Source organism: Bordetella bronchiseptica, from assembly GCF_900636925.1.
Taxonomy (GTDB): Bacteria; Pseudomonadota; Gammaproteobacteria; order Burkholderiales; family Burkholderiaceae_B; genus Bordetella; species Bordetella pertussis.
The window spans coordinates 1591164-1648834 of record NZ_LR134326.1 but is presented as its reverse complement, the minus strand read 5'-3'; the positions used below and the strand labels follow the sequence as shown (position 1 = coordinate 1648834).

Here is a 57671-nt window from a genome sequence, read left to right as displayed (position 1 = left end):
GTTCGGCCTGGACAAGCCCGTGCTGACGCAGCTGGGCATCTACCTGAAAGGCGTGCTGCAGTTCGACCTGGGGTTTTCCTACCGCAATCACGTGCCGGTGCTGGACCTGATCGTCGAGCGCCTGCCCGCCACCTTCCTGCTGATGTCCGCGGCGTTCCTGTTCTCGGTCATCCTGGGCGTGCTGCTGGGCGTGGTCGCCGCGCGCGCGCGCTACGCCAACAAGCGCCGCTGGATCGACAGCAGCGTCATGACCGGCGCGCTGCTGCTGTACGCCACGCCGCTGTTCTGGCTGTCGCTGATGGGCATCCTGCTGTTTTCCGTGATGCTGGGCTGGCTGCCGGCCTTCGGCATGGAGACCGTGGGCAGCAACCTGACCGGCTGGGCCCGCGTGCAGGACATCGCCTTGCACCTGATCCTGCCCACCGTGACGCTGGGCTGCTTCTTCATGGCGGTCTACGTGCGCCTGACGCGCGCCTCGATGCTGGAAGTGATCGGCATGGACTTCGTCAAGACCGCGCGCGCCAAGGGCGTCAGCGCCAACCGCGTCATCCGCGCCCACGTGCTGCGCAACGCCCTGCTGCCGGTCATCACCTTCGCCGGCATCCAGCTCGGCCAGATGGCCGGCGGCGCGGTCCTGACCGAGACCGTGTTCGCCTGGCCCGGAATCGGCCGGCTCATGTTCGACGCGCTCCTGCAGCGCGACTACCAGCTGCTGCTGGGCATCTTCCTGGTGACCTCCATCATGGTCGTGGTTTTCAACCTGATCACCGACGTGATCTACCGCCTGATCGATCCGCGCATCGCCGCCGGCGGCACGCAAGGAGCCGCCGCATGAATGGATTCATGAAACGCTATATGCGCAACTACGGCGCGGTCGCCGGGCTGGTGATCGTGGCGCTGGTGGTGCTGGTGGCCCTGTGCGCACCCCTGCTGTATGAAGAGTCGCCGTGGATGATGGTGGCCAGCCCGCTGATCCCGCCCTTCACCGACTCGGCCTACCCGTTCGGCACCGACATGCTCGGCCGCGACATCACCGCGGGCCTGGTATGGGGCGCGCGCGTCTCGCTCATGGTGGGGCTGCTGTCTGCGGGCGTGGCGCTGCTGTTCGGCATCGCCATCGGCGCCATCGCCGGCTATTGCGGCGGGCGCATCGACGATGCCCTGATGCGCTTTACCGAGTTCTTCCAGACCATTCCGCAACTGGCCATGGCGGTCGTGCTGGTGGCCGTGGTGGGCCCGTCGGTGTATTCGATCATGGGCGCCATCGCCCTGGTGTCGTGGCCGCCGGCCGCGCGCCTGGTCCGCTCCGAGTTCATGACGCTCAAGCAGCGCGAGTTCGTGCAGGCCGCCATCGTGATCGGGCAGACGCCCGGGCGCATCGTCTGCACCCAGATCCTGCCCAACGCCATGTCGCCCATCATCGTGTCGGCCTCGTTCATGGTTGCCACCGCGATCCTGACCGAATCGTCGCTGTCGTTCCTGGGCCTGGGCGACCGCAACCTGATGAGCTGGGGCTTCATGATCGGCGCGGCGCGCACCATGATCCGCGAGGCCTGGTGGATGAGCGTGTGGCCCGGTGTGGCCATCCTGCTGACCGTGCTGGCCATCAACCTGATCGGCGAAGGCCTGAACGACGCCCTCAATCCTCAACTGCGCAAGCGCGGCGAATAGGGGAATGACCATGAACGACCATGAAACCCTGCTTTCGGTACGCGACCTGACCATTGCGCTGCCGCGCGGCGGCGACCGCGAATACGCCGTGCGCGATGTGTCCTACGACATCCGCGCCGGGGAGATCCTGTGCATCGTCGGCGAGTCCGGCTCGGGCAAGTCGATGAGCGCCAACGCCATCATGGGCCTGCTGCCCGACTACCTCCAGCCGCAGGGCGGCCAGATCCTGTTCCGCGGCAAGGACCTGCTGCGGCAGGACGAGGCCACCCTGCTGTCGATGCGCGGCAAGGACATGGCCATGATCTTCCAGGAGCCGCTGTCGGCCCTCAATCCGCTGATGACCGTGGGCGAGCAGATCGGCGAAGTCATGCGCGTGCACGACGCCTACCCCGGTCCGCAACGCCAGCGCCGCGTGCTCGAGCTGCTGGCGTTCGTCGGCCTGCCCGACCCGGCCGTCCTGTGCGACGTGTACCCATTCCGCCTGTCCGGCGGCCAGCGCCAGCGCGTGATGATCGCCATGGCCCTGGCGCTCGAGCCGGCCCTGCTCATCGCCGATGAGCCCACCACCGCCCTGGATGTCACCACCCAGGCGCAGATCCTCGCCCTGATCGCCCGGATCCAGAAGGAAAAGGGCATGGGCGTGATGTTCGTCACGCATGACTTCGGCGTGGTGGCCGAGATCGCCCATCGGGTAGCGGTGATGGAACAAGGCATCCTGGTCGAGCAAGGTCCGGCCGAGGAAGTCCTCAACCGCCCGCAACACCCGTATACGCGCCGCCTGATCGCCGCCGTCCCGCACCGGCGCGCCGACGCTCGCCCCCCGGTGGCGCAGGACGCGCCGGTGCTGGCGGTCGACAAGCTGTGCAAGACCTATGTCACCGGCCATGGCTGGTTCGGCAAGAAGCGGGTGGTGCGCGCGGTCGACGAGGTCAGCTTCGAGGTGCGCCGCGGCGAAACGCTGGGCATCGTCGGCGAATCCGGTTCGGGCAAGTCCACCATCGGCAAATGCCTGCTCAAGCTGATCGGCATCGACGGCGGCAAGCTGGTGTTCAACGGGCGCGATATCGCCGGATTGTCCGAAAGCCAGTTCCGGCCGTTGCGCAAGGACATCCAGATGATTTTCCAGGATCCGTTCGCCTCGCTCAACCCGCGCCAGACCGTGGGCCGCATCATCAGCGACGGCCCGGTCGCCAACGGCAAGACGCGCGCCCAGGCCGAAGCCCGCGCGCGCGAACTGCTGACCCTGGTGGGACTCGACCCCTCGGCCTTCGACCGCTATCCCAACCAGTTCTCCGGCGGCCAGCGCCAGCGCATCGGCATCGCGCGCGCCCTGGCGCTGGAGCCGCAGGTGCTGGTGGCCGACGAGTCGGTTTCGGCGCTGGACGTGTCGGTGCAGGCGCAGGTGCTTCAGCTGCTGCACGAATTGCAGCAGCGCCTGCGCATCGCGCTGATCTTCATCACCCACGATCTGCGCGTGGCGGCGCAGATCTGCAATGCCGTGCTGGTCATGCACCGCGGCAAGGTGGTGGAGTACGGCACCCCCGCGCAGATTTTCGACCAGCCGCAGAACCCTTATACGCAGCAGTTGATCGCCGCCGTTCCCGGCCAGCACTGGGACCCGACCAAGGCGCAGACCGCCTAGGGCCGCAACGCCCTCGATCGCGCCGCACAGGAGAGCCGACATGGACAACGCAGAACTGACCCGCCGCAAGGAGGCCGCCACGCCGCGCGGCGTGGGCGTGATGTGCAACTTCTACGCGGACCGCGCCGAGAACGCCGAACTGTGGGATACCGAAGGCCGCCGCTACATCGACTTCGCCGGCGGCATCGCCGTGCTCAACACCGGCCATCGCCATCCGCAGCTGATGCAGGCGCTGCAGGCGCAGATGAGCCGCTTCACCCACACGGCCTACCAGATCGTCCCGTACGCCAGCTATATCCAGCTGGCCGAACGGATCAACCAGCTGGCGCCGGGCGATTTCGCCAAGAAGACCGCCCTCTTCACCACGGGAGCCGAGGCGGTCGAGAACGCCGTCAAGATCGCTCGCGCGGCCACCGGCCGGCCCGCCGTCGTCGCCTTCGGCGCGGCGTTCCACGGCCGCACGCTGCTGGGCATGGCCCTGACCGGCAAGGTCGTGCCGTACAAAGTGGGCTTCGGTCCGTTTCCGGCCGACATCTACCATGTGCCGTATCCGAACGCGCTGCACGGGGTATCCACCGATGACGCGCTGGCGGCCCTGGGGACCCTGTTCAAGACCGACGTGGACCCGCGCCGCGTGGCGGCCATCATCATCGAACCGGTACAGGGCGAGGGCGGTTTCAATATCTGCCCGCCGGCCTTCATGCAGGCGCTGCGCGCCCTGTGCGACGACCACGGCATCCTGCTGATCGCCGACGAAGTCCAGACCGGCTTCGGCCGCACCGGCAAGCTGTTCGCGATGGAACACTACGGCGTGGCGGCCGACCTGACCGCCATGGCCAAGAGCCTGGCCGGCGGCATGCCGCTGTCGGCGGTGTGCGGCCGCGCCGAGGTCATGGACGCGCCGCCGCCGGGCGGCCTGGGCGGCACCTATGCCGGCAATCCGCTGGCGGTGGCCGCCGCGCTGGAGGTGATCCGCATCATCGAGGCCGAGGACCTGCTGGCGCGCGGCACGCGCCTGGGCCACCAGTTGCGCGACCACCTGGAAGCGCAGCGCCACGACGTCCCCGAGATCGCCGAGGTGCGGGCGCTGGGCGCCATGGTGGCGGTGGAATTCCGCCAGCCCGGCAGCGATGCGCCCAGCCCCGAATTCGCGCGCCAGGTCCAGGCCCGCGCGCTCGAACAGGGGTTGCTGCTCCTGACCTGCGGCAGCGACGGCAACGTCATCCGCTTTCTTTTCCCGCTGACGATCCCGGAGGCGGTCATGCGCGAAGCGCTGGACATCCTGGCCCGGACGTTGCGCGGCCAGAACGCTTGAATGCCCACACACGACCAAGGAGATTGACCATGAAACGCCCAGGCGCCATCCCCACGGTGCAGATCGACAACGAGCGGGTCAAGGTGACCGAGTGGCGCTTTCCGCCCGGCGGCGAAACCGGCTGGCATCGCCATGGCATGGACTATGTCGTCGTGCCCATGACCACCGGCCCGCTGCTGCTGGAAACCCCCGAAGGGTCGGTCACCAGCCAGCTCACCCGCGGCGTTTCCTATACCCGCCCGGAGGGCGTGGAGCACAACGTGATCAACCCCAGCGACACGGAATTCGTCTTCGTGGAAATCGAGATCAAAGCAGCGTAGCCCCCAATCAGCGAGGACAGCCATGAAGGCGTTTTTTTCCGAAGAACAGCTGTTGCATGTGCCCGAGCAATTCATGCGGCTGGGCCGCATCAGCGCGCCCACCGACGTGCCGGCCCGCGCCGAGACGCTGCGCGCCATGCTGGCCTCGCGCGGCGTGACGGTGGACAGCCCGCCCGACTACGGCCGCGAGCCGCTCGAGGGCATACACAGCCACGAGTACCTCGACTATCTCGAACACGCGTACACCCGCTGGCAGGCGATGCGCGCCAACGGCGCCGACCCGGGCCCCGAAGTGCTGCCCAACCTGTCGCCCTACTACAACGGCCGGGTCGAGCATGCCGCCCGCGGCCCGTGCCCCTCCACTTCCATCGTGGCCGAAACCGGCTACTACCTGAGCGACCTGTCGTGCCCGGTCGGGCCGCACACCTGGCGCTCGGCCCTGCGCTCGACCCATTGCGCCGTGGCCGCCGCCGACTGGGCGCTGCAGAACCAGGCCCTCGCCTACGCGCTGTGCCGGCCTTCCGGACACCATGCGCACCGCGACCGCGCCGGCGGCTTCTGCTACCTCAACAGCAGCGCGGCGGCCGCGCAGCGCCTGGCGCAACGCTGCGAGCGCGTCGTGGTGCTGGACGTCGACGCGCATCATGGCGATGGCACGCAGAACATCTTCTACCAGCGTTCGGACGTGATGACTATCTCGCTGCACGCCGACCCGTCCGGGTACTACCCGTTCTACACTGGCTATGCACACGAGCGCGGCTACGGCAGCGGCCACGGCTACAACCTGAACTTCCCCCTGCCGCACGGCGCGCGCAACGCCATTTTCCTGGAAACCCTGGACAGCGCCCTGACCGCGCTGCGCGACTACCGGCCGCGCGCGCTGGTGCTGGCGCTGGGCTTCGACACCTACAAGGACGACCCCATCAGCGTACTCAAGCTGGACATGGACGCCTACCGCCAGATCGGCGAACGCATCAACGGCCTGGGCCTGCCCACCGTGGTCGTCCAGGAAGGCGGCTATATGGTCCCGGCCATCGGCCCGGCGCTGGAAGCCTTCCTGCAGGGCATGGCGCCCGCCACAGTCTGACCCGCAACGGAGCCTCATCATGACTACTGCCACCGCACTTTCGATCAACGGCCAACGCCTGTGGGACTCGCTCATGGAGCTGGCGAAAATCGGCGCCACGCCCAAGGGCGGCAATTGCCGCCTGGCGCTGACCGAACTGGACGGCCAGGGCCGCGACCTGCTGGTGCGCTGGATGCGCGAAGCGGGCCTGGAAATCACCGTCGACCAGGTCGGCAACATCTTCGGCCGCCGGCCCGGCGCGCGCCCGGAACTGCCCAGCGTGGCCACCGGCAGCCACATCGACACCCAGCCCACCGGCGGCAAGTTCGACGGATGCTTCGGCGTCCTGGCCGGACTGGAGGTCATGCGCACGCTGCAGGACCACGACGTGCGCACCGAGGCACCGCTGGAACTGGCGATCTGGACCAACGAGGAAGGCACGCGCTTCGTGCCCGTCATGATGGGCTCCGGCGTCTTCTGCAACATCTTTCCGCTCGAGACGGCCCTGTCGGCCACCGACGTGGACGGCAAATCGGTGCGCGACGAGCTGGCGCGCATCGGCTACGCCGGCGACGCGCCGGTAGGCCAGCGCAAGCTGGGCAAGTACTTCGAGGCGCATATCGAGCAAGGCCCCATCCTGGAAGCCGAGGACAAGGTCATCGGCGTGGTCACCGGCTCGCTCGGCCTGCGCTGGTACGACGTCACCGTGACCGGCATGGAGGCGCACGCCGGCCCCACGCCCATGCCCATGCGCCGCGACGCCCTGTACGCCGCCACGCACCTGATGCAGGAAGTCGTGCGCATCGCGCTGGACTACGCCCCCCAGGGCCGCGGCACCGTGGGCGTAGCCAACGTCTATCCATCCTCGCGCAACGTCATCCCCGGCAAGGTGTCCTTCACGGTCGACCTGCGCCACCCGGACGCCGCGCGCCTGGCCGAGATGGACGCCCGCCTGCGCCAGGCCTGCCAGGCGCTGGGCGCGGGCGACACCACCGGCTATCCGGTCGACGTCGATCTGCGCGACGTCCAGCACTTTCCCCCCACGCCCTTCGAGCCCGCCCTGATCGGCGCGGTGCGCCAGCAGGCCGAGGCGCGTGGCTACAGCCACATGGACATCGTCACCGGCGCCGGCCACGACGCCGTCTACGTGGCTACCGTCAGCCCGACGGCGATGATCTTCGTGCCCTGCAAGGACGGCATCAGCCACAACGAAGTGGAAGACGCCGACCCGGCCCACCTGGAGGCCGGCGCCAACGTCCTGCTGGGCGCCATGCTGCAGCACGCGGGCATGGTGGAGCGCTGAACATGGCCCCCGCCCCGGCGCCGGCCGCCGCCCGCCAGCGGCGCCTCGGCATCGCGCTGTTCTTCGGCGCGCTGGTGGCCTTTGCCACCTTCGACGCGGCCTGCAAGTACATGCTGCAGTTCTATCCGGCGCCGTTCCTGAATGTGATGCGCTACACGGCGGTGGCCACCATCGCCGCGTTCATGCTGCTGCGCCACGGCCTGCCGCGCCTGTCGGCCACGCCGCGCCGCGGCCTGCTGGTGGTGCGCGGCCTGATGCTGGGCACGGTGGGCACCTGCTTCATGACGGCGCTGATCTGGATGCCGCTGTCCGAGGCCACCGCCATCTACTTCACCTCGCCGATGATCATGGTGGCGCTGTCGCCCTGGCTGCTGGGCGAATCGGTCGGACGCGCCCAGTGGCTGGCGGTGGCGGTCGGGTTCGGCGGCATGCTGCTGATCGTGCGGCCGGGCGCCGACCTGCCCGCGCTGGGCACCGTGCTGATGGCGGTGGCCGCCGTGAGCTACGCCATTTTCCAGCTGCTCACGCGCAAGCTGGCCGGCCAGGTGCCGGGCCACGTGCAGTACGCCTACACCGCCTTCATCTGCCTGCTGATGACGGCGCTGCCGGCGCCGTTTTTCCTGCCGCAGCCCTGGCCGGGCCTGGCCGACAGCCTGGTGATCATCGCCCTGGGCCTGTGCAACGGCCTGGCGCAGATCCTGTTGATCGGCGCCTTCCAGCGCGTCGAAGCCTCGACGCTGGCGCCGCTGAACTACTGCCATCTGCTGATGGCCGTCGCCTTCAGCACCTTCTGGTTCGGCATGCCACCCGACGCGCCGGCCACAGCCGGCATGGCGCTGATCGTGGCCGCCGGCATTTTCCTCGTCACGCGGCGCGCCCCCGGCACGCCGCGCCTGCCCGTTCGCGACAAGGAGTCCGCCGCATGAGCACCCTGCCCCCGCTGTCCCATTGGGAATCCCTCGCTGCCGGCCTGACGCTGCGCAACCAGGCCTTCATCGACGGCCGCTGGCACGATGGCCGGGCCGGACCGCTGGCCGCCATCAACCCGGCCACCGGCCAGTTGCTCGCCGAAGTGACGGCCTGCTCGCAAGCCGATATCGACCAGGCCGTCGCGGCTGCGCGGCGCGCCTTCGAGTCCGGCGTGTGGTCGCGCATGCCGCGCCGCGAGCGCAAGCAGTGCATGCTGCGCCTGGCCGCGCTGATCCGCGAGCACGCCGAAGAACTGGCCCTGATCGAAACGCTGGACATGGGCAAGCCGATCGGCGACACCATGGCCTTCGACATCCCGGAAACCGCGCATACCTACGCGTGGTATGCCGAGACCATCGACAAGCGGTACGACGAAATCGCCCCCACCGACGCCGACGCGCTGGCCACCATCACGCGCGAACCGCTGGGCGTGGTGGCCGCCGTGGTGCCATGGAACTACCCGCTGCTGATGGCCTCGTGGAAGGTGGCGCCGGCGCTGGCCGCCGGCAACAGCGTGATCCTCAAGCCGGCCGAGCAGTCCTCGCTGTCGGCCCTGCGGCTGGCCGAACTGGCGCTCCAGGCCGGCATCCCCGCCGGCGTGCTCAACGTGGTGCCGGGCGCCGGCCCGGTGGCCGGGCGCGCGCTGGGACTGCACATGGACGTGGATTGCCTGGCGTTCACCGGCTCGACCGCCACCGGCAAGCGCTTCATGGAGTATTCCGGGCAATCCAACCTCAAGCAGATCTGGCTGGAATGCGGCGGCAAGTCGCCGCACATCATTTTCGACGACTGCCCCGACCTGGACCGCGCCGCCCTGGCGGCGGCCATCGGCATCTTCAACAACCAGGGCGAGGTCTGCATCGCCGGCTCGCGCCTGTACGTGCAAGCCGGCATCTACGACACCTTCGTCAGCAAGGTGGAGGCGTGCGCGCGCGCGATGCAGCCGGGCAATCCGCTCGACCCGGCCTCGCCGATGGGCGCCATGGTCGATGAAAGGCAGATGGCGCGCGTGCTGGAATATGTCGAAAGCGGCCGGCGCGAAGGCGCGCGGCTGCGCATGGGCGGCGAGCGCGTGCGCGCCGACAGCGGCGGCTACTACATAGAACCCACCATCTTCGAATGCGCGCGGCCCGACCTGACCATCGTGCGCGAGGAGATCTTCGGCCCCGTGCTGGCGGTCACCCGGTTCGACGGCGAAGACGAGGTGGTGGCGCAGGCCAATGCCTCCGCCTATGGCCTGGGGTCGGGCCTGTGGACGGCCGACCTGTCGCGCGCCCACCGCGTCTCGCGCAGGCTGCGCGCCGGCCTGGTATGGGTGAACTGCTACTTCGACGGCGACGTGACGGTGCCGTTCGGCGGCGTCAAGCAATCCGGCTTCGGGCGCGACAAGTCGCTGCACGCGCTGGACAAGTACACCTCGCTGAAGACGACCTGGATCCGCCTGTAGCCGGGGCCGCTCAGTAGCCGCGGCGGCGCGTGACCATGCCGGTGACCGGCTCGCCGCGCAGGAAGGCGCGGATCTTGGCCGCCAGCTGCGCCACCGTTTCGCGGCGCAGGCTGATGGCCGCGATGTGCGGGGTGATCGCCACGCGCGGATGCGACCAGAACGGGTGGCCGGCCGGCAGGGGCTCTTCGCGAAACACGTCGAGCGCCGCGCCTGCCATATGCCCGCTGTCGAGCAGCGCCAGCAGGTCCTCTTCCACCAGGTGCTCGCCGCGCCCCATGTTGATCAGGTGGGCGCCCGGCAGCAATTGCGACAGGGTATCGCGGCGCAACAGGTCGCGCGTCTCGTCGGTCAGCGGCAGCGTGTTGACCAGCACCCGGGTGCGCGCCAGGAAGGCCGGCAGCGCATCGGCGCCGCCAAAGGCCTGCACGCCCTGCGGCGCATTGCCGCTGCGCGACCAGCCCGCCACCGGATAATCCATGCCGGCCAGGGTCTGCGCCACGCGCGTACCCATCACGCCCATGCCCAGCACGCCCACCGGCCATTGCGTGCGATCGAGCTCGGGCAGCGGATGCCATTGCCCGGCGCGCTGCTGCGCGTCATACGCGTCGAACTGGCGGCTGGCGCGCACCAGCGCATGCGCCGCGTACTCGGCCATCTGCACCGCCATGCCCGCGTCCTCCAGTCGCACCACGGGAAAATCCGGCGGCAGCGTCTCCAGCCTGAACAGCGCGTCCACGCCGGCGCCCAGGTTGAACGCCGCGCGCAGGCCGAGCTCGCGCTCGAACAATTCGGCCGGCGGGTTCCAGACCACCGCCAGTTCGGCATGCTGGACCGGCTGGCCCGCCTGCCATGCGACCACCTCGGCCTCGGGCAAGGCCGCCTGCAAGGGCTCCGTCCATTCGCGCGGATCGATGGCATTGCAGGAGGCGTAGATGATTTTCACGGCGGTTCCATGGCGGCAGGCAGGCGGTAGGGACCATAGCCGGCGCCACGCCTGCGCGGCGCCGTCTTGGCGGATAATGGCGATGATATAACAGCCTCGTCCAGGAATCCGGCATCACCGCAACGGAAACGCAACCATGACCACTCTCAGCTCCGCCCAGCAGCAGGACATCCAGTACCAGCTGCACTCCTACACCAACGCGGTCAAGCACCGCGACGTGGGCCCGCGCATCATCACCCACGGTGAAGGCGTATACGTGTTCGACGACCAGGGCAACCGCTACCTCGAAGGAATGGCCGGCCTGTGGAGCGTCGCGGTGGGTTTCGGCGAGCAGCGCCTGGTCGAGGCCGCGGCGCGCCAGTTCCAGGAACTGCCCTACTACCATACGTTCACGCACAAGTCGCACCCCAGCGTCATCGCGCTGGCCGAGCGCCTGATCGGCTACACCGACGGGCGCATGGCCCAGGCGTTCTTCACCAACTCCGGCTCCGAGGCCAACGACACGGTCGTCAAGCTGGTGTGGTACTACAACAATGCGCTGGGCCGCCGCGACAAGAAGAAGATCATCGCGCGCCAGCGCGGCTACCACGGCGTCACGGTCGCCTCGGCCAGCCTCACCGGCCTGCCCGGCAACCACAAGGACTTCGACCTGCCGCTGCCGCAGATCCGCCACACCGCCTGCCCGCACTACTACCGCTACGGCCTGCCGGGCGAAACCGAGGAAGATTTCGCCACCCGCATGGCCGGCGAACTCGAGGCCATGATCCTGCGAGAAGGCCCGGACACGGTGGCCGCCTTTATCGGCGAACCTGTCATGGGCGCCGGCGGCGTCATCGTGCCCCCGCGCACCTACTGGCAGAAAATCCAGGCGGTGTGCCGCAAGTACGACATCCTGGTCATCGCCGACGAAGTCATCACCGGCTTCGGGCGCCTGGGCCAGCGCTTCGGCTCGCAGGTCTTCGACATCGAGCCGGACATCATGGTGCTGTCCAAGCAGATCACCTCCTCGTACCAGCCGCTGGGCGCGGTGCTGCTCAATGCCCGCGTGGCCGACGTGGTGGCCGAACACAGCGGCCGCCTGGGCACTTTCGGGCATGGCTATACGGCCAGCGGCCACCCGGTCGCCACCGCGGTGGCGCTGGAGAACCTGCGCCTGATCGACGAACGCGGCCTGATCGAGCACGCCGCCGAAATGGGCGCGCTGCTGCACCAGGAGCTGCAGGCCCTGTCCAGCCATCCGCTGGTGGGCGAGGTGCGCGGCGTCGGCCTGATCGCCGGCGTGGAACTGGTGGCCGACAAGGCCACGCGCCAGCCCTTCGACCCGCTCGGCAAGGCCGGCGGCTACGCCTACGAGCGCGCGCACGACCATGGCCTGATCGTGCGCGGCATCCAGGACACCGTGGCCTTCTGCCCGCCCCTGATCATCACCGCCGAACAGGTGCGCGACATGGTCGCGCGCTTTGCCCGCACCCTGGACGACGTCGCCGCCCACGTCGCGCAGGGCTGATCGTCGGGCGCGCATGCCGGCGCCGCGGCCTCGGCCGCGGCAACAGCGCGCGCGCCAGCTGACCCTCAGCGCCGCCGCGATCCCAGCAGGGATCCCAGCACGCCCCGCACCAGTTCGCGCGCCATCTGGCGCGCCGTGCTCTTGGCCACGCTCTGGACCACGCCGTCGCGCTTGCCGCCGCGCGGGCCGGTCGAACCGAACAGCACCTCGTTGATGCCTTGCATCAGCCCGCCCTCCTCGGCGGGCGCGGCCGGCGCGCCATTCTTGCCCGCGGGCGCGCGGGCGCCGTCCGTGGCCGGCGCATCGGCCGCGGCGCGCGCGGTCAGCACCTCGTAGGCCGACTCGCGGTCGACGGTCTGCTCGTACTTGGGCGCCAGCGGCATGGCCTGCCTCAAGGCCTGGCGCTCGGCATCGGTGGCCGGGCCGATGCGGCTACCCGGCGGCAGGATCCAGGCGCGTTCGGTCGGGGTCGGCCGTCCCTTGGCATCCAGCAGCGAGACCAGGGCCTCGCCCACGCCGAGCTCCGTGATGGCGGCCTCGATATCCAGCCCCGGATTCGGGCGCATCGTCTGCGCCGCCGTCTTGACCGCCTTCTGGTCGCGCGGCGTGAAGGCGCGCAAGGCGTGCTGGATGCGGTTGCCCAGCTGGCCCAGCACGGTGTCCGGGATGTCCAGCGGATTCTGCGTCACGAAATACACCCCCACGCCCTTGGAGCGCACCAGCCGCACCACCTGCTCGATCTTGTCCAGCAGCGCCGATGGCGCATCATTGAACAGCAGGTGCGCCTCGTCGAAGAAGAACACCAGCCCGGGTTGCTCTGGGTCGCCGATCTCGGGCAGCTTCTCGTACAGGTCGGCCAGCAGCCAGAGCAGGAACACCCCGTACAGGCGCGGCGCCTGCATCAGCTTGTCGGCCGCCAGGATATTGACCATGCCGCGCCCCTGCGCATCGGTGCGCAGCAGATCGTGCACATCCAGCATGGGCTCGCCGAAGAATTGCTCGGCGCCCTGCGACTCCAGCCGCAGCAGGCCGCGCTGGATGGCGCCCACCGTGGCGGCCGACACATTGCCATAGCGCGTCTTCAGCTCGGCCGAGCGGTCCGCCACGTTCTGCAGCATGGCGCGCAAGTCCTTCAGGTCCAGCAGCAACTGCCCCTCGTCGTCGGCCACGCGGAACACCAGCGTCAGCACCCCTTCCTGGGTATCGTTGAGCTCCAGCATGCGCGACAGCAACAAGGGCCCCATGTCCGACACCGTGGCGCGGATCGGCACGCCCTGTTCGCCGAACACATCCCACAGCGATACCGGGCTGGCGCCCCAGGCTGGCTCGGGCAGGCCCAGGTTCTTCAGACGCTCCTGCAACTTCGGCGATGGCGTACCCGCCTGCGATACCCCGGTCAGATCCCCCTTTACATCAGCCATGAAAACCGGCGTGCCAATACGGGAAAACGCCTCGGCGAGCACCTGAAGCGTCACCGTTTTGCCCGTGCCGGTGGCGCCGGTAATGCAGCCGTGCCGATTGGCCAGCGCGGGCAGCAGCGCCAGCTCGGTCTGGGCATTCTTGGCGATAACAATGGGATCAGGCATAACCGCTCTCCGGAAGGGGGCAAAATCGGACGCCCAAGTGTAGAGCCTGGGCCGCCGCTTGTGGGCCGTGGCATGCACGACACACGCCTGCGGGGCGGCAGGGCCCCAGGCAGGCTAAAATAGGCATCTTTGCCGACAAATTCTTCGAGAAGCCATGGCCGGACACAGTAAATGGGCCAACATCCAGCACCGCAAGGGCCGCCAGGACGCCAAGCGGGGCAAGCTCTGGACCAAGATCATTCGTGAAATCACCGTCGCCGCGCGTGCCGGCGGCGCCGACCCGGACAGCAACCCGCGCCTGCGCATGGCCTGGGACAAGGCGACCGACGCCAACATGCCCAAGGACAACATCCAGCGGGCCATCCAGCGCGGCGCCGGCGGCGCCGACGGCGAAAGCTACGAGGAAGTCCGCTACGAAGGCTACGGCATCGGCGGCGCGGCGGTCATCGTCGACTGCATGACCGACAATCGCACCCGCACCGTCGCCGAAGTGCGCCACGCCTTCGCCAAGCATGGCGGCAACCTGGGCCAGGAAGGCTCGGTGGCCTTCATGTTCAAGCACTGCGGCCAGTTCGTGTTCGCGCCCGGCACCTCCGAGGAAGCCGTCATGGAAGCCGCCCTGGAGGCCGGCGCCGAGGACATCGCCACCGACGAGGAAGGCGTCATCGAAGTCGTCTGTGCGCCGGCCGATTTCACCGCCGTACGCCAGGCCTTCGAGGCCGCCGGCCTGAAGGCGGAAGTCGACGGCGTGGTCATGAAGGCGCTCAACGAAACCGAGCTCACCGGCGAAGACGCCGTCAAGATGCAGAAGCTGCTCGACGTCCTGGAAAGCCTGGACGACGTGCAGGAGGTCTACACCAACGTCGTGTTCGACGAAGCGCAATAACCGTCCGGGCGGCCGTGCCGCCCGTTTCCCGGCCTTGCCGTGCAAGCGCCGCGCCTTCTCCACGGGCATGAGTGGCAACCTTCAGAAACCCCGCAACATGAAACTCCTGGTAATCGGCTCGGGCGGCCGCGAACACGCCCTCGCATGGCGTCTGGCCCGCTCCCCGCGCGTCCACAAGGTCTACGTGGCGCCCGGCAACGGCGGCACCGCGCAGGGCGAGCAGCTCGAGAACGTACCGCTGACCAGCGCCGAGGAACTGGCCGACTTCGTCCAGCGCGAGGGCGTATCGCTGACCGTGGTCGGCCCCGAGGCGCCCCTGGCCGCCGGCGTGGTCGACGTGTTCCGCGCCCGCGGCCTGAAGATCTTCGGTCCGACCAAGGCGGCCGCGCAGCTGGAAAGCTCGAAGGATTACGCCAAGGCCTTCATGGTCCGCCATGCCATCCCCACGGCGCGCTACGAAACCTTCACCGATCCGGCCCAGGCGCACGCCTATGTCGACCAGCACGGCGCGCCCATCGTGATCAAGGCCGACGGCCTGGCCGCCGGCAAGGGCGTGGTGGTCGCCATGACGCTGGACGAAGCGCATGGCGCGATCGACGCCATGCTGGGCGACGGCTCGCTGGGCGAGGCCGGCGCGCGCGTGGTGATCGAAGAATTCCTCACCGGCGAAGAAGCCAGCTTCATCGTCATGTGCGACGGCCGCCATGTGCTCGCCCTGGCCACCAGCCAGGACCACAAGCGCCTGAAGGACGGCGACGCCGGCCCCAACACCGGCGGCATGGGCGCCTATTCGCCCGCCCCGGTCGTCACACCCGAGCTGCACCACCGCATCATGCGCGAAATCATCCTGCCGACCGTGCAGGGCATGGCGCGCGACGGCATCCCCTACACCGGCTTCCTGTATGCCGGCCTGATGATCGCGGCCGGCGATGATCCCGACCGGCCCATCAAGACGCTGGAGTACAACTGCCGCATGGGCGACCCGGAAACCCAGCCCATCATGATGCGCGTCAAGAGCGACCTGCTCGATGCGTTCGAGCATGCCGTCGACGGCACGCTCGACCAGGCCGACATCGTCTGGGACCGCCGCACCGCCCTGGGCGTGGTGCTGGCCGCCCACAACTACCCTGCCACGCCGCGCACCGGGGACGTGATCGCCGGCCTGCCCGCCGCAACGGAAGACTGCGTGGTATTCCACGCGGCAACCGCCCTGGACGGCGATGCCACCAAGACCACCGGAGGGCGCGTGCTGTGCGTCACCGCCCTGGGCGACTCCGTGCGCATCGCGCGCGACCGCGCCTACGAGGCCGTGGACGCCATCCACTTCGACGGCCGCCAGTACCGCACCGACATCGGCTGGCGCGCGCTCAAGCCCTCGCAGCAGAAAGCCCCCAAACCCACCGCCTGATCGCCGTTTAGCGCCATGACCGCCGTAGCCATTCCCGCCGTACGCGACTACCTCACCGACCTGCAAGGCCGCATCGTCGCCGCGCTCGAGCAGGCCGGCGGCGAGGCGTTTCGCACCGATGCCTGGCAACGCGCCGAGGGCGGCGGCGGCGTGTCGCGCCTGCTCGAGGGCGGCCAACTGTTCGAACGCGCCGGCGTGCTGTTCAGCCATGTCAAGGGCACGCGCCTGCCGCCATCGGCCAGCGCCCACCGCCCCGAGCTGGCCGGCCGCGGCTGGGAAGCCATGGGCGTCTCCATGGTCCTGCACCCGCGCAACCCCTATGTGCCCACCACGCACATGAACGTGCGCATGTTCGTGGCCGCCGCGCGCCCCGGGCATGCCGAATCCGACGTCTTCTGGTTCGGCGGCGGGCTCGACCTCACCCCGTACTACCCGTTCGAGGACGACGCGCGCCATTTCCACCGCGCCTGCCGCGACGCGCTGGACCCGCACGGCGCCGATTACTACCCGCGCTACAAGCAGTGGTGCGACGAATACTTCTTCCTCAAGCACCGCAACGAAACCCGCGGCATCGGCGGCATCTTCTTCGACGACCTGAACGAACCCGGTTTCGACGCCTCGTTCGCGCTCACGCGCTCGGTCGGCGACAGCTTCCTGCCCGCCTACCTGCCCATCGTCCAGGCCCGCCGCGACATGCCCTACGGCGAACGCGAGCGCGACTTCCAGGCCTACCGGCGCGGCCGCTACGTCGAATTCAACCTGGTGTTCGACCGCGGCACCCTGTTCGGCCTGCAATCGGGCGGCCGCACCGAATCCATCCTGCTGTCCATGCCGCCGCTGGCGCAATGGCGCTACGACTGGCAGCCGCAGGCCGGCACGCCCGAAGCCGCCCTGGCCGAGTTCCTGCGGCCCCGGGAATGGGTGTGACACGCATCGGCCTGCTCGGCGGCAGCTTCGACCCGGTGCACGTCGCGCATATCGCGCTGGCCGACACCGCCAGGCAGTTCCTCGGGCTGGACCAGGTACAACTGATACCGGCCGCCAACCCCTGGCAACGCCAACCCCTGAAGGCCTCGGCGCCACACCGCCTGCGCATGCTGGAACTGGCCATCGCCGGCCACCCCGCCCTGGCCATCAACCCGGTCGAAATCGAGCGCGGCGGCGCCACCTACACCGCCGACACCGTGCGCGCCCTGCCCGGGGGCCCGCAGTACTTCTGGCTGCTGGGCACCGACCAGCTGCAGAATTTCTGCACCTGGCGCGACTGGCAGGACATCGCCGCCCGCATCGAGCTGGCCGTGGCCACCCGGCCCGGCGCCTCGATCGCCCCGCCGGCCGAGCTGGCCACGTGGCTGGCTGCGCACCGGCGCCAGCTGCACGAACTGCCCTTCGCACCCATGGCCGTATCGGCCTCCGACATCCGCCAGCGCCTGGCCGCCGGCGCCGCCACCGACGGCCTGCTGCCCGAGCCGGTCGCGGCTTATATCGCCACGCATCACCTGTACCGCTGAACCCGTCCAAACGGGCCCAGTCCGCCACGTCTACACCCGCGCCGCGGGTTATATTTATCGTTATGGATATACAAAAACTGCAACGCGCCATCATCGACGCCCTCGAGGATGTCAAGGCGCAAGACATCAAGGTGTTCAACACCAGCGAGCTGACCAGTCTGTTCGACCGCGTCATCATCGCCAGCGCCACCTCCAACCGCCAGACACGGGCGCTGGCCTCCAGCGTGGCCGATCGCGGCCGTGCGCTCAAACTGACCGGCATCACCGTCGAAGGCGAGGACACCGGCGAATGGGTCGTGGTCGACCTGGGCTACATCGTCGTGCACGTCATGCAGCCCGCCATCCGCCAGTACTACAACCTCGAAGAGATCTGGGGCGGCAAGCCGGTACGCGTCAAACTGCTGCCCGAATCGACGCGCCCCGCCATGCCCGGCGCCGGCGCGCTGTAACCGGCGGGGCGATGAAACTCATCGTCGCCGCGGTCGGCACCCGCATGCCCGGCTGGGTCGAAACCGCCTGGGATGACTACGCCAAACGCCTGCCCGCCGACTGCGCGCTCGAACTGCGCGAGATCAAGCCCGAACCGCGCACCAGCGGCAAGACGCTGGCGCAAATGATGGCCGCCGAAGCGCGCCGCATCGAAACGGCGCTGCCGCCCGGCGTGCTGCGCATCGCGCTCGATGAGCGCGGCCGCGACCTCACCACCGTGGCGCTGTCGCAGCAGCTCGAAAAATGGCGCGCCGGCGGGCGCGACGTCGCCTTCCTGGTGGGTGGCCCCGACGGCCTGGACGCCGCCCTCAAGGCCTCCTGCGAAGGCCTGTTGCGCCTGTCCTCGCTGACGCTGCCGCACCCCATGGTGCGTGTGCTGCTGGCCGAACAGCTCTACCGTGCCTGGGCCATCATGACCAACCACCCCTATCACCGCGCCTGAACGGCCCGCCGATGTCCGACGCCACCCTTGCCGCCGATCCGCCCCGCCTCTACCTGGCCTCGGCCAGCCCGCGACGCCGCGAACTGCTGCTGCAGATCGGCCTGACACACACCGTACTGCGCGTCCCGGCGCCGCCCGGCGAAGACGAACCGCAACATCCCGGCGAAGCCGCGTGCGACTACGTCCGGCGCACTGCCCGCGACAAGGCCGAGCGCGGCCAGGCGTGGCTGCACAGCCAGCAGCTACCCGACCTGCCGCTGCTGGCCGCCGACACCACCGTCATTGTCGACGGCATCGTGCTGGGCAAACCAGCCGACCGCGCCGACGCGCTGCGCATGCTCGCGGCCCTGTCCGGCCGCGAACACGAAGTCCACACCGCCGTCGCCCTCTGCCACCAAGGCAGGCTGCGCGAAGACGTCTCCATCACGCGCGTGCGCATGCGCGCGCTCGAACAAGCCGAACTGCAACGCTACTGCGACAGCGGCGAACCCTACGGCAAGGCCGGCGCCTACGGCATACAGGGGCTGGCCGGCGCCTTCGTCTCGCATATCGCGGGCAGCTACACCGGCGTCATGGGCCTGCCCCTCTACGAAACCGCCGCCCTGCTGCGCAGCGCCGGCATCGCCGTGCCCTGAGCGACGCCGGCGGCGCGGTCACCAGCTGTAGCGATACCCCAGCTGCAAGGTCCAGGGCGCCTCGAACCGCGCGCCCTTGGCGTACTCGTAGTCGGCGTACAAGGCATGCCGCTTGCCCAGCAAGGCGCCCACCCCCACGCGGGCCTCGGCGAATCCGCCGCGCGAACGCGTGACATGCCTGATGCCATTGGTGTAGACCGCGTTATCGGCCCCCAGCTCCTGGGCCCAGCCCAAGCGCGCATAGGGTTCAACGATATTGCCATTGGCCAGCCTCATCTGCCGGCCCGCCTCCGCCCCGGCGCGCAACACCCATGAATGCGCGCTGTCGGCGCGCACGCGCAGGCCATTGCTGGCCTCGTAGCGGCTGCCGTCGGCATGGAACCACGCCACCGAAGCCTGCGGCTCGACATACCAGCCGCCATCGATATCGATACGGCGCCCGCCGCGCAGCAACGCGCCCAGGCCGTGGCTGCGGTGCTTGGCATCGACCCGCTTCAGGTCGGTCGTGCGGACATCGAAACCATGCCGAAAACGGTTGTACTTGACCACGCCATCCACATAGGAGCCCGAATCATTCAGGTAGGAGACATACGCGCCGACGTGCGCGCTGTGCACATGCCCGGCGCGGTATGCGCCGCCATCGCGCCGGGTCTCGCTGTAGCCGGCCAGCATGCCGACGGACCACGCCGTCGTTGCGCCGCCGGCCACCCGCCTGTCGATGCCCAGCTCTATTCCGCTGACGGTCTGCTTCTGCCAGGGTCCGTAACCGGTATCGAGCCTCTGGCGCTGGCTCAGGCCGCGCGCCCAGAATCCGCCCGGCGACCCGCTCGAATGCAGGCCGCTCATATGGCGCAGCAACACGTCCATTTCGGCCTGCCAGATGCGCTGCGACGCCGCGATCGCCATCGCATTCACGGCGGCGGTCGCCGTGGTGGACAACTCGTTGGTCGGCGTCAGCTGCCAGGTGCGGGCCTTGTCGGCCTGCGCCTCGCTCGCCGTCAATTCGTACTGGCGCGCACCCGCGTCCACCCGTCCCCCCATGTTGCCCAGCGTAAACGCCGTATGGCCTTGTTCGTCTTCGATCAGCGGCACCTTGCTCGCGCCGCTCTCGGTGCCATCATCCGTGTTGTTGACCACCAGCACCTGCCGGTCGCCGAATCCCTGGGGCGCCAGCAGCACATCGGCCGTGCCGCTGGGCAAATGCGCATTCATGACTATCGTGCCCGTACCGGAAATGCCCTGCGTCGCGACCAGTGTCTTGAAAGCGCCCTTGGGCTGCGCCGGTGCCGCAAACGCCAGCGTGCCGCCCTCCAGCTTGACCTCGGCCACCCGGGAATCGCCCGTCACGGTCCAGACGCCACGATCGAGCAAGCGAACCGTATGGACCGCGCCGTCCGTGCGGCCCGCCCACGTCCCCCCGTCGGCGAGCGCCACACGAACCCTGGCCTGCTCGGGCGAACCGTCCGGCTGCTGCGGCTCTGCCGCAATGTCGCCCAATAGCTGCGCCCGGTCCTTGATGTCGAGGTTCAGGACCGACCGAGGGTCGATCAGCCTGATCGCCGTCGGCTGGTCCGACGACAGGCGTGCGCCGTTGAGCAGGGACACATTGCTCTCGCCGTCGACCTCCAACCCGGCCGCGCCGTGGCCATGGACCACGCTGCCGTCCACCGTAAGATGCCCGCTTTCCAGCAGCGCTGCGGCGCCGTCTCCGGTGCTCTCCACCAATGAACCCGCCCGCACCATCGCGCTGCTTCGCGTCACCACCAGGCCATGAGCCCCTTGGCCGCCGGCCCGCACCTGCGCATGCGCCAGTTCGACCTCGCTGTGCGCCGCGACGTCCACGCCATGCGAGGCCTCGCCGACGGTACTCAATACCGTATCGCGGAACTGCGCGGAACCGCCGGCCAGCAGCCATGCAGCGGGCGAATTCGCGCCGGAGGTCGACAACGCGCCGCCGTTCATGCTGACGTGCGTACCCGCGTCCTCCACCTGCAAGGCGGGCGCGGTATCGCCCTGCGTCGTGACCCGCGTACCCGTCAACGTCCCCTGCATGCCTTCCTGCACATAGATCCCGGCGACTTCCTGGCCCCGGGCGGTAATATCCGAACCCGACAACGTGAAGCTGCCGGCATCCTGCGCATGTATCGCGGAAACGCCTGCCCCGTCGACCTGAACCACCAGCCCCTGTGCGTTCAACTGTGCGCCTTGCCACAGCACCACCGGGGCGCCTGCTGGCCGGCCGTCTCCAGCGCCACGCCATGCAACGTGGCGCTGGCAGGCCCTGAAAGCTGCAGGGCGAAACTGTCATCGCCGCGCGTGCGCACCGTCGTCCCGGACATGGACAAGCGTGTACCGCCGCCTCCCTGCGGCTCATGGACAGAGACGCCCAGGGCCCCGGTCCCGGCAGTCTCGATGATCAGGTTCTGCAAAGAGACCGACGCGCCCAGCGCGGTGTTGTCCTGCGCATTTTCGGTGCCGACCCGCACGCCCTGGGCCTGGTTGCCGCTCGTCCGTATGGCGCCGCCCGTCACCCGAACCTCTGCCTGCCGGCCGGTCACGTTGATGCCGTGCTCGGACGCCTTGGTCGTCGCTATGGCGACATCGCCCAGAAACGCGGCGCCGCCATCGATTCGCTGCGCTGCCGTGACTGCGGCGGCGCCGGCGGCGTCCAGCAGGCCCAGCATCAACGCAGCGCCCGCCGAAATTTGGAAATGGATTGGATGGCGTCCGCCTGCGCCGTACCATCTCCTCGCTTGTCCTGCCATCTCAACACCTCTTGGCTAAAAGAGAATTGAGTAACCAGGCACAAGGAGATGATTGACAGAAAGCGCCTTGGCCGCCTCGATATCAATCGATGCAACACGGCGGCAATGGACCACTCAAACCTGAAAAATCCCCAAGCGCGATTCCACAGTGTGTGTCTGGCCCCACACGGGGACTGACACACGCTGCAGGTGGCACGGTCAGAAGCAGGGGATGTCTGCAGGTGCCAGTCCCCCTGTGGGGACAGGCACCCGGCGAGGTGCGGCGGATGCGGGCGCCTGGGCACCTGCTTGTCACTACGATAGGCAGATGTGCTGCCGAGGCAGGACTCCACGGCGGGTGTCTGTCCCCGCATGGGGACTGACACGCGCTGCAGGCAGCACGGTCAGAAGCTGGGGATGTCTGCAGGTGCCCGTCCCCCTGTGGGGACAGGCACCCGGCGACGTGCAGCGGATGCGGGCGCATGGGCACCTGCTTGTCACTACGATAGGCGGATGTGCTGCCGAGGCAGGACTCCACGGCGGGTGTCTGTCCCCGCACGGGGACTGACACACGCTGCAGGCAGCGCGGTCAGAAGCTGGGGATGTCTGCAGGTGCCCGTCCCCCTGTGGGGACAGGCACCCGGCGACGTACGGCGGATGCGGGCGCATGGGCACCTGCTTGTCACTACGATAGGCGGATGTGCTGCCGAGGCAGGACTCCACAGCGGGTGTCTGTCCCCGCACGGGGACTGACACACGCTGCAGGCAGCACGGTCAGAAGCAGGGGATGTCTGCAGGTGCCCGTCCCCTTGCGGGGACAGGCACCCGGCGAGGTGCGGGCGCCTGGGCGTCCCCCCAAAAACAAAACCCCGCGAGCCGTGAGGCTGCGGGGTTTTGAGCAATAAAAGCCTGACGATGACCTACTTTCACAGATGTACATCCACTATCATCGGCGCGAAGGCGTTTCACTGTCCTGTTCGGGATGGGAAGGAGTGGGACCACCTTGCTATGGTCGTCAGGCGTAACCGGCTAAGCGGTTGACGCATGGTCAACGGCTTGAATCTGGAAGAAGCACAGCGTGCGCCTGGCAGTCGATTGGGACTGGCAGCGACGCGGGTTGCGTGTGTATGTTGTGTTGGTATGAACGGCGCTGGCGCTTACTGTCCAGCGGTAATAATTAAGACTTGAGAGTTATAGGATCAAGCCTCACGGGCAATTAGTATCGGTTAGCTTAACGCATTACTGCGCTTCCACACCCGACCTATCAACGTCCTGGTCTCGAACGACCCTTCAGGGGGATCTAGTCCCCGGGATACCTAATCTTCAGACGAGTTTCCCGCTTAGATGCCTTCAGCGGTTATCTCTTCCGTACTTAGCTACCCGGCAATGCCATTGGCATGACAACCGGTACACCAGAGGTACGTCCACTCCGGTCCTCTCGTACTAGGAGCAGGCTCCGTCAAGTATCCAACGCCCACGGCAGATAGGGACCAAACTGTCTCACGACGTTTTAAACCCAGCTCACGTACCTCTTTAAATGGCGAACAGCCATACCCTTGGGACCGGCTACAGCCCCAGGATGAGATGAGCCGACATCGAGGTGCCAAACACCGCCGTCGATATGAACTCTTGGGCGGTATCAGCCTGTTATCCCCAGAGTACCTTTTATCCGTTGAGCGATGGCCCTTCCATTCAGAACCACCGGATCACTATGTCCTGCTTTCGCACCTGTTCGACTTGTCAGTCTCACAGTCAAGCACGCTTATGCCATTGCACTATCAGCACGATTTCCGACCGTACCTAGCGTACCTTCGAACTCCTCCGTTACGCTTTGGGAGGAGACCGCCCCAGTCAAACTGCCTACCATGCACTGTCCCCGATCCGGATAACGGACCAAGGTTAGAACCGCAAACAAACCAGGGTGGTATTTCAAGGATGGCTCCCTCGAATCTGGCGACTCGAGTTCTGCGCCTCCCACCTATCCTACACAGGCCGGTTCACAGTCCAATGCAAAGCTACAGTAAAGGTTCATGGGGTCTTTCCGTCTAGCCGCGGGTAGATTGCATCATCACAAACACTTCAACTTCGCTGAGTCTCAGGAGGAGACAGTGTGGCCATCGTTACGCCATTCGTGCAGGTCGGAACTTACCCGACAAGGAATTTCGCTACCTTAGGACCGTTATAGTTACGGCCGCCGTTTACCGGGGCTTCGATCAAGAGCTTGCACCCCATCACTTAACCTTCCGGCACCGGGCAGGCGTCACACCCTATACGTCGACTTTCGTCTTTGCAGAGTGCTGTGTTTTTAATAAACAGTCGCAGCCACCGATTCTCTGCGACCCCTTCATGCTCAGCGCGCAGGCGCTTCACACTACCAGGGTATACCTTCTCCCGAAGTTACGGTATCAATTTGCCGAGTTCCTTCTCCTGAGTTCTCTCAAGCGCCTTGGAATATTCATCCCGTCCACCTGTGTCGGTTTGCGGTACGGTCTCGTACAGCTGAAGCTTAGAGGCTTTTCTTGGAACCACTTCCAATCACTTCGCGAGACTTGCTCGCTCGTGCCACACCCTTGATTCTCGCGCCCGGATTTGCCTAAGCGCCATCTTCAATGCAGCAACAGGGACGTCCAACACCCTGATGACCTTCCGCGATCCGTCCCCCCATCGCACTGTACGACGGTGCTGGAATATTAACCAGCTTCCCATCAGCTACGCATCTCTGCCTCGCCTTAGGGGCCGACTCACCCTGCGCCGATGAACGTTGCGCAGGAAACCTTGGACTTACGGCGAGGGGGCTTTTCACCCCCTTTATCGCTACTCATGTCAGCATTCGCACTTCTGATACCTCCAGCAGCCTTTACAAGCCACCTTCGCAGGCTTACAGAACGCTCTCCTACCGCGTGCACTAAAAGTGCACACCCGCAGCTTCGGTTTATCGCTTAGCCCCGTTACATCTTCCGCGCAGGACGACTCGATCAGTGAGCTATTACGCTTTCTTTAAAGGGTGGCTGCTTCTAAGCCAACCTCCTGACTGTCTATGCCTTCCCACTTCGTTTCCCACTTAGCGATAATTCGGGACCTTAGCTGGCGGTCTGGGTTGTTTCCCTCTTGAGTCCGGACGTTAGCACCCGGTGCTCTGTCTCCCAAGCTGTACTTGCAGGTATTCGGAGTTTGCCATGGTTTGGTAAGTCGCCATGACCCCCTAGCCATAACAGTGCTCTACCCCCTGCAGTAATACTTGAGGCACTACCTAAATAGTTTTCGGAGAGAACCAGCTATTTCCAGATTTGTTTAGCCTTTCACCCCTATCCACAGCTCATCCCCTAGTTTTTCAACACTAGTGGGTTCGGTCCTCCAGCACGTGTTACCGTGCCTTCAACCTGGCCATGGGTAGATCATCTGGTTTCGGGTCTACACCCAGCGACTGGACGCCCTATTCGGACTCGCTTTCGCTACGCCTTCCCTATTCGGTTAAGCTCGCCACTGAATGTAAGTCGCTGACCCATTATACAAAAGGTACGCCGTCACCCCATAAAGAGGCTCCGACTGTTTGTATGCATACGGTTTCAGGATCTATTTCACTCCCCTTCCGGGGTTCTTTTCGCCTTTCCCTCACGGTACTGGTTCACTATCGGTCGATCACGAGTATTTAGCCTTGGAGGATGGTCCCCCCATCTTCAGACAGGATTTCACGTGTCCCGCCCTACTTCTCTTACGCCTAGTTCCACACTCTGCATTTCGTCTACAGGGCTATCACCTGCTACGGCCGGACTTTCCATTCCGTTCGACTATGCAAAATGCTAAATCGTAAAGGCTCTTCCGATTTCGCTCGCCACTACTTTCGGAATCTCGGTTGATTTCTTTTCCTCGAGCTACTGAGATGTTTCAGTTCACCCGGTTCGCCTCCACTGGCCTATGTATTCAGCCAGGGATACCGCTTGCGCGGTGGGTTTCCCCATTCGGATATCTGCGGATCAATGCTTGTTTGCCAGCTCCCCGCAGCTTTTCGCAGGCTACTACGTCCTTCATCGCCTGTGATCGCCAAGGCATCCACCATATGCACTTAGTCGCTTGATCCTATAACACTAAAGTCTTATAGGTGCTGTTCATTCGCGCTTGTGCCGTTCATAAGTTCAAAGCACCTGACCAAACGCTTGCGCGCCCAGCCAGTTCTTGAGACTTGGAACAAAATCATGCAATCACAACCCGTATCCGTCTTCATCGACTCGCGTCGACTACTAAACGAACACTTTACGTTGTGCTTCTTCCAAATTGTTAAAGAACATATATAGCTGTCGGGCCAAAACCCAACGCTTAACACTGACTCGCAGCACTAAGCGTTGCTCTCTCGCCTTCCTGGTCTCGCCTGCCAACCCGCTCCCATCTTCAAGACGGGCTCTGGTGGAGGTGAACGGGATCGAACCGATGACATCCTGCTTGCAAAGCAGGCGCTCTCCCAGCTGAGCTACACCCCCATTTCCCTCTCAGGAAACCTTGGTGGGTCTGGTTGGATTCGAACCAACGACCCCCGCCTTATCAAGACGGTGCTCTAACCGACTGAGCTACAGACCCGCGAAACCTTTCTCTCTCGGATCAGCAGCCACCGATCCAGCAGCTATATAACAACAACCGATAAGCGTGGACACTTGACACGAGCACTCAAGCTCTTAAAGGAGGTGATCCAGCCGCACCTTCCGATACGGCTACCTTGTTACGACTTCACCCCAGTCATGAATCCTACCGTGGTAATCGCCCCCCTTGCGGTTAGGCTAACTACTTCTGGTAAAACCCACTCCCATGGTGTGACGGGCGGTGTGTACAAGACCCGGGAACGTATTCACCGCGACATGCTGATCCGCGATTACTAGCGATTCCGACTTCACGCAGTCGAGTTGCAGACTGCGATCCGGACTACGATCGGGTTTCTGGGATTGGCTCCCCCTCGCGGGTTGGCGACCCTCTGTCCCGACCATTGTATGACGTGTGAAGCCCTACCCATAAGGGCCATGAGGACTTGACGTCATCCCCACCTTCCTCCGGTTTGTCACCGGCAGTCTCATTAGAGTGCCCTTTCGTAGCAACTAATGACAAGGGTTGCGCTCGTTGCGGGACTTAACCCAACATCTCACGACACGAGCTGACGACAGCCATGCAGCACCTGTGTTCCGGTTCTCTTGCGAGCACTCCCAAATCTCTTCGGGATTCCAGACATGTCAAGGGTAGGTAAGGTTTTTCGCGTTGCATCGAATTAATCCACATCATCCACCGCTTGTGCGGGTCCCCGTCAATTCCTTTGAGTTTTAATCTTGCGACCGTACTCCCCAGGCGGTCAACTTCACGCGTTAGCTGCGCTACCAAGGCCCGAAGGCCCCAACAGCTAGTTGACATCGTTTAGGGCGTGGACTACCAGGGTATCTAATCCTGTTTGCTCCCCACGCTTTCGTGCATGAGCGTCAGTGTTATCCCAGGAGGCTGCCTTCGCCATCGGTGTTCCTCCGCATATCTACGCATTTCACTGCTACACGCGGAATTCCACCTCCCTCTGACACACTCTAGCCCGGTAGTTAAAAATGCAGTTCCAAGGTTAAGCCCTGGGATTTCACATCTTTCTTTCCGAACCGCCTGCGCACGCTTTACGCCCAGTAATTCCGATTAACGCTTGCACCCTACGTATTACCGCGGCTGCTGGCACGTAGTTAGCCGGTGCTTATTCTGCAGGTACCGTCAGTTGCACAGGATATTAGCCCGTGCCGTTTCTTTCCTGCCAAAAGTGCTTTACAACCCGAAGGCCTTCATCGCACACGCGGGATGGCTGGATCAGGGTTGCCCCCATTGTCCAAAATTCCCCACTGCTGCCTCCCGTAGGAGTCTGGGCCGTGTCTCAGTCCCAGTGTGGCTGGTCGTCCTCTCAAACCAGCTACGGATCGTCGCCTTGGTAGGCCGTTACCCCACCAACTAGCTAATCCGATATCGGCCGCTCCAATAGTGCGAGGCCCGAAGGTCCCCCGCTTTCCCCCGTAGGGCGTATGCGGTATTAGCCACGCTTTCGCGTAGTTATCCCCCGCTACTGGGCACGTTCCGATACATTACTCACCCGTTCGCCACTCGCCACCAGGCCGAAGCCCGTGCTGCCGTCCGACTTGCATGTGTAAAGCATCCCGCCAGCGTTCAATCTGAGCCAGGATCAAACTCTTCAGTTCAATCTCTGTGTGTGGACCCTGATCGAAACCAGGATCCGTATCGCTTGCTCAAAGGAAGTGAGGTTTAAAAAACCTTACTTCATTCAGTGAGCACTTGATAATGCTTTGCTTTCGATGACGACCGTAGCCGCCACCGTGCGCTCGCACCAAGTGCCCACACTTATCGGTTGTTAAATTGTTAAAGAGCGGTCCTGCCAACCGGCCTTCCGACCGGCGCTGCGTTTTCAGCAGCAGAGAAACGAGATTATGAAGAAGTTTTTTCAGCTTGTCAAGTCGGCCTCGCCTGCTCCGTACCTGATTCACCCCCTTCCTCAAGGCCTGCGCCTCTCACCTGGCACTTCTCGAAACCCCAGCACCCGCGCCTATCGGCATCAGGGTTAACCCTTGGATCTCGGCAACTGCCAAGCCCGAAACTATAACACGACTTTTGCAGAATTTGCAACCCGAAGGCAGCGATTCGTTAACCGTCATGCAACAACACCTGCCAGAACCCCGGGAACCGCCACATCGGCATAATCCCGCCCGCCCTGCCCCGGTGCTGCCCGCGCCTCCTGCCCTGGCTTGCCGGCTCCCGCACCTGGGCGGAGAACCTGCAAACCGCATGATTCGCGGTTCCGGCTTCGCATCCGGGACAACCCGAACTGCGAAGGGGGCGAACTATAGCACAACTATAAACCCGCTGCTTGCGGAGTTCCTGTACCCTAGCCAATCCCTCGCATCCTTCTATCTATAAGCTGACCTGCCCACAATGACGGAAGACATCCTGATCAACGTTACCCCGTTTGAGACCCGCGTCGCCCTGGTGGAGCAAGGCGCCGTGCAGGAACTACATGTAGAGCGCAGCGTCCAGCGCGGCCACGTGGGCAATATCTATCTGGGCCGCGTCGTGCGCGTGCTGCCGGGCATGCAGAGCGCCTTCATCGATATCGGCCTGGAGCGCGCCGCCTTCATCCATATCGCCGACCTGCGGGAGAACCGCAGCGAACGCAGCCAGGGCCAGACGCCCACGCCGATCGAGAAGCTGCTGTTCGAGGGGCAGACCCTGATGGTGCAGGTCATCAAGGACCCGCTGGGCACCAAGGGCGCGCGGCTGTCCACGCAGATCAGCATCGCCGGACGCATGCTGGTGTACCTGCCGCACGATCCCCACATCGGCATTTCGCAAAAGATCGATTCCGAGTCCGAACGCACCCAGTTGCGCGAGCGCCTGCAGGCGCTGATGCCGCCGGAGGAGAAAGGCGGCTTCATCGTGCGCACGCAGGCCGAAGGAGCCACCGACGAGGAAATCGCCGCCGACCTCGAGTACCTGCGCAAGCTGTGGGCCAGCGTGCAAGCGGCCGCGCGCAGCCAGCCCGCCCCCACGGCCCTGCACCAGGACCTCACGCTCGGCCAGCGCGTATTGCGCGACATGGTCGGCCCGCATACCGGCACCATCCTGGTCGATTCGCGCAGCACCAGCAGCGCCCTGCAGGAATGGGCGCGGGTGTATACGCCTTCGGTGGCCGAGCGCATCCGCCACTACAGCGGCGAGCGCCCGCTGTTCGACACGGCCAACGTCGACGAGGAAATCGCACGCGCGCTGTCGCGCCGGGTCGACCTCAAGTCGGGCGGCTACCTGATCGTGGACCAGACCGAGGCATTGACCACGGTGGACGTCAATACCGGCGGCTTCGTGGGCGGGCGCAACTTCGACGACACCATCTTCAAGACCAACCTGGAAGCCGCGCAGGCGATCGCGCGCCAATTGCGCCTGCGCAACCTGGGCGGCATCGTGATCCTGGACTTCATCGACATGGAAGACCCGGACCACCGCGAAACCGTGCTGGCCGAACTGAAAAAGGCGCTCTCGCGCGACCGCACGCGCATGACGGTCAACGGCTTCACCCAGCTGGGACTGGTCGAGATGACGCGCAAGCGTACCCGCGACTCGCTCGCGCACCAGCTGTGCGAGCCGTGCCCGATGTGCCAATCGCGCGGCAATGTGCGCACCGCGCGCACCGTGTGCTACGAGATCCTGCGCGAGATCCTGCGCGAGGCGCGCCAGTTCAATCCGCGCGAGTTCCGCATCCTGGCAGCGCAGGGCGTGGTGGACCTGTTCCTGGAAGAGGAAAGCCAGCACCTGGCGATGCTGGGCGACTTCGTCGGCAAGCAGATCTCGCTGGAAGTCGAGAGCCAGTATTCGCAAGAGCAGTACGACATCATTCTGATCTAGCGCATCGGGCCCGGCATGCAGCGGCCGGGTTCTTCAATAGCGCCGCGGGTACGAACCCAGCACGCGCAGCTCGCCCTGCCGGGCCAGCAGGCCGGCCAGCGCGTCATCGCGGACGTGGCCGGCCACTTCGACCACATAGCGATGGGCATCGAGCGTCTTCCTGGCGGGGCGCTCGTAGATGGTCAGGATCGGCACCCCGGCCTGCGCGAAATCGGCCAGCAGCGGCGCCAGCCGGGCATCCGGGATGCAGGCCAGCAGCGAGGTCTTGTCCTTGCCGGTCGGCGCCGGCATGTCGCGGCCCAGCACCCACCAGCGCGTCACGTTGTGGGGCCCCTCTTCGATGCCATCGGCCAGCGAGACCAACTGATAGACGGATGCCCCGACCCTGGGGCCGAACGATGCCTTGTCCTGCGTGGCACTGGCGGCCACGGCCTGGGCCGCGGCCCCGCCGCTGGCGGCCGGCACGCGCCGGGCGCCGGGCATCTCGCGCTCCAGCCAGGGCCGGACCTCTTCGAAAGCGACGGGATGGGCATGCACTTCCTTGATGTCCTCGCGCCGCGTGCCGGGACGCGCCAGCAGGCTGTAGCCCAGCATCTTCGGGTACTCGGCCACCACGACCACGCGGGGCAGCGCCAGCACGTCTTCCATATAGGGCGTGAGCCCGACCACCGAGGTGGCGACCGGCACGCAGGCCCGCTCGACCTTGCCGTCCGCGTAGGCGGCGAACAAGGCTTCGCGCGACAACGGCACCAGGCCGTCGGCGCCGTACAGGTCCAGGCAGGCCTGGTGGGTCCACGACCCGGCCGGGCCGAGATAAGCGGTGCGGGCGGCCATGGCCGGGCTCTGCGTTGCGGTCAGAGCGGCCGGGCCGGCCACGGCGCGCGCAATGCCGATGGCATCGCTCCCCCTCGCGGCCCCTGCCGGACGGCGGCTCACGGCGCATCCACCAGCACGGCGCGGATGTCGCGGAAAATCGCCTGCCATTCGGACTCGTCCATCTCCATCAGGCCGAAAAAGCGCAGCAGGAAGGCGCCCTCCGTGGCCAGCACGGCCAGCCGCGCGCGCCGGCCCGCTTCGGTATCGACGTCCAGGCCGTCGAGCCGGCTGCGATACCAGGACCGGGTGCTGCCCAGCAATTCGGGCGCCTGGATCAGCGCGGCAAGCAGGCTGGCCGCCTTGGCATTGGATGTGGCGTCGGCGCGACGAGTGGCCTCGGCGTGGGCGCGCACCCGCCCGCGCGGCGAGGCATCCTCGCCGAGCACCGCCTGGAACAGTGTTTCGTAGGCCTTGTCCCAACGCTCGAACAGCGCCTCGATCATGGCGTCCTTGCTGCCGTAGCAGTACTGGATGCCGCCCTTGGTGACCCCCATTTCCCTGGCGACCGCGTCGATGGTCAGGCCCTTGGCGCCGTCGCGCACGACGATGGTTTCGGCCGCGTCGAGCACCTTGTCGCGGTCAATGCTGCGTTTTCGTCCCATGCGGGCCTCTTTTCAATACATACGTATGGATTTATATTATAGGCACGCCCGTTCCGGCGTGACTTTTTTCAAGGCATTCCATCATGCGGCCTCAAAACCGTTGGCTGGTGCTGGCCATCATCGCCAGCGCCCTCTTCCTGATCACGGTCGATACGACTGTACTGTATGCGGCATTGCCCCGCCTGACCCACGACCTGCATGCCTCGGCAGCGGAAAAGCTGTGGATCATCAACGCCTATCCGCTGGTGGTCACCGGCCTGTTGCCGGCCATGGGCGCCCTGAGCGACCGCTGGGGGCCGCGCGCCACGTTCACCAGCGGGCTGGCGGCATTCGGCGCGGCCTCGTTGTGCGTGGCCTATGCGCCCTCGGCCACCCTGCTGATCGTCGCGCGCGGCCTGCTGGCGATCGGCGCGGCGCTGATGATGCCCGCCACCCTGGCGATCCTGCGCCATGTGTTCACGGACGCGCGCGAACGCGCCCTGGCCATCGGCGTATGGGCCGCCATCGCCTCCGGCGGGGCGGCCCTGGGGCCGGTGGTCGGCGGCGTGCTGCTGGAGTATTTCTGGTGGGGCTCGGTGTTCCTGATCAACGTCCCCGTGGTGCTGGCCCTGCTCTGGCCGGCGTGGCGGCTGGTGCCGGCGGGGCGGCCGGCGGCCCATCGTCCCTGGGACCTGGGCGCGGCCGTGCTGATCATGACCGCGCTGCTGGGACTGGTGTTCGGGCTGAAGGAACTGGGCAAGCCGACACCGGACTATGGCGTGGCCATGCTTGCGGTAGCGGTGGGCGCCGTGGCGATGACGCTGTTCGCGCGCCGCCAGCGCGGCCAGGCCGAGCCGATGATCGACGTGGGGATGTTCCGCGACGCCGGATTCAGCCGCGGCGTCGCGGTCGCCCTGATCGCCATGCTGACGCTGGTGGGCGTGGAGCTGGTGCTCAGCCAGCGGCTGCAGCTGGTGCAGGGCATGACGCCGCTGCAGGCCGCGCTGCTGCTGTTGCCGGTGCCGCTGGCGGCGGCCGCGGCCGGACCGCTGGCCGGCCTGTGGCTGGGCCGCGCGGGCGAGCGCCGCGTCATGGGTACCGCGCTGGCCCTGGCCGGCCTCGGGGCGGCCGGCATGGTCGTCGGCACCGAGTGGCCGCTGGCCGGCCAGATGGCGGTGCTGGCCCTGCTGGGCGCCGGCCTGGGCGGCGCCATGACCGCCGCCTCGACCGCTGTCATGCTGCACGCGCCCGCCGACCGCGCCAGCATGGCCGCCTCGATCGAGGAAGTGGCATACGAACTGGGCAGCGTGCTGGGCGTGACGCTGTTTGGCAGCATCATGACCACGGTCTACACCCGCACGCTGGTATTGCCGGCCGATGCGCCGGCCGCCGCGCAGTTGCGCGACAGCCTGGACCAGGCGCTGGCCGCTGCCGAAACCATGGCGCCGCAATGGGCGCAACAGGTGTTGCCGATGGCCTACCAGGCGTTCGACCATGCGTACGCGGTCGTGGCAGCGACCGCCGCGGCGCTGCTGGCAGGCGCGGCGCTGCTGACGCAGGCCCGCCGGCGCGGGCCTCAGTCCTCGCGGAACTGCATGTTGTAGAGCGAGGCGTACAGGCCGTTGGCGGCCAACAGCTCGCTGTGCGGCCCGTGCTCGACGATCTTGCCGGCGTCCAGCACGATGATGCGGTCGGCGTTCTGCACGGTGGACAGCCGGTGGGCGATGACCAGCGTGGTGCGCCCGCGCATCAGCCGCTCCAGCGATGCCTGCACCTGGCGCTCGGATTCGTTGTCCAGCGCCGAGGTCGCCTCGTCGAGGATCAGGACCGGCGCGTTCTTGATCAGGGCGCGGGCGATCGCCAGGCGCTGGCGCTGGCCGCCCGACAGGCGGGCGGCATTCTGGCCCACCGGCGTGTGGATGCCCAGCGGCAAGCCGTCGACGAACTCCAGCAGGTTGGCCGCGGCCAGCGCGTCGCGAACGCGCGCGTCGTCGACGGTGCCGCCGGCGCCATAACCCACGTTGGCGGCAATGGTGTCGTCGAACAGCACCACGTCCTGGCTGACCAGCGACAGATGCGAGCGCAGGCTGCGCAAGGTGAGATCCTGGATGGGCACATCGTCGAACAGGATGTCGCCGCCATCGGGCAGGACAAAGCGCGGCAGCATGTTGACCAGGGTGGTCTTGCCGCTGCCCGAGCGTCCGACCAGGGCCACGGTCTGGCCCGGCTCGACCAGGAACGACACGGCGCTGACGGTATCGCGATCGGCGTCCGGGAAGCGATGGCTGACCGCACGGAATTCGACCTTGCCGCGCACCGGTTCGGGCAAGGCGCGCGTGCCGGCGTCGGCCTCGGGCGTCTGGTCCACCAGGGTGAACACGCTTTCGGCGGCCACCAGCATTTTCTGCATTTTGCCGGCCAGGTTGGTCAGGCGCTTGATCGGATCGAAGATCTGCGCCAGCGCGGCCATGAACGAGGCGAAGCTGCCGACGGTGAGCGCGCCGCTGTTGGCCTGGCTGAGGGCCACGGCGATGACCGCGCCCACGGCGACCGAGATGCACACCTGCGTGAGCGGCGTGAGCGCCGCGTCGGCGGTGGCGCTGCGCATCGCGAAGCGGCGCAGGCGCGAGTTGACGAAGTCGAAACGGCGGCGCTCGGCGTCGTAGCCGTCGAACAGCTTGATGACACGCTGCCCGTCGATGCCCTCGCTGACCACGCGGGTGAGCTCGGCGTTCATGTTGACGGTTTCGCGGTTGATGCGGCGCAGCCGGCGCGTGAAGGCGCGGGCGATGCCCACCGACACCGGCAGCATGACGAGGATGATCAGCGTCAGCGCCCAGGACATGTACAGCAGCACGCCGATCAGGGCGATGACGACCAGGGTTTCGCGCACCAGCACCGTGATGACGTCGGTGGCGTAGCCGGTGACGTTGCCCGCGTCGATGGTGAAGCGGTTGAGCAGGCGGCCGGTGTCGCCGCGCTTGAAGTCGGCATCGGGCAGGCCCAGCAGCCGCTCGAACATCTCGCCCCGGATGCCGCGCAGCACGTTGTTGGCCACCCAGGCCAGCAGGTAGTCGCTGAAGAAATTGCAGATTCCGCGCAGCAGGATCAGCCCCACCACCGCCAGCGGCAGGAACCAGACATAATGCGGCTTGGCGCCCGAGAAGCCATCGTCGAGCAGCGGCTTCATGATGACTGCCAGCGTGGGCTGGGTCGCGGCGGCGCCGGCCATCAGCAGGACGGCCAGCACCAGCCCCTTCCAGTAAGAGCCTACGCGGCTGTAGACCCGCTTCCAGAGTTCGGCCTTGACCGGCTGGGAGCCGGCGGGCGCATTGCGTGCGGCAGAATTCAAGGAAACACTCGCTTTAATACAATCGTGCCCGGGATTGTACCGTCGGCCACCCGCCGCCCGACAACCGTCCGGCCGACCCGGCCGCCACGCCAGCATGCCACGCACACTCCGATGACCACCATTTCGTGCATTTATGTCCGCCTGCCCAACTGGATCGGCGATGTTTGTATGAGCCTGCCCAGCCTGCGCACGCTGCAGGACAGCGGCGCGCCGCTGGTCGTCTGCGCGCGCCCCTGGGCGCGCGACCTGCTGGCCGGCGTGCCGAAGCAGGATTTCCTGCCCATGACCGGCAAGGTGCTGCGCGACCGGGCCACGGTGGCCGCGCACCGGCGCGCCCTGGGCGGCGGCGCCGCCACGCGCGGCCTGCTGCTGCCGGACTCGCTGTCGAGCGCCGCGGTGTTCCGGCTGGCCGGCATACCCTGCGCGGGCTACCGCGACGACGGCCGCAGTCCGCTGCTGCGCTGGCCGGTGGACAAGCCCGGCGCCAGCCTGCACGCGGTGCAGTCGTGGCACTACCTGACCCGCGCGGCCCTGCAGCGCTGGAGCCTGCCGGCCGGGCCCGTCGAGCCGGGCGCGCTGCTGGGCCTGCCGCTGACGCAGGCGCATCGCGACGCGGCCGGGCAATTGCTGCAGGCGCAGCAGCTGGCCGGCCGGCCGTTCGTGCTGATCGCCCCCACCGCCACCGGCCTGCACAAGGGCAAGGTCAAGGTATGGCCGGGCTTCGACGCCTTGACCCGCGCCCTGCAGGAACGCGGCCAGACCGTGGTAATGTGCCCCCCACCGGCCGAAGTCGCCGAGGCCCGCCGCAACGCGCCCTCCGCCACGCTGCTGCCGCCGCTGGGGCTGGGCGCCTTCGCGGCCCTGGCGCAGCGCGCCGCCCTGGTTGTGTGCAATGATTCAGGCGTGTCCCATGTGGCGGCGGCGGTCGATGCCCGCCAGTTGACGCTGTTCGGCGTGACCCGCCCGGGGCGCACCGGCCCGTGGTCGCCCCGGGCGGTCTGCCTGGGCTCCGAAACACACTGGCCAGGGCCAGAACAAGTAATGGAAAAATCGCTCGAACTACTGAGCGGCGCGTAAACCCAACCCGACATGGCCATATCGAGTTTCCTCACCAATCTGATCATTCCCCTGAATCTGTGCCTGACGCTGGTCGTCCTCGGCCTGGTGCTGGGCCTGTTCCGCCTGCGCAAGACGGGTGCGGCCCTGATCGCCGGCGGCCTGCTGTGGGCCTTGGCCTGGTCGCTGCCGGCCACCTCGCTGTGGCTGGGCGGGGCGCTGGAGTCGCGCTACCCGCACCTGCCTCCGGACCAGTCGCCCACCGCCGACGCCATCGTGGTGCTGGGCGGCAATACCGCCAATGGCCGCGCCAACTGGTTCCTGCCGTATGACAAGGAAACCGCGGTAGTGCGCGTGGACACCGCCACCGAACTGTTCCAGGCCGGCCGCGCGCCCAAGGTGGTGCTGTCGGGCGGCGCGCTCGAGGGCGACATCAGCGAAGCGCGCGGCATGGCCTACCGGATGCGCCAGCATGGCGTGCCGGAAAGCGCGCTGATCCTGGAGAACGCCAGCCGCACCACCTACGAGAACGCGGCGCTGACGGAAGACACGCTGCGCCAGCACGGCATCCAGAAGGTGTTGCTGGTGACCTCGGCGCTGCACATGCCGCGCGCCATGGCGGCGTTCTCCAAGCAGGGCGTGCAGGCCATCGCCGCCCCCGCGCCGCCGCAGATCGTAGCGCCGGCCGACGGCTCGCTGTCGCCCTGGCTGCCCGACCAGCGCAGCTTCGACGCCAGCCGCTCCATCATCAAGGAATACGCCGGCCTGTTCGTCTACTGGCTGCGCGGCTGGGTGTAACGGCATGTCCGCCACGCTATCGTGCCGGCCCGGCTGCGGCGCCTGCTGCATCGCGCCATCCATTTCGAGCCCCATCCCGGGGATGCCGCAGGGCAAGCCCGCCGGGTCCAGATGCGTGCAGCTCGACGACGACATGCGCTGCCGGATTTTCGGCCATCCCGACCGGCCCGACGTCTGCTCCTCGCTGCAACCGAGCACCGAACTGTGCGCCGACGACCGGGAGCAGGCCATGACCTGGCTGCTGAAACTGGAAGAACTTACCTTGCCGGCGCGCTGAGGGAGCGACACCTGTGGCAAGGGTGCCTGTGTCCCCGGACGGGAGCTGACATCCGCGGCGAGGTGTGCCTGTCCCCACTGGGACAGGCACACCGCAGTGTTGACGGGCGCCGATACCGCAGACGTCAGCCGGCCGCGCGTTCGCGCAACAGGGTTTCGTACAAGGTCTCGTAGCGGGCGGCGACCGCCTCCCAGCTCTGCGCGCGCGCCAGCGCCAGGCCGGCGGCCGACAGCGCGGCGCGCAGGGGCGCGCCATCGCCGATCGCGGCCACCGCGCGCGCCACCTCGGCGCCGTCGCGCGGGTCGCGCAGGATCAGCGCATCACGGCCATCGGCCAGATACTGCGCGAAACCGCAATAATCGGCGCTGCTCACCACCACGGGCAAGCCATGCGACATGGCCTCCAGCGGCGCCATGCCGTAGCTGTCGTTGAGCGTCGGGTGCACGTAGATGTCGGCCGCCTCGTAGTAAGGTGCGACACCCGGCGTGGGGTCGACGAGGCGGACGCGGCCATCGGCCAGCCCGCTGTCGCCGACGCATTGGCGCGCCGGACCATCGGCGCCGACCACCAGCAGGCGGTAGCGGGCCGGCAAGTGCGCCAGCGCCGCCAGCAGCGCCGGCAGCCCCTTGCGCAGCGGGTTGCGCGCCACCAGCAGGCAGACCAGGTCGTCCTCGCCCCAGCCCAGCGCCGCGCGCGTGGCGGCCCGGCGCGCCGGGTCTGACGGCGCGGGCAGCTGGACGCCAGGCGGGATCGTCTCCATGGGCAGGCCCACGCCGTAGGCGTCGCGCATCTGTTCGACGATGAGCTCGGACACCGCCACCACGCGCTTGCCCGGCCGTTGGGCCACGCGGGCCTTTTCCAGCGCGAGGTAGGTGGCCACCCGCGGACTGGTCCAGGCCGTCAGGCGCCGGCGCAGGCCCGGCCGGCACAGCCAGTTGTAGCGCACGGGCGTGACGTGCATGACCTGCACATCGCCCGCTCCCCCGTTCATGTGGGAATGGACGATGTCGAAGCCGGCGCGCGTCAGGCGCGCGGCGCGCCAAGCGAAATACAGCACCCGCAGCCAGCTGGGCAGGCGGCAGCTGACACGCACCGGCAGAAAGGGCAAGGCGAGGTCGCTGTCGTATTCGCGCGCCACCACCGTGACGTCGTGCCGCCGCGCCAGGATCCGCATCAATTCGACGCCATAGGCTTCGGCGCCGCCGAAGCGATTGCCGAACCGGTCGACCAGCAGCGCAATACGCAAACGCCGCTTATCCGCGGCGGCGCCTGTCTTCATAGCCGGTCAGGGTTTTTTGCAGGAAGCGCAGCAAGTGGGTCGAGCGCGAAACCGTGACGCGCGGCAGGCCGTAGGGATCGTCGGCGGCCGAGGCCAGCCCGCGCACGGTCAGGGTCGCGTTGTCGTAGCCGGCCTCGCGCGCCATGGCGCGATGCTCGTCCGTGTGGTCGCCATAGGGATAGCAGAAAGCCGTCACCGGCGCGCCCAGCACCTGTTCGAGTTCGTCCTTGGACTGGCAGATCTGGCGCCGCGCTTCGTCGGCGGCCATGCGCGGCAGGTGCACGTGGTCCAGCGTGTGGGAACCGACCTCGTTGCCGGCCTGGTGCCACTCGCGCATTTCCTGTGCGTTCATGAGCGCCGAGAACGGGATGCCTTTTTCGAGATCCCACACGTTGCCGCCATCGAGCTGGTGGGCCACGAAATAGTTGGTGGCGGTAAAGCCCAGTTCGCCCAGCACGGGCATGGCGTTGCGATGCACGTTGCGGTAGCCGTCGTCGAACGTGATGCCGAATACCTTGCCGCTGCGCTCTCCGCGCACATAGGGCATCAGGTCGCGCATCGACAGGCCCCGATAGCCAAAGCGCCGCAGCCAGGTCATCTGGCGGCGGAAGCTGGCGGGATGGACCGTCAGTCCGCGATACGGCGTGCCGCGTGGCGCCGGCTCGCCGATCTGGTGGTACATGAGAATGGGGATAGGCATGATGCCGGATTATATGGGGATCGATGCCAGTGAGGCCGGCTCAAGATTCCCGCGATGCTGCCGTTAAGTCGATCAAAAATGACAGACGCGAGCGAGAGCGCCATAATATGTCAAATTGAATCAAATAACGTATAATTATAACAAAATAAGCACCTTGTAAAAAGACCGACGCCGCGACCGGCGCCGCCCCATGCAGAGACCAGCAGTCCCGGCGCGCCATCGGCGCGCGCATCGTTCGAGTCCCCGCCAGCCCGCCCCGCGCCGCGAACGCCTGCCCGATCGCTAGGGCGCCCGCCGCCGCCGTGCCGGACCGCGCGCCCCCCGCGCGCCGCGTCCATGCCCTCCTTCCTGCCTCCGTATTGCCATGACCCGCTTTCTGCAAGCCTGGGTGCCGCTTCTCGTTGCCGGCATCGCCCCGATCTGGATCCAAGCCCGCCTGCATGGCGACTCGTTCTCGCCGCGCGTCTATCTGCTGGGCGTCACCCTGATGCTGGCCTGCGCCCTGTTGTGGCGGCGCGCCTGGACGCGGCTGGCGGCCGTGCTGTTGTGCACGGGCCTGGCGGCGAACCTGGGGCTGGCGCAGTTCTGCTACCAAGCCTATGGCCAGCGCTTCAACTTCGGTTTTGCCTACAGCATCCTGACGACGAACTACGACGAGACCGTCCAGCTGCTCACCCAGCACTGGCGCTCGGCCGCGCTGACCCTGGCGGTGCTGGCGCTGCTGCTGTGGGTGGTGCGGCGCGCCGCGCACGAATTGCCCACGCGCTGGCTGGCCTTGGGCGCGGCCGCCACCGCGCTGGTCTTTTTCGGCTCGTGGCTGCGCTATGAGCTGGCGATGCGCGGCGCGGCGGACGAGTACTACCCGTCGATCGAACGCACGGTTTCGCGTTCGCCGATGTTCAACATGCGCTATTTCATCCAGGCCAGCTACGACCAGTCGCTGCTCGACACGGCGGGCAGGCACCGCGTCACCCACGCGCTGACCCGGCGCGACACCGGCATCGACACCTATGTCGTCGTGGTGGGCGAATCGGCGCGGCGCGCCAACTGGGGGCTGTACGGCTACGCGCGCGACACCACGCCGCGGGCGGCGGCCGAACGCGACCGCATGACGCTGTACACCCAGGCCGCCGCGCCCGCGCCGCTGACCATCATGGCGGTGCCGCTGACCCTGAGCGCGGCCACGGTGGACAGCTACGACCCGCGGCTATTCGGCGACAACGTGGTGGCGCTGGCCGGCGACGCAGGGTTCCGCACTTACTGGCTGAGCAACCAGGCCAGGCTGGGCCGCTACGACACGCCCGTCACGGCCATGGCCAACATGGCCCATTTCAAGACCTGGGCCGACGCGCCGTACGACGAGGCCCTGTTGCCGCTGCTGGACGCGGCGCTGGCCGAGCCGGGCAGGAAAGTGGTCTTCCTGCATATCAATGGCAATCACGACAACTACTGCACGCGCTACCCGGAAACGGCCACGGTGTACCAGGGCGGCGCGCCCTACGAGGACTGCTACGACAATTCGATCCGCTATGTGGACGCGCTGCTGGGCGCGGTGATGGACCGGCTGCGCGAGCGGCGCGCCTCCTTGCTGTTCTACCCCGACCACGGCCTGGAGCGCCACGAGAGCGTGCTGGGCACGTTCTATCACGGCGGCGTGCGGCCCTCGCGCGAGGCATTCGATATTCCTATGTTCATCTGGAACAGTCCCGCCGCGCCGGCCCCGGCACGGCGCGAATACGACGCGCCCTATTCCACCGAGGACAACTATGGGCTGATCCTGGACTGGCTGGGCGTGGCGACCGGCGTGGACGATTGCAAGCACCGTCCCGCCGCCCCGGCTTGCGCGGGCCGGCCGGTACGGGTGATCGACGCCAAGCGCGACGTTTATGCATACGCCGACCTGGCGCCGCACCCGGACGGCCGCCGCCCGGCCACGCCCCCGCGGGTGGGACCGCGCGATCAGGCGCTCAACGTGCGCTGATAGACGGCCAGCGTGGCCTGCGCGAAATCGCGCAGGCCGAACTCGCGCTCGGCCGTGGCGCGCGCCTGGCGGCCCATCTCGGCCAGCCGCTCCGGCTGCTCCAGCATCTCGCGCAACACCGCCGCGATGGCCGGCACGTCGCGCACCGGCACGACCCAGCCATCCCGGCCCGCGGTAATGTTCTCGGGCAGCCCGCCGGCGTTGCTGGCCAGCACCGGCCTGCCCAGCGCCATCATTTCGCGGCAGGCGAACGACAGGGCCTCGCGGTACGACAGCACATAGCCCGCATCGCAGGCGCCCAGCGCCTCGCGCACGTCGTCGAGCAGCCCGGGAAACACCATCTGGTCCTGCATGCCGTGTTCGCGCACGCGATCCAGCTTGGCCTGGTTGGGCGGATCGCCCGCCACCAGGATGCGGACGCGCTCGCGTAGCGGCGCGGGCAGGCTGCCCGCGGCAGCCACCAGGTCGAGCCAGCCCTTGTCGTAATCGGTGCCCCCCGCGCTGCCCAGCAGCAGCCGGCCCCGCCAGTCCGGGCCGAAATAGCGCTCGCGCCATTGCGCGGCGGTCGCGGCGTCGGGCGGCGCGTAGTAATCGGTGTCGATGCCGTGGCGCACGGTGGTGATGGGATGGCGGCTGTACGGCGAATCGGCCAGCAGGCCGTGCACATAGGCGCTGACCGCGATGCTGTGATCGGTGGCCAGCGTGGCGCGCAGGCGATTGCCCAGGCTGCCCAGCGGATGATCGTTGTGCTTGGTGAAGACGATGCGCGGACGGCGGCGCAGCCCCAGCGTGGCCAGCATGACCTGCTTGTGGTCGGCCGAGCCGTTGCAATGGATGATGTCGTAGCCGCCCTCGGCGATCAGCCGGCGCAGCGCCGCCCGGTCATGGAACCAGGACGACAGCCGCGTGGTGTACTGCATGTCCACCACCTCGACGCCGGGAATCTCTCGCGCATAGCGGTACAGCCGGCTGGTGCCGGGCACCGCCACGGTCAGGGCGTGCCCGGGCGCCAGCGCGCGCGCCAGGTTGATGACATAGGTGACATGGCCGCCGCCGTTGCGGCCATGGAAATTGGTGTACAGGATCTTCACTTGCGCGGCTCGGACAGGAACATCAGCTTGGCATAGCGGAAGAAGCTGCCGGCGGCGGCCGTCACGGCCAGGACCAGCCCGTGGCGCCCATCCAGGAAGCCGCGGCGGATCAGGTAGATGCGCACGAAGGTCCAGAAGCCATGGCCCAGCGCCGAGAACACCGTGGCGCGCTTGCCGCGCGCATGCATCATCGCGGCCGCATCCGAGGAATAGCGATTGACCTTGGCGATGAGGGCGTCGAAATTGTTGTACGGGTAGTGCAGGAAGTGCCCGCGCAGGCGCGCGGGCTGGCCCTGCGCCGGCACGACGCGCTCGTGCACGGCCGCATCGGTAAACCGCGCGCTGCCGCGCCGGAACAGGCGCAGCACGTAATCGGGCCACCAGCCGCTGTGACGGATGAAGCGGCCGCAGAAATCCGACAGCCGGGCGATTTCGTAGCAATCGGCCGTGGCGCCGGCCATGGCGGCCTGGATCTCGCTCGCCAGCTCGGGCGTGACGCGCTCGTCGGCATCGATGGACAGCACCCAGTCGCCCGTGGCCAGGTCCAGGGCACGGTTCTTCTGCGGTCCGAATCCCGGCCAGTCCGGCGTGACCTCGACGCGCGCGCCGAAATCGCGCGCCAGCTCGACGGTGTTGTCGGTGCTGCCCGAATCGACCACGATGAACTCGTCGGCGAAGGCCACCGACTCCAGGCATGCCAGGATGTTGGCCGCTTCGTTCTTGGTAATGATGATGACCGACAGCGTCATGCGCGCCTCCTCAGCTTTTTCTTCCAGGCCTTCCAGGCGTGATAGCGCGGGCCGATCCAGGGATGGCGCGCCAGCCAGATGCGGCGGTTGAGCCAGCCGCCGGCGCGGTTGCGCACCGCGAAGCGGTATATGTGTGCGGGATCGCCGCCCGGGACGTTCTGGCCCAGGGCGTCGGTGGTGTAGAGATGGCGAAAGCCGGCGTCGCGCGCCGCCTGCACATAGTCGGCGTCGAAATAGCCCTGGGGCCAGCACAGGTGGTCGCTGACCTCGCCCAGCCGGGCCTGCAGCGCCCGGCGCGAATCGGCCAGCTCCTGGGCGATATGGGCGCGCTTGGCGGCGACGTCGGGGCCGCACTGCTTGTCCCAGCGCGTATGGGTATGGGTGTGCGAATGCACCTCGAAGGTGCCCGCCGCCAGCATGGCCTGCACTTCGCTCCAGCGCAGCATGACCTCGTCGGCGCGTCCGGCGGCGATCAGGCGCTTGCTTTCGTCGTGGTCGGGCGCGGGCGGCAGCGGCCCGTCCTGCCCGGCGCAGGGCCGCGCCGGACCATCGCCCAGCAGGCCGGTGATCAGGAACAGCACGGCCTTCATGCCGTGGCGCTGCAGGATCGGGTGGGCATACACCCAGTTGTTCAGGTATCCGTCGTCGAAGGTGATCAGCACCGATTTCTCGGGCACCGGGGCGCCGTCCAGGTAGGCGGCGAACTCGGCCGTACCCAGCGAGCGGTAGCCGGCCCGCGCCAGCGCGGCGATCTGCCGTTCGAACACCTCGGGCGTGGCGGCGATCATGCCGCCGGCCGGGGTGACGTGGTGGTACATCAGCACCGGGACATTGGGCGCGTTACGCATGGCCGCGCTCCGCCAGCCACTGCCGGTAGATGGCCTCGGTGCGCTCGGCCAGCCGTTCGGGCGCGAAGACCTTTTCGTCGCGCACCATGCGCCGGCCGGCCTCGCCCATGCGGCGCCGCAACGCGCGGTCGTCGATCAGGCGGCGCAGCGCGGCGCCCAGCGCCGCCGGGTCGTCCACCGGCACCAGGATGCCGGTCTCGCCATCGCGCATCATCTCGGACACGCCGCCCACGTCGGTGCCGACGACCGGCAGGCCACAGGCTTCGGCCTCGACATAGACGGTGCCCGAAGCCTCCTGGCGGGTGGCCAGGGCGAACAGGTCGAAACCGGCCAGCAGGTTGGGGACGTCGTTGCGCGTGCCCATCAGGTGGATGCGCGCCTGCAGGCCCAGTTCGGCCACGTAGGCCTGGGTCTGCTCGAACACCGGCGAGCCGCCGCCGACGAACACCAGGTGCAGGTTGGCACGCTCGGCCATCAGCGGCCGCATGGCGTCGATGAGTTCGCGGTGCCCCTTGGTGGCGCGCATCACCGCCACGCAGCCGACCACGATATCGTCGGCCGCCAGGCCCAGCTCGCCGCGCAGGGTCGAGTGTTCGATGGGAGGCGGCAGCACGATGGGCGAATACACCGTGGCGATATGGCCGGCGGGTACGCCGCGTTCGATGAGGTGCTGGCGCACGTGGTCGCTGACCGTGGTGACGCGGTGCGGCAGCCCGGTATAGGACCAGAGCGAGCCGACCTTGTTGGACAGGTGGCGGGTACGCACGATCAGCGGCGTGCCCGCCAGCCGGCCGGCGGCCGCGGCGATCACGGTATCGCGCCGGCTGTGCGTGTTCAGCACGTCGTAGCGGCCCTGGCGCAGCAGGCGGCGCAGGCTCAGCACGCCGCGCAGGTAATTGCGCGGCCCGTCCATTTCCAGCGTGTGCACGGTGAAGCCGGCCTCGGCCAGGCGGCGCGCCAGCTGGGCCTGCGGCTGGCAGATCGCCTCCATGTGATGGCCGCGCTCGCGCATGGCCGTCATTTCCTTGAAGATGCGCCCTTCCTGGCCGCCGAAACTGGTGGCGGCTTCGGAATGCACGATACGCAATGGCCGCATCAGTAGGTAACCTCGACGCCGTCGGGCTTGGCCCAGTCGTTCAGGTTCTCGAGCAGCGTGTCGGCCATGCGCACGCGCCAGTCTTCGCCCAGCCGCACCGTGCACAGGAAATTGTTCCTGCGGTAGACCACGTCGACCGGCACGCCGGGCACGCCGTTCTCGGGCTCGGCCCGGAACGGGTTGAGCAGCTGGCGCAGGCGCGCCGCGTCGGCCTGGCCGTTGAGCCGGATGCGCAGCGACTTGGCGCGCGCCTCGCGCGCCAGCTGCAGGTCGTACAGCTGCTCGGCCACGATGCGCATGCCGCCGGAGTACTCGTCGTTGCTGACCTTGCCCTGCACCACCAGCAACTGGTCTTCGCGCAGGCGGCCGCGGTGCTTCTCGTACAGCTCGTTGAACACCGAGATCTCGATCTGCGCCGTGCCGTCGTCGAGCACGGCGAACACCATCTTGCCGCGCCGCGTCATCATGGTGCGCACGCCGGCCAGCACCCCGCACATCCATTGCAGGTCGCGCTGCGGCTCCAGGCGCGCCAGCTGCATGGGCACGATGCGGCGCACCTCGTCGCGCCAGGCGTCGAACAGGTGGCCGCTGAAGTAATAGCCCAGCGCCGTCTTTTCCTCGGTCAGCGTGGTGTGCAGGTTCCAGGGCGCGACCTTGGTCAGCTCGCCGGCGACCACGTCGCCGCTGTCGTCGCCGAACAGCGACGACTGGTTGGCGCTGCGCGCGGCCTGCTCGGCCGCCTCCATCGCCGTACCGACCGAGGCCAGCATGGCGGCGCGGTTGGGTTCGATGGTATCGAACGCGCCGGCCTTGATCAGGGCCTCGATGGTGCGCCGGTTGACCGCGTGCTTGCTGACGCGGCGGCAGAAGTCGAACAGATTGGCGAACGGGCCGCCCTCCTGGCGCGCGCGCAGGATTTCCTCGACCGCGCCCTGCCCGGTGCCTTTGACCGCGCCCAGGCCGTAGCGCATGGTGCGCGGCGGTTTGCCCTGCTCGGTGTGCTTGTCCGCCACCGGTTCGAAGCGATAGCCCGAGGCGTTGACATCGGGCGGCAGCACCTCGACGCCGTTGTCCTGGGCGTCGCGCACGAAGATCTGCACCTTGTCGGTATCGTCCATGTCGGACGACAGCGTGGCGGCCAGGAACTCGGTGGGATGGTAGGCCTTCAGCCATGCGGTCTGGTAGGCGATCAGCGCATAGGCGGCCGAGTGCGACTTGTTGAAGCCGTAGCCCGCGAACTTCTCCATCAGGTCGAACAGCTTGACCGCCAGGTCGGGATCATGCCCCTTCTCGCGCGCGCCCTGCTCGAACAGTTCGCGGTGCTTGGCCATTTCCTCGGGCTTTTTCTTGCCCATGGCGCGCCGCAGCAGGTCGGCGCCGCCCAGCGAGTAGCCGCCGATGATCTGCGAGATCAGCATCACCTGTTCCTGGTAGACGATGACCCCGTACGTGCTGCGCAGGGTGCCTTCCAGGTCCGGGTGGAAATAATCGACCGCGGCGCGGCCGTGCTTGCGGTTGACGAAATCGTCCACCATGCCGGATTCGAGCGGCCCCGGCCGGTACAGGGCCAGCATGGCGATGATGTCTTCGAAAGTGCTGGGGCGCAGCTTCTTGAGCAGCTCTTTCATGCCGCGCGATTCAAGCTGGAACACCGCGGTCGTGTTGGCGTCGCACAGCACCTTGTACGCGGCCTGGTCGTCCAGCGACAGGGCCATGACGTCGAAGTCGCGCTTGTCGGCATTGAACTGGCGCACGAAGCGCACCGCCCAGTCCAGGATGGTCAGGTTGCGCAGGCCCAGGAAGTCGAACTTCACCAGGCCGGCCGCCTCGACGTCGTCCTTGTCGAACTGGGAGACCGCGCTGTTCTCCTGGCCGGGCTGGCAATACAGCGGGCAGAAATCGGTCAGCTTGCCCGGCGCGATGAGCACCCCGCCGGCGTGCATACCGATGCTGCGCGTCAGGCCTTCGAGCGGGCGCGCCAGGTCGACCAGGGCGCGCACTTCCTCTTCCTGCTCGTAGCGGTCCTTGAAGGCCGGCTCGTCCTTGAGCGTGCGCTCCAGCGTCCACGGGTCGGCCGGGTTGAACGGGATCAGCTTGGACAGGGCATCGCAGAACAGGTAGGGCATGTCCAGCACGCGGCCGGCGTCGCGCACCACCGCCTTGGCGCCCAGGGTGCCGAAGGTGGCGATCTGGCTGACCGCCTCGCGCCCGTACTTCATCTTGACGTAGTCGATGACCCGTTCGCGGTTGTCCTGGCAGAAGTCGATATCGAAGTCAGGCATCGACACCCGCTCCGGATTCAGGAAGCGCTCGAACAGCAAGTCGTAGCGGATCGGATCCAGGTCGGTAATGCCCAGCGCGTAGGCCACCAGCGAGCCGGCGCCCGAGCCCCGCCCCGGCCCGACCGGAACGCCGTTGTTCTTGCCCCAGTTGATGAAGTCCTGCACGATCAGGAAGTAGCCGGGAAAGCCCATCTGGATGATGGTCTTGCACTCCCAGCGCAGGCGTTCGTAGTACTGGTCGCGCTTGGCGTTGCGCTCGGCCTCGTCGGGGAACAGGAACTGCAGGCGCTTTTCCAGGCCTTCCTCGGACAGCTGGACCAGGTAGTCGTCCAGCGTCACGCCGTCCGGCGTGGGGAAGTTCGGCAGGCGCGGCTTGCCCAGCACCAGGGTCAGGTTGCAGCGCCGCGCGATCTCGACCGTATTGGCCAGCGCCGAGGGCACGTCGGCGAAGCGGCGCGCCATTTCCTCGGAACTGAGCAGGTATTGGTCCTGCGTGTAGCGCCGCACCCGCCGCGGATTGGCGAGGATCTCGCCTTCGGCGATGCACACGCGCGCCTCGTGCGCCTGGAACTCGTCGCGGTCCAGGAACTGCACCGGATGGGTGGCCACCACCGGCAGCCCCGCCTCGGCGGCCAGCCGCATGGCGGCCTGGGTATAGGTTTCGTCGCCGTCGAAGCCGGCGCGCTGCAATTCGATGTAGTACGAACCCGGAAACAGCTGGCCCCACTGGCGCGCCAGCGACAGCGCCGTGACGGCATTGCCGGCTTCCAGCGCCTGGCCGACGTCGCCGCCGCGCGCGCCCGACAGCACGATCAGCCCTTCCTGGCCCTGCAGCCATTCGCGGCGCACCTCGGCGCGCCCCTTGTACTGATTCTCCAGGAACGAGCGCGTCAGCAGCTCGCACAGGTTGAGGTAGCCCTGGTGGTTGCGCACCAGCAGCAGGAGACGGAACGGCTTTTCGCGGTCATCGTCGTTGGTCAGCCAGACATCGCTGCCGGCCACCGGCTTGACCCCGGCGCCGCGCGCGCCCTTGTAGAACTTGATCAGGCCGAAGATGTTCGACAGGTCTGTCAGCGCCACGGCCGGCTGGCCCAGCTTGGCCACGCGCTTGATCAGATCGGAGATGCGCACGATGCCATCCGAGACGGAGAACTCGGAATGGACGCGCAAATGTACAAATGGGGGCGGGTTTGTTACGGCTTCGGACATGTCCGGAATTGTACCCAGTCGGGGCAGCCGCCGGCACGATTTCGCCCCCCTTCCGGGCCCGCTGGGCAGCCGCCTGTGTAACAATACCTGATTACCGATTTATCCCACGGATGCCGCAACGGCGTCCTCTGCGCACCATGAAATGGCTGATCCCGGGCCTATGGCTGGCCTCTATCCTGTTTGCCCACTTCCGCGGCCGCGTGCGGCTGTCGCTGTCGCGCCAGATGCTGGACCACTCCGTGCTGCTGGCGCCGGTCAATGCCTTCATGGTGCTGACCTCGCGCGTGCCCACCACCCCGTACCTGACCACCAGCGAAATCCCCGAGCTGAAGGTGCTGGACGACAACTGGGAAACCATTCGCGATGAAGCCCTGAAAATGGCCGAGCTGCGCCGCATCAAGGCCGCCGAGCGCCATGACGACATCGGCTTCAACTCGTTCTTCAAATATGGCTGGAAACGCTTCTACCTGAAGTGGTACGACGCCCGCCACCCCTCCGCCGAGGAGCTCTGCCCCAAGACCGTGGCCATCCTCAAGAGCCTGCCCAAGGTCAAGGCGGCCATGTTCGCCGAGCTGCCGCCGGGCGGCAAGCTGAACCCGCACCGCGACCCTTTCTCGGGATCGCTGCGCTACCACCTGGGCCTGGCCACGCCCAACGACGACCGCTGCTACATCGCCGTCGACGGCGAAAGCTACAGCTGGCGCGATGGCGAAAGCGTGGTGTTCGACGAAACCTATGTGCACGAAGCGCACAACAAGAGCGAAGGCAACCGCATCATCCTGTTCTGCGACGTCGAGCGTCCGCTCAAATGGCGCTGGGCCGAGGCCTTCAACCGCTGGTTCGGCCGCGTGGTCATGTCGGCCGCCAGCTCGCCCAACGACGCCGGCGACCAGACCGGCGCCATCAACAAGCTGACCCACGCGCACTGGGTCATCGACCAGAAGCGCAAGCAGTTCAAGGCCTGGAACCGCACCGTCTACAAAGCCACCAAGTGGGGCCTGATCGCCCTGGTGGCCATCGGCTTCCTGGCACTCTAACCACCCGGGTGCCTGTCCCCGCAGGGGGACTGGCACCCGCTGACTTGGCGCCTGTCCCCGCAGCGGGACTGGCACCCGCTGACTTGGCGCCTGTCCCCGCAGGGGGACTGGCACCCGCAAACTCTCGGGGTGCCTGTCCCCGCAGGGACAGGCACCCGTGGGACGGCCCCCCTACCGCCGCAACGACTCCCAGGCCTTCATCAGGCGCTTGACCGACACCGGCATGGGGGTGCGCAATTCCTGGGCGAACAGGGCGACCCGCAGTTCTTCCAGCAGCCAGCGGAATTCGTCCAGGCGCGGATCGGGCGCGCCCTTGAGCGCGCTGCGCGCGCGCTGGTACTGGGTGAGGATGGGCGCCATCTCGCCCATCAGGCGGGCGTCGCGCGCCGGATCGGCGCGCAGCTTATCGATGCGCGCCACCGCCGCCTTGAGATAGCGCGGATAGTGCGCCAGCTGCGCGTAAGGCGTGTCGCGCACGAACCATTTCGGCATCAGCACGCCCAGTTGCTGCTGCAGGTCGGCGTAGGCCGCCGCGTGCGGCCTGGCCTGCGGCAGCTTGCGCTGCAGGGCGCCGTATTCGGCCAGGATGGCGTGCGCCATGCGCGCCACCTCCTGCGCCAGCAAACCCAGCCTGCCCTTGCCCTCCTGGCGGCGCGCCTCGAACTGCTGCTCATTGACCGGCCAGGGCTCGGCCAGGCAGGCCTGCGCCAGCGCGCAATCGATGATCTGGTCGCGCAGCTCTTCCTGCGTGCCCAGGGCCATGTACAGCATGCTCATCTTCGTCAGGTCGGCCAGGTTCTTTTCCAGGAACTTGACCTGCTCGCGCAAGGCCAGCCGGAACAGCCGCAGCAGGCCGGCACGATGGTGGCGGCGCGCCTCGTCGGGATCGTCGAACACGTCGAGATCGCAATGCGCGCCCCGATCGACCAGCGCCGGGTAGCCGATGACGGACTGCCCGCCGCGCTTGATCTCCATGATCTCGGGCAAGGGGCCGAACGACCAGGACGTCAGGTTTTCGTGCGCCAGCGCTTGCGCCACGTCCGAATCGCGCGCCGCCAGTTGCTGGAAGGTCGCCTGGGCCTGCTTGCCCAATTCGGCCTTGAGCTGCGCCAGATTGCGCCCGGCGGCCAGCATCCGGCCATGCTCGTCGACCACCTTGAAGTTCATGAACAGGTGCGCCGGCAGCGTTTCCAGCTTGAAGTCGCCGGGCGCCGGGCGCACCTGTACCTGGTCCCACATGTCGGCGATCAGCGCATCGACCAGGCCCTGCTGGGGGTCGGCCTGGCGCTCGTACCAGCGTTCGTAGAAGCCCGCCGCGTAGTCGGGCAGCGGCACGCAATGGCGGCGCAGCTTCTGCGGCAGCGACTTGAGCAGCAGGTGGGCTTTTTCCTTGAGCATGCCCGGCACCAGCCATTCGCAGCGCTGCGCGTCGAGCTGGTTGAGCGCGAACAGGGGCACCGACAGCGTGACGCCGTCGCGCGGCGAGCCCGGCTCGAAGTGATAGTCCAGCGGCATCGCCACGCCCTGCCACTCGACTTTCTTGGGAAACACGTCGGTGGTCACGCCGGCCGCCTCGTGGCGCATCAGTTCGTCGCGCGTAAGCAGCAGGCGCGCGGCGGCGGCCTTGTCCAGCCCGTTTACCCACTTTTCCAGGCTGGCGGTCTGCGAAATGTCGGCCGGCAACTGGCGGTCGTAGAACGCGTAGATCAGCTCGTCGTCGACCAGGATGTCGGGCCGGCGCGTTTGGTGCTCCAGCTTCTCGATGCCGGCGATCAGCTTGCGGTTGTGCGCCACGAACGGCAGCCGGGTGTCGATCTCGCCGGGCACCAGGGCCTGGCGGATGAACAGTTCGCGGGCGTGCTGCGGGTTGATGCGGCCGTAGTGCACCCGCCGGCCGTTGTACACCAGCAGGCCATACAGGGTGGCGCGCTCGTTGGCGACCACCTGCCCGGCTTTTTTCTCCCAGCGCGGGTCGGACCAGTTGCGGCGCAGCAGGTGCGCGGCGGCGCGCTCCAGCCATACCGGCTCGATGCGCGCCACGCAGCGCGCGTAAAGGCGCGTGGTTTCCACCAGTTCGGCGGCGACGATCCAGCGCCCGGCCTTCTTGACCAGGCGCGAGCCGGGATGGATGTGGAAACGGATCTCGCGCGCGCCGTGGTACTGGCCGCCCTCTTCGCCCTTGAAACCGATATTGCCCAGCAAGCCCGACAGCAGCGCCATGTGCAGCTGCTCGTAGGTGGCCTCGCTCTGGTTCAGGCGCCAGCCCTGCTCGCCCACCAGCGCGGCCAACTGGGTATGCACGTCGTGCCATTCGCGCAGGCGCACCGGCGACAGGAAGTTCTGGCGCAGCAGCGCCACCAGCTTGCGCTGCGATGCCTTGTGCTGCACCTGCTCGCCATACCAGCGCCACAGCTTCAGGAACGACAGGAATTCGGACTTGTCGTCGGCGAACTTGGCGTGCGCGCTTTCGGCCGCCTCGCGCTCGGCCATCGGGCGGTCGCGCGGATCCTGCACCGACAATGCGGCGGCGATGATGAGCATCTCGGCCAGGCACTGCTGTTCGCGCGCGGCCAGGATCATGCGGCCGATGCGCGGGTCCACCGGCAGCTTGGCCAGCTCCTGGCCGGTGCGGGTCAGGCGAAACGCCGCGCCGCCACCGCCCGCCTCGGCGGCCTCGCCGTCGCCGGCCAGCTCGATGGCGCCCAGCTCCTGTAGCAGGTGGTAGCCATCGGCCACGGCGCGCCCCGGCGGCGCCTCGACGAACGGAAACTGCTCGATGTCGTCCAGCTTGAGCGACTTCATGCGCAGGATCACCGACGCCAGCGAGGAGCGCAGCACCTCCGGGTCGGTGAACGGCGCGCGGGCGTTGAAATCGGTCTCGTCGTAGAGGCGGATGCACAGGCCCGGGCCGATCCGGCCGCAACGGCCGGCGCGCTGGTTGGCCGAGGCGCGGCTGACCGGCTCGATGCGCAACTGTTCGACCTTGTTGCGCCAGGAGTAGCGCTTGACGCGCGCCAGCCCGCTGTCGACCACGAAGCGGATGCCCGGCACGGTCAGCGAGGTTTCGGCCACGTTGGTGGCCAGCACCACCCGCCGCGCATTGCCGCGCGGGTGGAAGATCTGTTCCTGCTCGGCCTGCGACAGCCGCGCACACAGCGGCAGCACTTCGGTGCCGACCGGATGGCGTTTGCGCAGCGCCTCGGCCGACTCGCGGATTTCGCGCTCGCCCGGCAGGAACACCAGCACGTCGCCGGGACCGTGGCGCGCGCACTCGTCGACCGCGTCGACGATGGCGTCGATCAGGTCGCGCTCTTCGTCGCCGGCGCTGCGTTCACGCCCGCCCTTGGCGGGCGCGGCGGCCGCTTCGTCGGACATGGGCGGCTGCACCGGGCGGTAGCGCACTTCCACCGGATACAGGCGCCCCGACACCTCGATGACGGGCGCCGGACGCTCGGGGCCGGCGGCGAAATGCCGCGCGAAACGCTCGGCGTCGATGGTGGCCGAGGTGATGATGACTTTCAGGTCGGGCCGGCGCGGCAGCAGCTGCTTGAGGTAGCCGAGCAGGAAGTCGATGTTCAGGCTGCGCTCGTGCGCCTCGTCGATGATGATGGTGTCGTAGCGGCGCAGCAGCGGATCGCGCTGCGACTCGGCCAGCAGAATGCCGTCGGTCATCAGCTTGATCGAGGCGTTCGGGCCGGTGCGGTCGTTGAAGCGCACCTGGTACCCCACCACTTCGCCCATCGGCGTGCGCAGCTCTTCGGCGATGCGCTTGGCCACCGAGGTGGCCGCCAGGCGGCGGGGCTGGGTATGGCCGATCATCTTGCGCCGGCCGCGCCCCAGCTCCAGGCAGATCTTGGGCAGCTGGGTCGTCTTGCCCGACCCCGTCTCGCCGCTGACGATGACCACCTGGTGGGCGGCGATGGCGCGCGCGATTTCCTGGCGCCGCGCGCTGACCGGCAGGTCTTCGGGATAGGAAATCGCGGGGATGGGCCGCTCGGGGCGCGGCTCGGAGCGCGCGGCGGCCGCGCGCTCGGGCGGACGGGAGGCTTCTGGCATTGACGAAATATCCGTTGAACCCGGCATTATAGGAGGCGCCGGCCAACCGGAAACCCGCGCGCGCGCCCTGCCGCCGGCGCGCGCCGGCCATATAATTTCCGCTGGCCGCATCAGCGCGGCTGACCGGCGGCCATGCAAGACCGCTGCCCGCACCAAGACCACAGGAGTATTCCGACCATCATGCCCGATCTGGAACCAGACACCGTCTCCGCGCTCGAAGCCCCCGAATTCGCCCCCGCGCAATTCGTCCGATGGTTCCGCGAAGTGGCGCCCTACGTGCATGCGTTCCGAGGCAAGACCTTCGTGGTGGCGTTCGGCGGCGAGCTGGTGCAGGCCGGCGCCCTCAATGTCCTGGTGCAGGACCTCTCCCTGTTGTCGGCCCTGGGCATCCACCTGGTGCTGGTGCACGGCTCGCGCCCGCAGGTCAATGAACAGCTGCGCCTGAAGGGCTACACCCAGCAGTTCGGCCGGGGCCTGGCGCCCACCGACCCGGCCGCGCTGGAATGCGCCAAGGAGGCGGCCGGCGAGATCCGCCTGGACATCGAGGCCGCCTTCAGCCAGGGCCTGCCCAACACGCCGATGTCGCATTCGCACATCCGCGTCCTGTCGGGCAACTTCGTCACCGCCCGGCCCACCGGCGTGGTGGACGGCATCGACTACAAGCACACCGGCCAGGTGCGCAAGATCGATGTCGACGCGCTCAAGTTCGCCATCGAGCAGGGCTCGGTGGTGCTGCTCTCGCCGCTGGGCTTCTCGCCCACCGGCGACGCCTTCAACCTGGCCATGGAAGACCTGGCCACCAGCGTGGCGGTGGCCCTGCGCGCCGAGAAACTGATCTTCCTGTCCGGCGAGCCCGGCGTGCTCGACGGCAACGGCGCCGTCGACACCGAGCTGGCGCGCGTGGATGCCGACGCCCTGCTGGCGCGCGGGGAACTGGACGAGGACACCACCTACTTCCTGCAGCATGCCTCGCTGGCCGTCAAGCGCGGCGTGGCGCGCGCCCACCTGGTGCCCTACGCGCTGGACGGCAGCGTGCTGCTGGAGATCTTCACCCACGACGGCGTGGGCACCATGGTGGTCGAGGACACGCTGGACGACCTGCGCGCAGCCACGCTCGACGACGTGGGCGCCATCCTCAGCCTGATCGAACCGCTGGAAGCCGACGGCACCCTGGTGCCGCGCCCGCGCAGCGCCATCGAGCGCGACGTGGAACGCTTCACCGTGCTCGAGCACGATGGCGTGATCTACGGCTGTGCCGCGCTGTATCCGTTCCCCGAGGACCAGATGGCCGAGATGGCCTGCCTGATCGTGCACCCCGAATGGCAGGGCTCCGGCGAAGGCGAGATCCTGCTGCGCCACATGGAGTCGCGCGCCCGCGCCAGCGGCGCGCGCCGCCTGTTCGTGCTGACCACCCGCACTTCGCACTGGTTCATGAAACGCGGCTTCGTACGCGGCGGCGTCGCCGACCTGCCGCGCGACAAGCAGAACAATTACAACCGCTCGCGCAACAGCCTGGTTTTCATCAAGAAACTGTAACCAGCCGGCTTGCCGCCGCGCGCGGCGGCAAGCCGGCTAAAATGGCCTGTTCGCAACTTACCGGCAGCAAACCATGTCCCGTATCGTCAACTGTGTGAAACTCAAGCGCGAAGCCGAAGGGCTGGACTTCCCTCCGTACCCGGGCGAACTGGGCACCCGCATCTGGCAACAGATCTCCAAGGAGGCCTGGGAAGAGTGGAAGCAGATCCAGACGCGCCTGGTCAACGAGAACCGCCTCAACCTGGCCGACGCGCGCGCGCGCAAGTACCTGCAGCAGCAGATGGAACGTTTCCTGTTCGAGGACGGCACCGTCGAAGCGCAGGGCTATGTCCCGCCCTCGGCCTGAGCGCGTCGCGCGTTCGCCTCATCGCAACCGGCCGGCAGGCCGGTTTTTCATTGATGCCCGCCGCTACCGATCCTGACATCGCCGCCCTGGTCGCGCGCGCCGCCGCCGTGGCCCCCGAGCGCCGCAGCGGCACGCTGCGCGACCTCGACCACATCGTCATCCTGATGCAGGAGAACCGCGGCTTCGACCACTACTACGGCGCCCTGCCCGGCGCGCGCGGCCGGGCCGACCCGCACCGCGCGCCCACGCCCGACGGCGACGTGTTCGTCCAGGCGCACGCCGGCCAGCGCCTGGCGCCCTATCCGCTGGCGCCCGCGCTGCCGCCCGGCCAGCCGCTGGGCCACCTGACGCCGCACACCTGGGACGATGCCCAGCGCGCCTGGAACGACGGCCGCATGGACCAGTGGCTGGCGGCCAAGGGCCGGCTGGGAATGGGCTACTACCGCCCGGAGGAACTGCCGCTGCAGACCGCGCTGGCGCGCGCCTTCACGCTGTGCGAGGCCTACCACTGTTCGATGCACGCCGGCACCAACCCCAATCGCCTGTTTCTGTGGACCGGCACCAACGATCCGCACGGCCAGGCCGGCGGCCCGGCGCTGGTCAACACCCATGACCGGCCCGGACCGGCGCACGAAGGCTACGCGTGGACGACCTACCCCGAACGCCTGCAGGCCGCCGGCGTGGACTGGGCGATCTACCAGGACATGGCGGACAACTACCACGACAATCCGCTGGCCGGCTTTCGGCAGTACCGCGCCGAACTGGCCGGCGGCGCGGCCCGGGCGCCGCTGCGCGAGCGCGCCCTGAGCACCCGCACCCTGGCGGCGCTGGCCGAGGACGCGGCCAATGGCCGCCTGCCGCAGGTGGCGTGGATCATCGCGCCCGCCGCGGACTCCGAGCACCCGGAAGTGTCCAGCCCGGCGCAGGGCGCCGCCTTCAGCGCCCGCGTGCTCGACATCCTGACGCGCGACCCGGCGCTCTGGCGACGCTGCGCGCTGCTGCTCACCTACGACGAGAACGACTGCTTTTTCGACCACATGCCGCCGCCCGCGCCGCCCGGCGCGGCGGGCGGCGGCAGCACCGCGGACACCGCGGGCGAATACCACCAGGCGCGCGGCGGCCCTTCGGCCGGCACCCCCGACGACCCGCGCGCGCTGCATGGACGCGCCTATGGCCTGGGGCCGCGCGTGCCCATGCTGGTGGTCTCGCCGTTCAGCCGTGGCGGCTGGCTCGATGCGCGCGTCTATGACCATACCTCGGTCATCCGCCTGCTGGAGTCGCGCTTTGGCGTGGCCGAGCCCAACATCAGCCCATGGCGGCGCGCCGTCTGCGGCGACCTGAGCCACGCCTTCGATTTCACCGGCGCGCAAGACCAGGCGGGCGCGCCAGGACCGCGCAGCCGGCCTTCGCCCTATGCGTGCCATGTCGAAGCCTGGGCGGCCGATGGCCGCCAGCGGGTGCGCATGGCCAACCCGGGCCACGCCACGCTGGTGCTGCACGTGTACGACTGCCTGCGGCTGGCGCAGGGTCCGCGCCGCTACACCATCGAACCGGGCCGGCAATGGGAAGACAGCTGGCCGGATGCCGGCGCAGACCTGGCCTGCGACCTGTGGATACTGGGGCCGGACGGATTCCATCGCCACATCCGCCGCCACGGGGCCGCCGCGCCGCTGGCGGCGGCCTGGCGCGATCAGCCGCCCGCCCTGTTGCTGGAAAACCGGGGTGCGCAAGCCCTGCAGGCGCGGATTGAATCGGCCTATGGCGAGGCGCCCGCGCTGCTGCGGCTGGCGCCGGGCGAGCAGGCCGCCTGGCCATATGAACCATCGGCCAGCCGCGGCTGGTACGACCTGACGGCGAGCGCCGCGGGGCAGTCGTTGCGGCTGGCCGGCCGCATGCGCGCCGCGGGGCCGGGCCGGCCCGACCCGCGCCTGGGCTGACGCGCCCTGCGGCTTACTGCGGGACTTCCGGGGTGGACGCCGGCGTTTCGGCGTTGCCGGCTTTCTCGGCCTTGTCGGCCTTCTCGATGGCTTCTTCGCCGCGCGCCAGGCGCTCGGTGTTCTTGACCCCGGTGTGGCGCACATCGGCGCCCTTGACCATGTAGATCACCCGCTCGGCCATGTTCTTGGCATGGTCGCCGATGCGCTCGAGCGCGCGGGCGATGAAGATCATGTCGATGGCGCGCGAAATGGTGCGCGGGTCTTCCATCATGTAGGTGATCAGGTTGC

General features: G+C 67.6%; 41 protein-coding genes, 2 tRNA genes, 3 rRNA genes and 1 pseudogene (2 of these 47 cut by a window edge). 27 read left to right on the top strand and 20 right to left on the bottom strand.

Translation table 11 applies throughout. The features are described 5' to 3' along the window. The 9 genes in view from EL288_RS07700 to EL288_RS07660 are tightly spaced (at most 40 nt apart) and all read left to right on the top strand, a layout consistent with a single transcriptional unit that may run on beyond the window. A protein-coding gene (locus EL288_RS07700; protein ID WP_003813162.1) for an ABC transporter permease crosses the window boundary here: on the top strand, positions 1-835 show its 3' portion. Its footprint begins 182 nt before the window's first position; 835 of the gene's 1017 nt are visible here — the last part of the coding sequence; its start codon lies off the left edge, out of view; it ends in the stop codon at positions 833-835. Then, on the top strand, positions 832-1671 hold the full coding sequence (locus EL288_RS07695; protein WP_003813165.1) for an ABC transporter permease: 840 nt from the start codon (positions 832-834) through the stop codon (positions 1669-1671). Before EL288_RS07700 ends, EL288_RS07695 begins: the two co-directional genes overlap by 4 nt. 4 nt (positions 1672-1675) lie before the next feature. Next, the gene (locus EL288_RS07690) at positions 1676-3313 is read left to right on the top strand and encodes an ABC transporter ATP-binding protein (RefSeq protein WP_003813166.1); all 1638 of its coding nucleotides are present in this window, start codon (positions 1676-1678) and stop codon (positions 3311-3313) included. A gap of 40 nt (positions 3314-3353) precedes the next feature. Next, complete coding sequence (gene gabT / locus EL288_RS07685; RefSeq protein WP_003813168.1) at positions 3354-4628, top strand: 4-aminobutyrate--2-oxoglutarate transaminase; 1275 nt, start codon at positions 3354-3356, stop codon at positions 4626-4628. Positions 4629-4657: 29 nt separating this feature from the next. Continuing rightward, entirely contained in the window at positions 4658-4948 is a 291-nt protein-coding gene (locus EL288_RS07680) for a cupin domain-containing protein (protein WP_033447274.1), read from the top strand. Positions 4949-4970: 22 nt separating this feature from the next. Further along, entirely contained in the window at positions 4971-6035 is a 1065-nt protein-coding gene (locus EL288_RS07675) for a histone deacetylase family protein (protein ID WP_003813171.1), read from the top strand. A 19-nt stretch (positions 6036-6054) separates the two neighbouring features. Next, positions 6055-7317 (top strand): Zn-dependent hydrolase, encoded by a 1263-nt coding sequence (locus EL288_RS07670; protein ID WP_003813173.1) that lies wholly within the window; start codon positions 6055-6057, stop codon positions 7315-7317. 2 nt (positions 7318-7319) lie between these two features. Then, positions 7320-8243, top strand: a complete 924-nt coding sequence (locus EL288_RS07665; RefSeq protein WP_003820271.1) for a DMT family transporter — start codon at positions 7320-7322, stop codon at positions 8241-8243. Next, on the top strand, positions 8240-9733 hold the full coding sequence (locus tag EL288_RS07660) for an aldehyde dehydrogenase (RefSeq protein ID WP_033449878.1): 1494 nt from the start codon (positions 8240-8242) through the stop codon (positions 9731-9733). Before EL288_RS07665 ends, EL288_RS07660 begins: the two co-directional genes overlap by 4 nt. Before the next feature lie 10 nt (positions 9734-9743). Here the strand turns inward: EL288_RS07660 and EL288_RS07655 are convergent, their stop codons facing one another. Continuing rightward, positions 9744-10676, bottom strand: coding sequence for a 2-hydroxyacid dehydrogenase (locus tag EL288_RS07655; RefSeq protein WP_003813179.1), 933 nt, complete (start codon positions 10674-10676; stop codon positions 9744-9746). A gap of 136 nt (positions 10677-10812) precedes the next feature. Here EL288_RS07655 and EL288_RS07650 point away from each other — a divergent pair, with 136 nt between their 5' ends. Further along, a complete protein-coding gene (locus EL288_RS07650; RefSeq protein ID WP_003813182.1) occupies positions 10813-12183 on the top strand; it encodes an aspartate aminotransferase family protein in 1371 nt (456 codons plus the stop codon). 65 nt (positions 12184-12248) lie between these two features. On the opposite strand, the gene EL288_RS07645 is transcribed toward EL288_RS07650, so the two are convergent. Beyond that, a complete protein-coding gene (locus tag EL288_RS07645; RefSeq protein ID WP_033446434.1) occupies positions 12249-13769 on the bottom strand; it encodes a helicase HerA-like C-terminal domain-containing protein in 1521 nt (506 codons plus the stop codon). 154 nt (positions 13770-13923) lie between these two features. On the opposite strand from EL288_RS07645, the gene EL288_RS07640 reads away from it, so the two are divergent. The 7 genes from EL288_RS07640 (at position 13924) to EL288_RS07610 (ending at position 19140) form a co-directional block, all read left to right on the top strand. Beyond that, the gene (locus EL288_RS07640) at positions 13924-14655 is read left to right on the top strand and encodes a YebC/PmpR family DNA-binding transcriptional regulator (protein WP_003813187.1); all 732 of its coding nucleotides are present in this window, start codon (positions 13924-13926) and stop codon (positions 14653-14655) included. 67 nt (positions 14656-14722) lie between these two features. Beyond that, positions 14723-16063: a phosphoribosylamine--glycine ligase gene (gene purD, locus EL288_RS07635; RefSeq protein ID WP_010930862.1), complete on the top strand. Its 1341-nt coding sequence runs from the start codon at positions 14723-14725 to the stop codon at positions 16061-16063. A 15-nt stretch (positions 16064-16078) separates the two neighbouring features. After that, on the top strand, positions 16079-16990 hold the full coding sequence (gene hemF / locus EL288_RS07630) for an oxygen-dependent coproporphyrinogen oxidase (RefSeq protein WP_003820261.1): 912 nt from the start codon (positions 16079-16081) through the stop codon (positions 16988-16990). Further along, entirely contained in the window at positions 16981-17574 is a 594-nt protein-coding gene (nadD, locus tag EL288_RS07625) for a nicotinate (nicotinamide) nucleotide adenylyltransferase (protein WP_080561922.1), read from the top strand. Before hemF ends, nadD begins: the two co-directional genes overlap by 10 nt. Positions 17575-17636: 62 nt before the next feature. Next, positions 17637-18023 carry a ribosome silencing factor gene (gene rsfS, locus EL288_RS07620; protein ID WP_003813196.1) on the top strand — a complete coding sequence of 129 codons (387 nt, stop codon included), beginning with the start codon at positions 17637-17639 and terminating at the stop codon, positions 18021-18023. Positions 18024-18034: 11 nt separating this feature from the next. Further along, positions 18035-18505 (top strand): 23S rRNA (pseudouridine(1915)-N(3))-methyltransferase RlmH, encoded by a 471-nt coding sequence (gene rlmH, locus EL288_RS07615; RefSeq protein ID WP_126621907.1) that lies wholly within the window; start codon positions 18035-18037, stop codon positions 18503-18505. Between the two features lie 11 nt (positions 18506-18516). Next, a complete protein-coding gene (locus EL288_RS07610; RefSeq protein ID WP_003813200.1) occupies positions 18517-19140 on the top strand; it encodes a Maf family protein in 624 nt (207 codons plus the stop codon). 18 nt (positions 19141-19158) lie between these two features. Here the strand turns inward: EL288_RS07610 and vag8 are convergent. From vag8 to EL288_RS07580, 6 genes and pseudogenes are all read right to left on the bottom strand, one after another. After that, positions 19159-21905: pseudogene (gene vag8 / locus EL288_RS07605) on the bottom strand (autotransporter Vag8). Between the two features lie 886 nt (positions 21906-22791). Continuing rightward, positions 22792-22904: ribosomal RNA gene (rrf, locus tag EL288_RS07600) — 5S ribosomal RNA — on the bottom strand. Positions 22905-23079: 175 nt separating this feature from the next. After that, positions 23080-25961: ribosomal RNA gene (locus EL288_RS07595) — 23S ribosomal RNA — on the bottom strand. A gap of 322 nt (positions 25962-26283) precedes the next feature. Next, positions 26284-26359: transfer RNA gene (locus EL288_RS07590), tRNA-Ala, on the bottom strand. A 20-nt stretch (positions 26360-26379) separates the two neighbouring features. Then, positions 26380-26456 (bottom strand) — tRNA-Ile (locus EL288_RS07585). A 97-nt stretch (positions 26457-26553) separates the two neighbouring features. Beyond that, positions 26554-28084: ribosomal RNA gene (locus EL288_RS07580) — 16S ribosomal RNA — on the bottom strand. The 16S, 23S and 5S rRNA genes sit together here with 2 tRNA genes alongside, the layout of an rRNA operon. 748 nt (positions 28085-28832) lie before the next feature. On the opposite strand from EL288_RS07580, the gene rng reads away from it, so the two are divergent. Then, the gene (gene rng, locus EL288_RS07575) at positions 28833-30296 is read left to right on the top strand and encodes a ribonuclease G (RefSeq protein ID WP_003813204.1); all 1464 of its coding nucleotides are present in this window, start codon (positions 28833-28835) and stop codon (positions 30294-30296) included. Between the two features lie 33 nt (positions 30297-30329). Here rng and EL288_RS07570 read toward each other — a convergent pair whose 3' ends face one another. Both EL288_RS07570 and EL288_RS07565 read right to left on the bottom strand, forming a co-directional pair. Further along, on the bottom strand, positions 30330-31232 hold the full coding sequence (locus EL288_RS07570) for a prephenate dehydratase (RefSeq protein ID WP_010928170.1): 903 nt from the start codon (positions 31230-31232) through the stop codon (positions 30330-30332). Next, the gene (locus tag EL288_RS07565) at positions 31229-31774 is read right to left on the bottom strand and encodes a TetR/AcrR family transcriptional regulator (protein WP_003813206.1); all 546 of its coding nucleotides are present in this window, start codon (positions 31772-31774) and stop codon (positions 31229-31231) included. Before EL288_RS07565 ends, EL288_RS07570 begins: the two co-directional genes overlap by 4 nt. Positions 31775-31857: 83 nt before the next feature. On the opposite strand from EL288_RS07565, the gene EL288_RS07560 reads away from it, so the two are divergent. Beyond that, positions 31858-33357 (top strand): MFS transporter, encoded by a 1500-nt coding sequence (locus EL288_RS07560; RefSeq protein ID WP_003813208.1) that lies wholly within the window; start codon positions 31858-31860, stop codon positions 33355-33357. Here EL288_RS07560 and msbA read toward each other — a convergent pair. Continuing rightward, positions 33330-35201, bottom strand: a complete 1872-nt coding sequence (gene msbA / locus EL288_RS07555; protein WP_010928167.1) for a lipid A export permease/ATP-binding protein MsbA — start codon at positions 35199-35201, stop codon at positions 33330-33332. The genes EL288_RS07560 and msbA overlap by 28 nt on opposite strands. 15 nt (positions 35202-35216) lie before the next feature. On the opposite strand from msbA, the gene EL288_RS07550 reads away from it, so the two are divergent. Genes EL288_RS07550 through EL288_RS07540 form a run of 3 tightly spaced genes read left to right on the top strand, consistent with a single transcriptional unit; the run spans position 35217 to position 37236 of the window. Then, positions 35217-36182 carry a glycosyltransferase family 9 protein gene (locus tag EL288_RS07550; RefSeq protein WP_033458447.1) on the top strand — a complete coding sequence of 322 codons (966 nt, stop codon included), beginning with the start codon at positions 35217-35219 and terminating at the stop codon, positions 36180-36182. 12 nt (positions 36183-36194) lie between these two features. After that, entirely contained in the window at positions 36195-36959 is a 765-nt protein-coding gene (locus EL288_RS07545) for a YdcF family protein (RefSeq protein ID WP_003813215.1), read from the top strand. Between the two features lie 4 nt (positions 36960-36963). Beyond that, complete coding sequence (locus tag EL288_RS07540) at positions 36964-37236, top strand: YkgJ family cysteine cluster protein (protein WP_003813217.1); 273 nt, start codon at positions 36964-36966, stop codon at positions 37234-37236. A gap of 124 nt (positions 37237-37360) precedes the next feature. Here the strand turns inward: EL288_RS07540 and EL288_RS07535 are convergent, their stop codons facing one another. Both EL288_RS07535 and EL288_RS07530 read right to left on the bottom strand, forming a co-directional pair. Then, positions 37361-38482 (bottom strand): glycosyltransferase family 4 protein, encoded by a 1122-nt coding sequence (locus EL288_RS07535; RefSeq protein ID WP_003813219.1) that lies wholly within the window; start codon positions 38480-38482, stop codon positions 37361-37363. Between the two features lie 7 nt (positions 38483-38489). Further along, complete coding sequence (locus EL288_RS07530) at positions 38490-39215, bottom strand: polysaccharide deacetylase family protein (protein WP_003813221.1); 726 nt, start codon at positions 39213-39215, stop codon at positions 38490-38492. A gap of 364 nt (positions 39216-39579) precedes the next feature. Here EL288_RS07530 and EL288_RS07525 point away from each other — a divergent pair, with 364 nt between their 5' ends. After that, positions 39580-41196, top strand: a complete 1617-nt coding sequence (locus EL288_RS07525; RefSeq protein ID WP_033458445.1) for a phosphoethanolamine transferase — start codon at positions 39580-39582, stop codon at positions 41194-41196. Here EL288_RS07525 and EL288_RS07520 read toward each other — a convergent pair. The 5 genes from EL288_RS07520 to dnaE are packed head-to-tail and all read right to left on the bottom strand — an operon-like array spanning position 41175 to position 48471. Further along, positions 41175-42287, bottom strand: a complete 1113-nt coding sequence (locus EL288_RS07520; RefSeq protein ID WP_003813224.1) for a glycosyltransferase family 4 protein — start codon at positions 42285-42287, stop codon at positions 41175-41177. The two genes, EL288_RS07525 and EL288_RS07520, sit on opposite strands and share 22 nt — an antisense overlap. Continuing rightward, positions 42284-43036: a glycosyltransferase family 2 protein gene (locus EL288_RS07515; RefSeq protein ID WP_003813226.1), complete on the bottom strand. Its 753-nt coding sequence runs from the start codon at positions 43034-43036 to the stop codon at positions 42284-42286. Before EL288_RS07515 ends, EL288_RS07520 begins: the two co-directional genes overlap by 4 nt. Next, entirely contained in the window at positions 43033-43884 is an 852-nt protein-coding gene (locus tag EL288_RS07510) for a polysaccharide deacetylase family protein (protein WP_010926808.1), read from the bottom strand. Before EL288_RS07510 ends, EL288_RS07515 begins: the two co-directional genes overlap by 4 nt. Continuing rightward, the gene (locus EL288_RS07505) at positions 43877-44980 is read right to left on the bottom strand and encodes a glycosyltransferase family 4 protein (RefSeq protein WP_003816230.1); all 1104 of its coding nucleotides are present in this window, start codon (positions 44978-44980) and stop codon (positions 43877-43879) included. Before EL288_RS07505 ends, EL288_RS07510 begins: the two co-directional genes overlap by 8 nt. After that, a complete protein-coding gene (dnaE, locus tag EL288_RS07500) occupies positions 44980-48471 on the bottom strand; it encodes a DNA polymerase III subunit alpha (RefSeq protein ID WP_003813231.1) in 3492 nt (1163 codons plus the stop codon). Before dnaE ends, EL288_RS07505 begins: the two co-directional genes overlap by 1 nt. A gap of 137 nt (positions 48472-48608) precedes the next feature. On the opposite strand from dnaE, the gene lpxO reads away from it, so the two are divergent. Continuing rightward, positions 48609-49508, top strand: a complete 900-nt coding sequence (gene lpxO / locus EL288_RS07495; RefSeq protein ID WP_023995005.1) for a lipid A hydroxylase LpxO — start codon at positions 48609-48611, stop codon at positions 49506-49508. A 171-nt stretch (positions 49509-49679) separates the two neighbouring features. On the opposite strand, the gene hrpA is transcribed toward lpxO, so the two are convergent. Next, positions 49680-53564, bottom strand: a complete 3885-nt coding sequence (gene hrpA, locus EL288_RS07490) for an ATP-dependent RNA helicase HrpA (RefSeq protein WP_126621906.1) — start codon at positions 53562-53564, stop codon at positions 49680-49682. Positions 53565-53696: 132 nt separating this feature from the next. On the opposite strand from hrpA, the gene argA reads away from it, so the two are divergent. The 3 genes from argA (at position 53697) to EL288_RS07475 (ending at position 57383) form a co-directional block, all read left to right on the top strand. Further along, positions 53697-55100 (top strand): amino-acid N-acetyltransferase, encoded by a 1404-nt coding sequence (gene argA / locus EL288_RS07485; protein ID WP_003813237.1) that lies wholly within the window; start codon positions 53697-53699, stop codon positions 55098-55100. A gap of 73 nt (positions 55101-55173) precedes the next feature. Continuing rightward, on the top strand, positions 55174-55446 hold the full coding sequence (locus EL288_RS07480; protein ID WP_003813239.1) for an oxidative damage protection protein: 273 nt from the start codon (positions 55174-55176) through the stop codon (positions 55444-55446). A gap of 53 nt (positions 55447-55499) precedes the next feature. Further along, the gene (locus EL288_RS07475; RefSeq protein ID WP_003813241.1) at positions 55500-57383 is read left to right on the top strand and encodes an alkaline phosphatase family protein; all 1884 of its coding nucleotides are present in this window, start codon (positions 55500-55502) and stop codon (positions 57381-57383) included. A 13-nt stretch (positions 57384-57396) separates the two neighbouring features. Here the strand turns inward: EL288_RS07475 and phoU are convergent, their stop codons facing one another. Next, positions 57397-57671: the 3' portion of a phosphate signaling complex protein PhoU gene (phoU, locus tag EL288_RS07470; protein ID WP_003813242.1), read on the bottom strand. 505 nt of this gene lie beyond the right edge of the window; only the last 275 of its 780 coding nucleotides appear in the window; the start codon falls outside the window, past its right edge; the stop codon is at positions 57397-57399.

Bases quoted from the DNA above. Each gene is read 5' to 3' on its own strand.
- EL288_RS07565 (WP_003813206.1), bottom strand. From the start codon at position 31,774: ATGGGACGAAAACGCAGCATTGACCGCGACAAGGTGCTCGACGCGGCC.
- EL288_RS07515 (WP_003813226.1), bottom strand. From the start codon at position 43,036: ATGACGCTGTCGGTCATCATCATTACCAAGAACGAAGCGGCCAACATC.
- EL288_RS07675 (WP_003813171.1), top strand. From the start codon at position 4,971: ATGAAGGCGTTTTTTTCCGAAGAACAGCTGTTGCATGTGCCCGAGCAA.
- EL288_RS07505 (WP_003816230.1), bottom strand. From the start codon at position 44,980: ATGCGGCCATTGCGTATCGTGCATTCCGAAGCCGCCACCAGTTTCGGC.
- EL288_RS07475 (WP_003813241.1), top strand. From the start codon at position 55,500: ATGCCCGCCGCTACCGATCCTGACATCGCCGCCCTGGTCGCGCGCGCC.
- EL288_RS07640 (WP_003813187.1), top strand. From the start codon at position 13,924: ATGGCCGGACACAGTAAATGGGCCAACATCCAGCACCGCAAGGGCCGC.
- EL288_RS07550 (WP_033458447.1), top strand. From the start codon at position 35,217: ATGACCACCATTTCGTGCATTTATGTCCGCCTGCCCAACTGGATCGGC.
- EL288_RS07695 (WP_003813165.1), top strand. From the start codon at position 832: ATGAATGGATTCATGAAACGCTATATGCGCAACTACGGCGCGGTCGCC.
- EL288_RS07540 (WP_003813217.1), top strand. From the start codon at position 36,964: ATGTCCGCCACGCTATCGTGCCGGCCCGGCTGCGGCGCCTGCTGCATC.
- EL288_RS07680 (WP_033447274.1), top strand. From the start codon at position 4,658: ATGAAACGCCCAGGCGCCATCCCCACGGTGCAGATCGACAACGAGCGG.
- argA (WP_003813237.1), top strand. From the start codon at position 53,697: ATGCAAGACCGCTGCCCGCACCAAGACCACAGGAGTATTCCGACCATC.
- dnaE (WP_003813231.1), bottom strand. From the start codon at position 48,471: ATGTCCGAAGCCGTAACAAACCCGCCCCCATTTGTACATTTGCGCGTC.
- EL288_RS07560 (WP_003813208.1), top strand. From the start codon at position 31,858: ATGCGGCCTCAAAACCGTTGGCTGGTGCTGGCCATCATCGCCAGCGCC.
- hrpA (WP_126621906.1), bottom strand. From the start codon at position 53,564: ATGCCAGAAGCCTCCCGTCCGCCCGAGCGCGCGGCCGCCGCGCGCTCC.
- EL288_RS07660 (WP_033449878.1), top strand. From the start codon at position 8,240: ATGAGCACCCTGCCCCCGCTGTCCCATTGGGAATCCCTCGCTGCCGGC.
- nadD (WP_080561922.1), top strand. From the start codon at position 16,981: ATGGGTGTGACACGCATCGGCCTGCTCGGCGGCAGCTTCGACCCGGTG.
- EL288_RS07610 (WP_003813200.1), top strand. From the start codon at position 18,517: ATGTCCGACGCCACCCTTGCCGCCGATCCGCCCCGCCTCTACCTGGCC.
- gabT (WP_003813168.1), top strand. From the start codon at position 3,354: ATGGACAACGCAGAACTGACCCGCCGCAAGGAGGCCGCCACGCCGCGC.
- EL288_RS07545 (WP_003813215.1), top strand. From the start codon at position 36,195: ATGGCCATATCGAGTTTCCTCACCAATCTGATCATTCCCCTGAATCTG.
- EL288_RS07510 (WP_010926808.1), bottom strand. From the start codon at position 43,884: ATGCGTAACGCGCCCAATGTCCCGGTGCTGATGTACCACCACGTCACC.
- EL288_RS07480 (WP_003813239.1), top strand. From the start codon at position 55,174: ATGTCCCGTATCGTCAACTGTGTGAAACTCAAGCGCGAAGCCGAAGGG.
- lpxO (WP_023995005.1), top strand. From the start codon at position 48,609: ATGAAATGGCTGATCCCGGGCCTATGGCTGGCCTCTATCCTGTTTGCC.
- EL288_RS07645 (WP_033446434.1), bottom strand. From the start codon at position 13,769: ATGCCTGATCCCATTGTTATCGCCAAGAATGCCCAGACCGAGCTGGCG.
- hemF (WP_003820261.1), top strand. From the start codon at position 16,079: ATGACCGCCGTAGCCATTCCCGCCGTACGCGACTACCTCACCGACCTG.
- rlmH (WP_126621907.1), top strand. From the start codon at position 18,035: ATGAAACTCATCGTCGCCGCGGTCGGCACCCGCATGCCCGGCTGGGTC.
- rsfS (WP_003813196.1), top strand. From the start codon at position 17,637: ATGGATATACAAAAACTGCAACGCGCCATCATCGACGCCCTCGAGGAT.
- EL288_RS07530 (WP_003813221.1), bottom strand. From the start codon at position 39,215: ATGCCTATCCCCATTCTCATGTACCACCAGATCGGCGAGCCGGCGCCA.
- purD (WP_010930862.1), top strand. From the start codon at position 14,723: ATGAGTGGCAACCTTCAGAAACCCCGCAACATGAAACTCCTGGTAATC.
- EL288_RS07690 (WP_003813166.1), top strand. From the start codon at position 1,676: ATGACCATGAACGACCATGAAACCCTGCTTTCGGTACGCGACCTGACC.
- rng (WP_003813204.1), top strand. From the start codon at position 28,833: ATGACGGAAGACATCCTGATCAACGTTACCCCGTTTGAGACCCGCGTC.
- EL288_RS07670 (WP_003813173.1), top strand. From the start codon at position 6,055: ATGACTACTGCCACCGCACTTTCGATCAACGGCCAACGCCTGTGGGAC.
- EL288_RS07650 (WP_003813182.1), top strand. From the start codon at position 10,813: ATGACCACTCTCAGCTCCGCCCAGCAGCAGGACATCCAGTACCAGCTG.
- msbA (WP_010928167.1), bottom strand. From the start codon at position 35,201: ATGCTGGCGTGGCGGCCGGGTCGGCCGGACGGTTGTCGGGCGGCGGGT.
- EL288_RS07525 (WP_033458445.1), top strand. From the start codon at position 39,580: ATGACCCGCTTTCTGCAAGCCTGGGTGCCGCTTCTCGTTGCCGGCATC.
- EL288_RS07665 (WP_003820271.1), top strand. From the start codon at position 7,320: ATGGCCCCCGCCCCGGCGCCGGCCGCCGCCCGCCAGCGGCGCCTCGGC.